This is a genomic window from Gemmatimonadota bacterium (assembly GCA_009835325.1).
Classification (GTDB): domain Bacteria; phylum JAAXHH01; class JAAXHH01; order JAAXHH01; family JAAXHH01; genus JAAXHH01.
Map to the genome: position 1 here is coordinate 1 of VXWP01000035.1, position 43,341 is coordinate 43,341.

At 65.0% G+C, this 43,341-nt stretch carries 43 protein-coding genes; 11 read left to right on the plus strand and 32 right to left on the minus strand.

All coding sequences use genetic code 11. The features are described from left to right. The first annotated feature begins 135 nt into the window (after nt 1–135). From F4Z81_03880 to F4Z81_03915, 8 genes are all read left to right on the plus strand, one after another. Complete coding sequence (locus tag F4Z81_03880) at nt 136–765, plus strand: class II aldolase/adducin family protein (protein MXW04192.1); 630 nt, start codon at nt 136–138, stop codon at nt 763–765. Continuing rightward, nucleotides 762–1,064 (plus strand): HU family DNA-binding protein, encoded by a 303-nt coding sequence (locus F4Z81_03885; GenBank protein ID MXW04193.1) that lies wholly within the window; start codon nt 762–764, stop codon nt 1,062–1,064. The genes F4Z81_03880 and F4Z81_03885 overlap by 4 nt, the downstream gene beginning before the upstream one ends. Before the next feature lie 46 nt (nt 1,065–1,110). Continuing rightward, complete coding sequence (locus F4Z81_03890; protein ID MXW04194.1) at nt 1,111–2,133, plus strand: hydrogenase expression protein; 1,023 nt, start codon at nt 1,111–1,113, stop codon at nt 2,131–2,133. A gap of 147 nt (nt 2,134–2,280) precedes the next feature. Further along, nucleotides 2,281–2,751, plus strand: coding sequence for a DUF494 domain-containing protein (locus tag F4Z81_03895; GenBank protein MXW04195.1), 471 nt, complete (start codon nt 2,281–2,283; stop codon nt 2,749–2,751). A gap of 55 nt (nt 2,752–2,806) precedes the next feature. Then, nucleotides 2,807–5,119, plus strand: coding sequence for a type I DNA topoisomerase (gene topA / locus F4Z81_03900; protein ID MXW04196.1), 2,313 nt, complete (start codon nt 2,807–2,809; stop codon nt 5,117–5,119). Nucleotides 5,120–5,125: 6 nt separating this feature from the next. Further along, nucleotides 5,126–6,022 (plus strand): tyrosine recombinase, encoded by an 897-nt coding sequence (locus F4Z81_03905; protein MXW04197.1) that lies wholly within the window; start codon nt 5,126–5,128, stop codon nt 6,020–6,022. A gap of 3 nt (nt 6,023–6,025) precedes the next feature. Next, nucleotides 6,026–7,876: a hypothetical protein gene (locus tag F4Z81_03910; GenBank protein MXW04198.1), complete on the plus strand. Its 1,851-nt coding sequence runs from the start codon at nt 6,026–6,028 to the stop codon at nt 7,874–7,876. Between the two features lie 28 nt (nt 7,877–7,904). Continuing rightward, the gene (locus F4Z81_03915) at nt 7,905–8,777 is read left to right on the plus strand and encodes a phytanoyl-CoA dioxygenase family protein (GenBank protein ID MXW04199.1); all 873 of its coding nucleotides are present in this window, start codon (nt 7,905–7,907) and stop codon (nt 8,775–8,777) included. A gap of 56 nt (nt 8,778–8,833) precedes the next feature. On the opposite strand, the gene F4Z81_03920 is transcribed toward F4Z81_03915, so the two are convergent. The 4 genes from F4Z81_03920 to F4Z81_03935 form a co-directional block, all read right to left on the minus strand. After that, entirely contained in the window at nt 8,834–10,543 is a 1,710-nt protein-coding gene (locus F4Z81_03920) for a peptide ABC transporter substrate-binding protein (GenBank protein ID MXW04200.1), read from the minus strand. Between the two features lie 106 nt (nt 10,544–10,649). Further along, on the minus strand, nt 10,650–11,651 hold the full coding sequence (locus tag F4Z81_03925; GenBank protein MXW04201.1) for a sugar phosphate isomerase/epimerase: 1,002 nt from the start codon (nt 11,649–11,651) through the stop codon (nt 10,650–10,652). A 102-nt stretch (nt 11,652–11,753) separates the two neighbouring features. Then, entirely contained in the window at nt 11,754–12,926 is a 1,173-nt protein-coding gene (locus F4Z81_03930) for a Gfo/Idh/MocA family oxidoreductase (protein MXW04202.1), read from the minus strand. Nucleotides 12,927–13,029: 103 nt separating this feature from the next. Then, entirely contained in the window at nt 13,030–14,628 is a 1,599-nt protein-coding gene (locus F4Z81_03935) for a glycine--tRNA ligase (GenBank protein MXW04203.1), read from the minus strand. A 233-nt stretch (nt 14,629–14,861) separates the two neighbouring features. Between F4Z81_03935 and F4Z81_03940 the strand changes: the two genes are divergently transcribed. Further along, the gene (locus tag F4Z81_03940; GenBank protein MXW04204.1) at nt 14,862–15,989 is read left to right on the plus strand and encodes an aminomethyl transferase family protein; all 1,128 of its coding nucleotides are present in this window, start codon (nt 14,862–14,864) and stop codon (nt 15,987–15,989) included. Nucleotides 15,990–16,103: 114 nt separating this feature from the next. Further along, nucleotides 16,104–17,111 (plus strand): dihydroorotase, encoded by a 1,008-nt coding sequence (gene pyrC / locus F4Z81_03945; protein ID MXW04205.1) that lies wholly within the window; start codon nt 16,104–16,106, stop codon nt 17,109–17,111. Between the two features lie 92 nt (nt 17,112–17,203). Here pyrC and F4Z81_03950 read toward each other — a convergent pair whose 3' ends face one another. The 20 genes from F4Z81_03950 to F4Z81_04045 form a co-directional block, all read right to left on the minus strand. Continuing rightward, nucleotides 17,204–18,439 carry a hypothetical protein gene (locus F4Z81_03950; GenBank protein ID MXW04206.1) on the minus strand — a complete coding sequence of 412 codons (1,236 nt, stop codon included), beginning with the start codon at nt 18,437–18,439 and terminating at the stop codon, nt 17,204–17,206. A 111-nt stretch (nt 18,440–18,550) separates the two neighbouring features. Further along, the gene (locus F4Z81_03955; protein MXW04207.1) at nt 18,551–18,949 is read right to left on the minus strand and encodes a YraN family protein; all 399 of its coding nucleotides are present in this window, start codon (nt 18,947–18,949) and stop codon (nt 18,551–18,553) included. Nucleotides 18,950–19,030: 81 nt separating this feature from the next. After that, nucleotides 19,031–19,675 (minus strand): ribonuclease HII, encoded by a 645-nt coding sequence (locus F4Z81_03960; GenBank protein ID MXW04208.1) that lies wholly within the window; start codon nt 19,673–19,675, stop codon nt 19,031–19,033. 2 nt (nt 19,676–19,677) lie between these two features. Beyond that, nucleotides 19,678–20,022, minus strand: a complete 345-nt coding sequence (locus F4Z81_03965) for a 50S ribosomal protein L19 (GenBank protein ID MXW04209.1) — start codon at nt 20,020–20,022, stop codon at nt 19,678–19,680. Nucleotides 20,023–20,059: 37 nt separating this feature from the next. Then, entirely contained in the window at nt 20,060–20,851 is a 792-nt protein-coding gene (gene trmD / locus F4Z81_03970) for a tRNA (guanosine(37)-N1)-methyltransferase TrmD (protein ID MXW04210.1), read from the minus strand. 11 nt (nt 20,852–20,862) lie between these two features. Next, the gene (gene rimM, locus F4Z81_03975) at nt 20,863–21,375 is read right to left on the minus strand and encodes a 16S rRNA processing protein RimM (GenBank protein MXW04211.1); all 513 of its coding nucleotides are present in this window, start codon (nt 21,373–21,375) and stop codon (nt 20,863–20,865) included. A gap of 85 nt (nt 21,376–21,460) precedes the next feature. Continuing rightward, nucleotides 21,461–21,745, minus strand: coding sequence for a 30S ribosomal protein S16 (gene rpsP, locus F4Z81_03980; GenBank protein MXW04212.1), 285 nt, complete (start codon nt 21,743–21,745; stop codon nt 21,461–21,463). 15 nt (nt 21,746–21,760) lie between these two features. Beyond that, nucleotides 21,761–23,098: a signal recognition particle protein gene (locus tag F4Z81_03985; protein MXW04213.1), complete on the minus strand. Its 1,338-nt coding sequence runs from the start codon at nt 23,096–23,098 to the stop codon at nt 21,761–21,763. Between the two features lie 50 nt (nt 23,099–23,148). After that, complete coding sequence (gene rsmB, locus F4Z81_03990; protein MXW04214.1) at nt 23,149–24,552, minus strand: 16S rRNA (cytosine(967)-C(5))-methyltransferase RsmB; 1,404 nt, start codon at nt 24,550–24,552, stop codon at nt 23,149–23,151. 61 nt (nt 24,553–24,613) lie between these two features. Beyond that, nucleotides 24,614–25,555 (minus strand): methionyl-tRNA formyltransferase, encoded by a 942-nt coding sequence (locus F4Z81_03995; protein MXW04215.1) that lies wholly within the window; start codon nt 25,553–25,555, stop codon nt 24,614–24,616. Between the two features lies 1 nt (nt 25,556). After that, on the minus strand, nt 25,557–26,111 hold the full coding sequence (gene def, locus F4Z81_04000) for a peptide deformylase (protein MXW04216.1): 555 nt from the start codon (nt 26,109–26,111) through the stop codon (nt 25,557–25,559). An 8-nt stretch (nt 26,112–26,119) separates the two neighbouring features. After that, the gene (gene yajC, locus F4Z81_04005; protein ID MXW04217.1) at nt 26,120–26,434 is read right to left on the minus strand and encodes a preprotein translocase subunit YajC; all 315 of its coding nucleotides are present in this window, start codon (nt 26,432–26,434) and stop codon (nt 26,120–26,122) included. Between the two features lie 17 nt (nt 26,435–26,451). Next, a complete protein-coding gene (tgt, locus tag F4Z81_04010; protein ID MXW04218.1) occupies nt 26,452–27,609 on the minus strand; it encodes a tRNA guanosine(34) transglycosylase Tgt in 1,158 nt (385 codons plus the stop codon). A 39-nt stretch (nt 27,610–27,648) separates the two neighbouring features. Further along, nucleotides 27,649–28,395 (minus strand): ABC transporter ATP-binding protein, encoded by a 747-nt coding sequence (locus F4Z81_04015; GenBank protein MXW04219.1) that lies wholly within the window; start codon nt 28,393–28,395, stop codon nt 27,649–27,651. A gap of 33 nt (nt 28,396–28,428) precedes the next feature. Then, nucleotides 28,429–29,790, minus strand: coding sequence for a replicative DNA helicase (dnaB, locus tag F4Z81_04020; GenBank protein MXW04220.1), 1,362 nt, complete (start codon nt 29,788–29,790; stop codon nt 28,429–28,431). After that, nucleotides 29,787–30,698 carry a uracil-DNA glycosylase gene (locus F4Z81_04025; protein MXW04221.1) on the minus strand — a complete coding sequence of 304 codons (912 nt, stop codon included), beginning with the start codon at nt 30,696–30,698 and terminating at the stop codon, nt 29,787–29,789. Before F4Z81_04025 ends, dnaB begins: the two co-directional genes overlap by 4 nt. Continuing rightward, nucleotides 30,695–31,912, minus strand: a complete 1,218-nt coding sequence (gene coaBC, locus F4Z81_04030; protein ID MXW04222.1) for a bifunctional phosphopantothenoylcysteine decarboxylase/phosphopantothenate--cysteine ligase CoaBC — start codon at nt 31,910–31,912, stop codon at nt 30,695–30,697. Before coaBC ends, F4Z81_04025 begins: the two co-directional genes overlap by 4 nt. Before the next feature lie 14 nt (nt 31,913–31,926). Continuing rightward, on the minus strand, nt 31,927–32,169 hold the full coding sequence (locus tag F4Z81_04035) for a hypothetical protein (GenBank protein ID MXW04223.1): 243 nt from the start codon (nt 32,167–32,169) through the stop codon (nt 31,927–31,929). Further along, the gene (locus tag F4Z81_04040) at nt 32,166–32,861 is read right to left on the minus strand and encodes a guanylate kinase (GenBank protein ID MXW04224.1); all 696 of its coding nucleotides are present in this window, start codon (nt 32,859–32,861) and stop codon (nt 32,166–32,168) included. Before F4Z81_04040 ends, F4Z81_04035 begins: the two co-directional genes overlap by 4 nt. After that, nucleotides 32,782–33,660 carry a YicC family protein gene (locus F4Z81_04045; GenBank protein ID MXW04225.1) on the minus strand — a complete coding sequence of 293 codons (879 nt, stop codon included), beginning with the start codon at nt 33,658–33,660 and terminating at the stop codon, nt 32,782–32,784. The genes F4Z81_04040 and F4Z81_04045 overlap by 80 nt, the downstream gene beginning before the upstream one ends. A gap of 291 nt (nt 33,661–33,951) precedes the next feature. Here F4Z81_04045 and F4Z81_04050 point away from each other — a divergent pair, with 291 nt between their 5' ends. After that, complete coding sequence (locus F4Z81_04050) at nt 33,952–35,745, plus strand: fibronectin-binding domain-containing protein (GenBank protein MXW04226.1); 1,794 nt, start codon at nt 33,952–33,954, stop codon at nt 35,743–35,745. 85 nt (nt 35,746–35,830) lie between these two features. Here F4Z81_04050 and pheA read toward each other — a convergent pair whose 3' ends face one another. The 8 genes from pheA to F4Z81_04090 form a co-directional block, all read right to left on the minus strand. Further along, nucleotides 35,831–36,622: a prephenate dehydratase gene (gene pheA / locus F4Z81_04055; protein ID MXW04227.1), complete on the minus strand. Its 792-nt coding sequence runs from the start codon at nt 36,620–36,622 to the stop codon at nt 35,831–35,833. A 47-nt stretch (nt 36,623–36,669) separates the two neighbouring features. Beyond that, nucleotides 36,670–37,533 carry a prephenate dehydrogenase gene (locus F4Z81_04060; protein MXW04228.1) on the minus strand — a complete coding sequence of 288 codons (864 nt, stop codon included), beginning with the start codon at nt 37,531–37,533 and terminating at the stop codon, nt 36,670–36,672. Between the two features lie 8 nt (nt 37,534–37,541). Beyond that, nucleotides 37,542–38,558, minus strand: coding sequence for a 3-deoxy-7-phosphoheptulonate synthase (aroF, locus tag F4Z81_04065; protein MXW04229.1), 1,017 nt, complete (start codon nt 38,556–38,558; stop codon nt 37,542–37,544). Between the two features lies 1 nt (nt 38,559). After that, a complete protein-coding gene (gene aroH / locus F4Z81_04070) occupies nt 38,560–38,928 on the minus strand; it encodes a chorismate mutase (GenBank protein MXW04230.1) in 369 nt (122 codons plus the stop codon). 184 nt (nt 38,929–39,112) lie between these two features. Next, the gene (locus tag F4Z81_04075) at nt 39,113–39,934 is read right to left on the minus strand and encodes a tryptophan synthase subunit alpha (protein ID MXW04231.1); all 822 of its coding nucleotides are present in this window, start codon (nt 39,932–39,934) and stop codon (nt 39,113–39,115) included. Continuing rightward, nucleotides 39,931–41,139, minus strand: coding sequence for a tryptophan synthase subunit beta (trpB, locus tag F4Z81_04080; GenBank protein ID MXW04232.1), 1,209 nt, complete (start codon nt 41,137–41,139; stop codon nt 39,931–39,933). The genes F4Z81_04075 and trpB overlap by 4 nt, the downstream gene beginning before the upstream one ends. A gap of 5 nt (nt 41,140–41,144) precedes the next feature. Continuing rightward, nucleotides 41,145–41,594, minus strand: coding sequence for a type II 3-dehydroquinate dehydratase (gene aroQ, locus F4Z81_04085; protein MXW04233.1), 450 nt, complete (start codon nt 41,592–41,594; stop codon nt 41,145–41,147). Nucleotides 41,595–41,658: 64 nt separating this feature from the next. Then, nucleotides 41,659–43,296 (minus strand): 3-dehydroquinate synthase, encoded by a 1,638-nt coding sequence (locus F4Z81_04090; protein ID MXW04234.1) that lies wholly within the window; start codon nt 43,294–43,296, stop codon nt 41,659–41,661. Nucleotides 43,297–43,341: the final 45 nt, after the last annotated feature.

Here is a 43,341-nt window from a genome sequence, read left to right on the forward strand (position 1 = left end):
TAATAATACTTGTACGGAAACGGCGGGCCGGATATATTCGAACCGTACCACCGCAATCCGCAATCTTTCAACCGGAACAGCGTAATCTTGCAAATAGAGCAAGTCGTATCCGACGTAATCCACGTCGGCAAGCGGATGTATGACCGGGGATACGTAGCCGCGAACGACGGGAACTTAAGCGTTCGACTGTCCGAAGACCGATTGCTGATCACGATGACCGGGGTGAGCAAGGGTTTCCTGGACCCGGACAAATTCGTGATCGTCGATTATGACGGCGCGGTGATCTCGGGGATGCACGAACCGTCGTCAGAAATGAAAATGCACCTCATGGTGTACCGGGAGCGTCCGGACGTGCACGCCGTGGCCCACGCCCATCCTCCGTCGGCGACGGGTTTCTCGGTGGCCGGCGTGCATCTGCCCGATGCCCTGCTGCCCGAGGTGATCGTCTCCCTGGGATTCGTCCCCATCGCGCCCTACGGGACGCCGGGAACCATGGAACTGGTCGAATCGCTCAGGGGATTCGTGCGGGACCACGACGCGATCCTGCTGGAAAACCACGGCGCGCTGACCCTGGGTCCGGACATCGTTTCGGCCTATCACAAAATGGAAACCATGGAGCACTGCGCGCAGATCGCCCTCGTGGCGCGCATGCTCGGCCGGGTCAACACCATAGACCAGGAGAACGTGGACAAGCTGCACCGCCTGCACGGCCGGCCCTGTTCATCCGGCGGAAAGAAAGAACACCGGACCGAGGAACCTACATGACGACAACGCGCAGAGAACTGGTCAACGAAATCAGCGAGACACTGGGACTGAAAAAGACGCAGATCTATCCCGTGATCGACGCGCTCTTCGAAATCATGCGGGAGAACCTGGTCGAGGGCAACCGGATCGAGATCAGGGGATTCGGCGCGCTGGAAATCAGGAATACCCGCCCCAAGCCGGCGGCCCGCAATCCGCGGACCGGCTACACCATCGAGGTTCCGGCCCGCCGGAAAGCCAAGTTCAAGCCCGGCAAGATCCTGAAAGAAGCATTGCGCGCCCAGCGGAAGCGTCGGGAATAACCGCCGACGCTCAGGGCATCGACGCACCCACGCCAATCAGCGAGACATGCCTCCCTATTACCCGGTCGGCAAGCTGCCCGCGGAAGACCTGGACCGCATCCTGCGCCGCTATGCTTCCGGCGCCGACCCGAGACTGCTCGTGGGCCCGGGCATCGGTCGGGACGCGGCGGTCATCTCCTTCGGTTCCAGCGTACTCGTCTCGAAAACCGACCCCATCACCTTCGCCACCGAGGAAATCGGCTGGTACGCCGTCAACATCAACGCCAACGACGTCGCCGCCATGGGCGCGGCGCCCCGGTGGTTCCTCTCGACCATACTGCTTCCGGAAGATAAAACCGACGCCGGTATGGTGGACCGCATATTCTCCGGCCTGGCCGACGCCTGCCGCGAACTCGGCATCACCCTCTGCGGCGGACACACCGAAATCACCCACGGCCTGGACCGGCCGCTGCTCATTGGGCAGATGCTGGGGGAAACGACGGCCGACGGCTATGTCTCCGGCGACGGCGCCTGTGTGGGCGACCGGATCCTGCTGACCAAGGGGATCGCCATCGAGGCGACGGCGCTGATCGCCATGGAAAAAAGCAACGAGGTCCGGACGCGATTCTCCGACGAATTCCTCGAGACCTGCCGGCGGTACCTCAGGCAACCCGGCCTCAGCGTGGTCAGGGAAGCCCGCCTCGCCATGGAGACCGGCGGGGTCCGCGCCATGCACGATCCCACGGAGGGCGGACTCGCGTCGGGACTGCGGGAGATCGCAGTCGCTTCCGGGGTCGGCATGCTCATCGAGGAGGACCGGATTCCGCTGCTGCCCGAACCGGAGGCCCTCTGCGCGTTTTTCGGCCTGGATCCCCTGGGCGTCATCGCGTCGGGCGCCCTGCTCATCGTGGTGGAGGCGGACCGTGCGCAGCCCCTTGCGGCCCGCCTTGGCGAAGCCGGCATACCGGTCGCCGAGATCGGGTCCGTAGAGCCTCCAGAGTACGGAATCCGGATCAGAAGCAAGGGTGAAATCGCCGATCTCCCGGCCTTCGACCGGGATGAAATCGGCAAGGTGTTCGAAGCGACGTAACGCCGTCCGGGACCGGTAAAAATACTTGCATGCGGACCCCCGGAAGCTTAGATTTGGACAGCGAAAACCGAAAAGTACGGTGTACGGCCAGGGGTCGTTCTTCGGCCCGGTTCCAATCACATCTTCGCATTCCTTCAGGAGCGCATCATGGAAAAAGTGATGGAAATCATCGTTTTCCTCATGAAGCACATGCAGGATGAAAAAGGCCGATTCAACGACATCGCCGACGTCTCACAGACCCTGGTCGGCCACGGCTATACCCAGCAGGAGGTCAACACGGCCTTCGCCTGGCTGTTCGACCGCCTCCAGGCGCAGGCGGAAGTCGTGGTCGATCCGACCAAGCCGCTCCAGCCCAAACCCAACCGGATTCTGCACGCCGTGGAACAACTGATGATCCAGCCGGACGCGTACGGTTACCTGCTGGAGCTTCGCGAACTGGGCCTGATTACCGATGCGCAGACCGAACTGATCATCGAACGGGCCATGCTGACGGGCGCCCGTTCCGTCACCCGGGATGATATCAAAACCATCGCCGCGCCGATCCTGCTCGAGTCGGAATCCGGCCAGGTCATGATCTGGCTGCCCGACGACCTCGAAGAGGGCATCATCGGGAACTGAAGCCCGACACTCCTTCATCTCCAGCGCAGCTACTTTCACGCGACTACTTTCAAACATGTCCAAATCACTCGTTATCGTGGAGTCCCCGGCCAAGGCCCGTACGATCAAGAAGTACCTGGGCAAGGATTTCGAGATCATGGCGTCCGTGGGCCATGTCCGGGACCTGCCGCCCAAGAGCCTGGGCGTCGACGTCCAGAACGGTTTCCAGCCCGAATACGTGACGATCCCGGGGAAGGAAAAGGTCGTTAAAGACCTCCGCAGCGCGGCGCGGTCGGCCGATCAGATCTTCCTCGCGACCGACCCGGACCGGGAGGGCGAGGCCATCGCCTGGCACGTGGCCAGCCAGCTGGGCAACAGCAAGAAGGAAGTGGGGAGGGTGCTCTTCCACGAAATTACCCCCGGGGCGGTGCGGACGGCGATCGACAAGCCCGTGTCGATCGACATGCAGAAAGTCAACGCCCAGCAGGCGCGCCGAGTCATGGACCGTCTCGTCGGGTACCAGGTCAGTCCCTTCCTCTGGAAGACGATCACCGGCGGATTGAGCGCGGGACGGGTACAGTCGGTGGCGCTGCGGCTGATATGCGAACGGGAAGTGGAAATCGAGAAGTTCAAGGTCGAGGAGTACTGGTCCATTACGGCACACCTCCGGTCGGAGGGGGACGCCGTGTTCCCGGTCAAGCTGGTCCGCGTGGACGGAGAGAAGTTCAACCTGCCCGACGAGAAATCGGCCCGGGCGCTGATCGAGGACCTGCACGGGAAGACCTTCGAAATCGAGGACATCACGCGGAAGCGCACGCAGCGCAATCCCTATCCGCCCTTCATCACCAGCACCCTGCAGCAGGACGCGGCCAGGCGCCTCCGGTTCACCACCCAGAAGACCATGATGATCGCCCAGCAGCTCTACGAAGGCATCGAGCTGGGCGACGAGGGGGCCATTGGGCTGATCACCTACATGAGGACGGACTCGACCCGGATCGTGGACGAGGCGATCGCGGCCGTCCGGGACCTGATCGGCCGGGTATACGGCGACGAATACGTCCCCCCCAAGCCGCGGAGGTTCAAGACCAAGCCGGGCGCCCAGGACGCCCATGAGGCGATCCGGCCCACGGCAGTGGACCGCAGCCCGGAGAAGATGAAGCCCTTCCTGACGAAGGACCAGTACAGGCTGTATGAACTGATCTGGCTGCGCTTCGTGGCGTCCCAGATGCGTCCGGCCCGGTTCGACGTGACCACCGTGGACATCCGGTCCGGGAAGTACCAGTTCCGCGCCACGGGCACCGTGCCGACCTTCGCGGGTTTCCTGAAGGCCTATGAAGAACCGGTCGACGAGGACGTTGAAGGCAAAGACGACGAGAAATCCCTGCCCGATCTGCGGAAGGACGAGAAACTCGCCCTGGAAAAGCTCGAACCCAGGCAGCATTTCACCCAGCCCCCGCCCAGGTACACCGAGGCGAGTCTCGTCAAGGAACTCGAGGTCCGGCAGATCGGCCGGCCAAGCACCTATGCCCAGATCATCAGCACGCTGCGCATGCGCAAGTACGCGGCCATGAAAGCGGGCCGGTTCACGCCAACGGACCTCGGCATGGCCGTAAACCGGATCCTGGTCATGGCTTTCCCGGACCTGTTCGACGTGGCGTTCACCGCGAAGATGGAAGACGCGCTGGACCGCATCGAAACCGGGGAACTGGACTGGACCGGCACCCTGGTGGACTTCTACCAGCCCTTCAACGAGCGGCTGCAGTCCGTAAACGCCCAGCGGTCGGAGCTGAAGAGCACGCTGACGGAGGAGACGGACGAGAAATGCGAGAAATGCGGCAAGCCCATGGTCATCCGATGGGGCCGCAACGGCCGGTTCATGGCGTGCGGGGGGTTTCCGGCGTGCCGGAACACCCGGCCGATGAACGGCGAAGAGAACGCCGACTTGAACACTGACGAAGTATGCGGGAAGTGCGGCGAGAAAATGGTCGTGAAGACCGGCCGGTACGGTCCGTTCCTGGCGTGCAGCGGATATCCCCGCTGCCGGGAGACGCGGCCGGTCAACCTCGGGGTCGACTGTCCTGAAGAAGGTTGTGACGGGTTCCTCACGGCGCGCCGGTCGCAGAAGGGCCGAAACTTCTACGGTTGCAGCAACTACCCCAGGTGCCGTTTCGTGGTGTGGGACAAGCCGGTCGACCGCCGCTGTCCACGGTGCGACTATCCCCTCATGGTCGAGAAACAGGAACGGTCCGGCCGTGAAGCGCTCCAGTGCCCGTCATGCAAGCATCGCGTCCGGGCGGCCGAGTCGCAACCCGAGGGCTCCGGCGAGGCGGACCAGGCGGGGCAGCTGGACCAGGCGGACCAGGCGGGACAGACCCTCCAGGAGGCTTGACCGATCATGGAGAAACTGGTCAGCGCATTTCTCGATCATCTCGAGATCGAGCGCAATTACTCCCGGCATACCCGTTCGGCCTATGCCGGCGACCTGGGCCAATTCCAGTCTTTCCTCTCCGAAGACGGCGGCGCCGATCCGCCGGATCCGGAATCCATCGACAAGTCCGTGGTGCGGGCGTTCCTTCACCACCTGCACCGGGAAGGCTTCAGCAGGCGGACCATCGCGCGCCGTTTCGCGGCCGTGCGGTCCTTCTTCCACTACCTCTGCCGGGAAGGGATCGTTTCCTCCAACCCCTGCGTCTACCTGACCACGCCGAAATGGGACCGCCACCTGCCCCGGTTCCTGGACAAGAGCCAGGTGGAAGCCCTGCTCGGCCAGCCCGACCGGAGCCGGCTACTCGGTCTGCGGGATGTGGTCATCCTGGAACTGCTTTACGGAGCGGGCATGCGGTTGTCGGAGCTCGTAGGACTCGACGTCGGCGCGATCGAAATGACGGAGGAACGGATCCGCGTGATCGGGAAGGGAGACCGGGAACGCATCGTGCCGCTGGGCGGGCCCGCGTTGTCCGCGCTGGCGGCCTATATGGATGTCCGTCCCATGCTGATCAAAACGGGGCGGGAAGATACGGCGGCACTCCTGCTGAATCAACACGGCCGCAGGCTGACGGGACGCGGGGTCCAGTACATCCTGGGGAGATACGGTCTCCGGATCAGCCAGCAGGGATTGACGCCCCACATGCTCCGCCATACGACCGCAACGCACCTGCTCGACGCCGGAGCGGACCTGATGGCGGTCAAGGAACTGCTCGGCCATGAACGGCTTTCGACCACGCAGGTCTATACCCACGTCGCCCTCGACCGCCTCAAGAAAACGTACGAAGAGGCGCATCCCCGCGCCTGATCTATGAACGGGACGCCGGACCACTCCGCGCTGAAGATTCCGGTCAGCCTGGCCAGCCCAGTCGGCCTGATCGGCCCGGCCTGCCTGGTCGCCATGGCCTGCCTGGTCGGCCTGGTCGCCGTGGCCTGCGCCCGCGAAGGCATGCCGCCCGGCGGCCCGCGCGACCGCATTCCGCCCTGGGTGGTGGAAACCGATCCCCCGGCGGGTTCGACCCACGTGCCGCTGGACGTTTCCCCGAAGCTTACCTTCAGCGAACGCATTCAGCCCCGTTCCATCGAAGGCAACCTGTTCATCGCGCCGATCGTCGAATTCGAAGCCGAAGCGAGCTGGCGGGGCAACGAGATCACGGTTCGGTTCGAGGAGCCCCTGCTGGCCGACAGAACCTATATCATCACGGTGGGCACCGGCTTCAGGGACATGCGCAGTAACCGCATGGATTCGACCTTTGTATACGCGCTGTCGACCGGCCCCAGCATCGAAGAGGGGGAGGTCAATGGACTGACGGTCCATGACGGCCAGCCTGCCAGGAACACCTATGTCTGGGCCTACAACCTTGCCGGGAAGCCCGACCCGGACCCGGCCGGCACGACCCCGGACTACCTGACCCAGGCAGGCCGGGACGGTACCTTTACCTTCACCCATCTCTCGGCCGGCCGTTACCGTCTTTTCGCCTTCCTGGACCAGGGCAGAGACCGTCTCTACGACGCGGGCGTGGACCCCATCGGGGTGCCCACCCGGGACGTCGTCCTTTCGGAAGAGGGCATGTCGGATGAGGATATGGCGGAAGAGGGCATGTCGGAAGTGGGTATATCGGAAGTGGGTATGTCGGATGAGGGCATGGTGGACGGTCCCATGTGGTTCCGGATGGCCGTGAACGATACCGCCGCCATGCACGTGATGTCCGCCCGGGTGTCCCACCGGCGTGCACTGAGTATCTTCCTGAGCGAGGCGCCGCACGCGGACATGGTCCGGGACACGGGCGCCTATGCCATCGCCGGCGTGGAGGAGGGCGAATGCCTCGAGGTCACGTCCGCCTATCTCGATCCGGCGGATCCGGCGACCATCGTGCTCATCACGGCGCCCCAGGTCCGCGACCGGGTCTATCGCCTGACCGTTACCGGACTTGAAAACACCTGGTCGGAACCGATCGACACGACGGAGAACACCGCTGAGTTCACCGGGTCGTCCATTGAGAACCCGCCGGCACCGAGGCTCCTGGAGGTTCATCCCGGCAACCGCTCGCGGGATGTCGCGCTGTCCGTCGAGCTTCGTTTCTCGTTCAGCGAACCCGTAACCCTGGAGGAAGGGGCCGTGGTCCTTCGCGACTCCACGGACCAGGAGATCGGCGGGGATCTCCGGTGGATCGACGCCACGGTCGCCGCGATGCGGCCCGACAGCCTGCTGCAGCCGAGTGCCGACTACGAGATCCTCGTACTGGCCGGCCTGGTCACGAACGGGTTCGACCAACCGCTGCAAGCCACGGGCGACCGCCCCGATACGCTCTCGTACACCTTCTCGACCATCGATCCCGAGAGCTACGGTTCGCTGTCGGGACGGTTCGAGGACGATAATCCAGCGGGGGCGGGAGCCGTTGGGATCTCCCTTTATAAATTGAGAGACTCGGAGCCCGCATCGGAAATCGAACTGGACGGTACCGGGGATTTTCGTTTTGACAACGTGCTGCCGGGCCGGTATATCCTTCAGGCCTACCGCGACGCGAACGGAAACGGCAAATTCGATTACGGCAACGCCTTGCCATTCGTTCCCGCCGAGCGGTCCATGGTCCATCCGGACACCCTGGAAGTACGATTGGGATGGGAGACGGAAGACATAACGCTCAGGCTGAATCGTTAGCGGCCCGGCGCGTAAGGGGAGTTAGAACATGTACAACGGAAAGAACGCCCTCGGTCTGCAGGAAGCGGTGGATGCGCTGAAGACGCGGGGCATCGTGACCGTCGAAGGCGTATTCTCCGCAGAAGAGATGAACTCGTTCCGCGGACTGCTGGACGGGACCATCGCGGAGGCGAGCCGCGTAGAGGAATACAAGGGTCGGCCGACCGACAAGCTCCTCGGAAGATCGAAGGATACGGTCTGGCTGCTGTGGGAACTCTACGCCGTGTGCGAAGGCGGACTCCGGTTCTCCCGGCATCCCGCCATCGTCAGCGTGCTCGAACGCGCCCTGGGCGAGCCGGTCAAACACGCGAGCATCGGCACCATGTTCGACAAGGTGGCCGGCGGCGACGCGGAGATCGGATGGCACCAGGACACTTTCTTCATCGTGGACCCGCCCCGGGACCATGACCTTGATCTTTCCGGCTACTGGAACCAGTTCGGCCACATACACATCAGGCCGGCCGACATCGATTGGAAGGAAGACTATTTCCAGCAGACCATCATCGTCCGCATCAACGTGGACCCGCAGACCATCGAGAACGGCGCCATGAAGGTCCTTCCGGGCTCCTATCTCGAAGGTCCTCTTGAGCTGAAGGGCGGACCTGAGGCCTATGTCGCCACGCACGAGCACGAGGCCATCGACTGCACCGCGGGCGAGGGAAGCGTCACCTTCTACTATCCCACCATGCTCCACAGCTCGGAGGTCAGTACGGCGCCGCACGGCGTGCACCGGCGGGCCGCCGCGCACCGGGTCCGCGCGGAAAGCCTGCAGATCCCGGGATGGGACTGGCCCTCGGACTGGCCCGAAGGCGCAGAACGGATCCGGCCGGAATCGGGATTCGACCTGGATCCCTTCGCCTGATTGTTGCCTGAGCTACCAACCCTGCCGGCGGCCGGAATCCAGTTCCGCGTCGATCCCTACCGCCTTCCGGAATCCGGCCCGAGTTCACCGATGTACAGGGTGGAGAAGGCCGGAGCGAAACCGCTCCATCGCCGGTCGCCGTACCTGTTTTCCTCGATGCCCAGGACCCACGGCTTGCTCAGGGTCGCGTTGACCATGTTATGCAGGAACACGCCCGCGGCCTGCTCGGCCAGGATCACCTCGGCGTCCTGGTACATGGCGACGCGCTTCTCCTCGTCGAATTCCCGAGCGGCCGCATCCACCAGGCGGTCGAACTCTTCGTGTATCCAGTCCTGCCGGCCCGATCCCGCGGGCTGGGAGCGCCAGGGCACGGCGATCATGTCGCTGGGGTCGGGGTAGTCCATGTTGAACCACAGGAAACCCCAGGGGATCTCGTGGTCGCGCATGAAGGCGTTGAAGGCGTTTGTGGACTGCTGCCGCAGGTTCACCTCGATGTCCAGGTGGTCCTCGAACATCTGCTGCATGGCGACGACCACGTTCCATTCATCGGGCGTCGGCGGCTGGCCCCGCACCCAGAGTTCGAGCGGGGGCAGTCCCTTTCCGCCGGGGTAGCCGGCCTCCGCCAGTCGCTGCCGGGCCAGCTCCGGATCGAAGGCCTGGTACGCGCGGATCCGCTCCGACTGGTACCCCGGGAAGCCCTTCGGCAGCATGCCGTAGGCCGGCGTAGCGGCGGCGCCGAGCACGACGTTGCAGATGGACTCGCGGTCGATGGCGTGGGCCAGGGCCTGGCGCAGCCGGATGTTGTCGAAGGGCGGCTCGCGGGTCCTGAAGATCGTGTAGTACGTCCCGAAGTTCGGATAGGTGATCAACTCGCGGCTCAGGACGGGGTCCATGCGCGCGTGATGGTAATCGGGACCAAGGACTGCGATCCGGTCGAACTCGCCGTTCTCATAGGCCGGCAGTCCCCGCCAGCCCGGCAGGATGAAGGTGAACTCGATGCGTTCGAGGTATCCCTTCCAGGGTCCGTTGTAATGGGGATTCAGCGCATAGGTCATGCCGACGCTCTTGTCCCACGACGCGAGGCGCCAGGTGGAATTGGACACGCAGTACTCCGGTTCGGACCACCTTATCCCGTATTTCTCCACCTGCCACCGGGGCGCCGGCACGGAAGTAAAGAAGGTGAGAATGTAGGGAAAGTGCGAGCACGGTTCTTCGGTCTCGATCACCAGCGTGCGGTCGTCCACGGCCCGGACGCCGACGGCCTGCGGGTCGCTCGTCTTTCCCGTGTTGAAGGCGCGGGCGCCCTTGATCGGGTAGTAGAAGTAGGCGAAGATGTTGGCGTGGGCGGGATCGAGCAGCCGGCGGAAGGACCATTCGAAATCGTGGGCGGTCACCGGCCGGCCGTCGCTCCACTTCGCCCCTTCGCGGATCGTGAAAGTCCAGGTCACGTGATCGTCCGCCACGGACCAGGACTCGGCGGCCGCGCCCCTGATCTCCATGTCTTCGTCGAAGACCAGCAGGGATTCGAATAGGAAGGCGTTGAACTGGGCGTCGAAGAGGGAGATGCCCACGTCCAGGGTGGACGGTTCCAGCATGCTCAGCCGGATGTACTGCTCGCTGAGCGGGGCCGCGTCGACCGGCAGTTCCCGCCCCACCGAATTGACACGCGAGGTCTGCGTCCCGTCGCCGGGCTCGTTACCCGGTGACCCGCAGGCCGCTGCGACAAGCGCGGCGGCGCAGATCAAGACGTATAACCTTCCTCCCATCGTGCCCTCCCGGTCGCCGCGGAACGCTACGACATGAAGCGCCTGTAGCTACGCCTTGGAACCCCCGCCGGCCACGAGACCTGTGCTGCAGCCGCGGGCCGATCGGTCATTCTTCGGCGAAGGCGGCATCGAAGGCCACGTCGGACGGCGGAAAGTCGACGCCCTTCGTAAAGGCGCAGGCTTCCTCGGCGCCGTGCTCGCGGTCCATGCCGCTGTCCTCCCACTCGATGGAGAGGGGACCCTGGTACCCGATCTCGTTCAGCGCGCGGATGATCTCCTCGAAATCGATGCTGCCGCGGCCGAGGGACCGGAAATCCCAGTACCGGTCGGAATGGCCGAAGTTGACATGTCCGCCGAAGACGCCGGCCCGGGTCGGGCGTTCCGACCACCAGACGTCCTTCATGTGCACGTGGTAGATGCGGTCCCTGAAGGTCCGGATGAACTCGACGTAGTCCACCCCCTGGTAGCCGAAGTGGCTGGGGTCGTAGTTGAATCCGAAGGCCTCGCGATTATCCAGGGCGTCCAGCGCCCGCTGTGCCGAGGAGATGTCGAAGGCGATCTCCGTGGGATGCACCTCCAGGCCGAACTTCACGCCCACCTCGTCGAACACGTCCAGGATCGGATTCCAGCGCGCCGCGAAGTCTTCGTATCCCGCATCGATGGATGATGGGTCCACCGGCGGGAAGGAGTAGAGCAGGTGCCAGATCGACGAGCCGGTGAAGCCGTTGGCTACATCGAGGCCCATGTTCGCTGCGGCCCGGGCGGTCTGCTTCATCTCCTCGGCCGCGCGCCGGCGCACGCCTTCCGGGTCCCCGTCCCCCCAGACATGGGGCGGCAGGATCGCCTCGTGGCGGGCATCGATCAGGTCGCAGACCGCCTGACCGGCGAGATGGTTGCTGATGGAAAACACCTGCAGTCCGTGCTTGTCCAGCAGCGCCCGGCGGTCCTCGCAGTACGCCTTGCTTTCAGCGCCCTGATTCACGTCGAAATGGTCACCCCAGCAGGCCAGTTCCAGACCGTCGAACCCCCAGCTCGCCGCCTTCCCGGCAAGCGTGTCCAGGGTGAGGTCCGCCCACTGGCCGGTAAAAAGCGTTACGGGACGAGACATGATTGACTGCTCCTTTCAGTTTCATAGTCGGCATGTACGGCGCGGAGGCCGCCGGTTGATGGCGGGCGCCCCACGCCGGTATCGCGTTCACAGGCCGCAGGCCTACAGGTCGGCGATCCGGACCCAGCTGCCGTTCTCAGCCGACAGCGAAACGGCTTCCAGCACGGCCTGGTCCCGGACCCCTTCGTCGAAGTCCGGATGGAGATTGTCGTCGGCGCCGGCGATGGCCTGCATGAGATCGTACACCTCGTGGATGAAGGTGTGTTCCCATCCGATGATGTGCCCGGGCGGCCACCACCGGTCCATGTAGGGGTGGGCGCCTTCGGTCACGATGATCTCGCGGAAGCCCTGCACGTGGTCCTCGTCTTCCCGGTTGTAGTACTGGAGCTCGTTCATCTTCTCCAGGTTGAAGGCGATGGAACCCTTGCTGCCGTTGATCTCGAATCGGTTTCCGTTTCTCCTCCCGCCGGCGAAGCGCGTGGCTTCGAAGGAGCCCACGGCGCCGTTCTCGAACCTGGCCAGCGCCAGGGTCGTGTCGTCCACGGTCACCGGTCCCGACCGCGTGGAACCGCCGGCACTCGCGCCCAGGGCCGAATCGATCTCCTCCACGATGGGACGCTCCTTGATGAAGGTCTCCTGCATGCCGGTCACCTCGGTGATCTCGCCGATGAGATACCGGGCCAGGTCGATGATGTGGGCGTTCAGGTCGCCGTGGGGACCCGAGCCGGCCTTCTCCTTCTGCAGCCGCCACACCAGGGGGAAATCGGGGTCCATGATCCAGTCCTGCAGGTAGACGGCGCGCCAGTGATACACCTGGCCGATGCGGCCTTCTTCGATGAGCCGCTTCGCCAGCGCGACGGCGGGCACCCTGCGGTAGTTGTAGGCCACCATGCTCTTCACGCCCGCCCGGTTCACGGCTTCGGCCATGGCGCGGGCTTCCGCCAGGCTGTTGGCCAGCGGTTTTTCGCAGAAGACGTGCTTGCCCGCTTCGGCGGCGGCGATGGCGATCTCCGCGTGGCTGTCGCCCGGTGTCGAAACGTCGACGAGATCGATGTCGTCACGGGCGATCAGCGTCTTCCAGTCGGTCTCGTAGCCTTCCCAGCCGAACTCGGCGGCCGCGCCTTTCACGTTCTCCTCGTTACGCCCGCAAATGGCCTTCATGACCGGCACGCCGGCCGCGTCCGGGAAGAAGAAGGACATGTCCTTGAAGGCGTGACTGTGCGCCCTGCCCATGAACGAATAACCTACCAGGCCCACGTTAACGTTCCGTGCCATGTAATGCTCCTTTCTCGTCTCACGCCGCCGGGGCGGTCACGTTCGCCGCCGGGGCGGCCCGTTCTTCGCCGGGGCGGCCCGTTCTTCGCCGGGGCGGCCCGGTTCAGGATGCCAGTTTTTCTTCTACGTAATCTTTCAGCTCACTGATGGCCACCCGGTCCTGCGCCATGGTATCCCGGTCGCGGACCGTAACCGCGTGGTCGTCCAGGGTCTGGAAATCGACCGTGACGCAGAGCGGCGTGCCGATTTCGTCCTGGCGCCGGTAGAGCTTGCCGATGGCGCCCGTGTCGTCGTACACCGTGCGTATCCTGCCTCCGGACTGCAGCGACCTGCGGATGTCCCGGGCCGTTTCGGCGAGCCGGTCGTCGGTCCGCTTCAGCGGGAAGACCGCCACCTTGACCGGGGCCAGGTGGGGCTTGAGCCGCAATACCGTCCGGTAGTGGTCGCCGATGACCTTCTGCGACAGGTTCCGCAGCGTCTTGCCCTCCTTGATCCGGTCCGCGCCCGTCATGGCCAGGAGCGCGTCGATGCGCGGCATGCTCTCGGGCAACTCGCCGGCGATCGCCTCCCCGAAGGCCTGCAGGGATTCCCGCGTTTCGTCCGGCATTTTGCTGTTCTTCGCGACCGACGCGTTGAAGGCGTCCAGCCCGTCCTTGACGGCCGAAAGCTTGTCTTCGGGCGGCGCTTTCACCATGGACTCGTCGTAGGCTTCGCTGAGCACGGCCAGCAGACAGCGGCCGACCCCCGCTGACGGCTCGACCACGAAGGGGATCACATGGCGGTTGGTCTGCGGATCGAAATAGGAAAGCCGGGTCGTGCTGGAAGAGTTTTCCGGGACCTGCGCCGTGAGGTCGTACTGTTCCTGGTACCGCGTGTGGGCACCCAGGTCGAAGTCCGTCCGGCTCGCGATGCCCTCCAGTTCCTCGAAACCGAGGGAGGGATACCGGTACATCAGGTCGTAGGTCTTCTTGGAGTAGTGGGCGAGATCCTCCTGCGGCACGTCAAGGATCCGGATGTTGTCCCGGCTGACGCCAATGTGTTCCCACCAGGCGAGGCGGTCCTCCAGCCAACGATCCTGCCATTCGTCCTCGGTACCGGGATGGACGAAAAACTCGATCTCCAGCATGTCGAATTCGCGGACGCGGAACAGGAAGTTGCGGGGATTGATCTCGTTGCGGAATCCCTTGCCCACCTGGGCGATGCCGAAGGGCAGCTTGCGCGCCGTGGTGGTCAATACGTTGTTGAAATTGACGAAGATGCCCTGGGCCGTTTCGGGACGCAGGAAGGCATAAGCCCCTTCTTCCGATACCGGCCCCACCTGGGTCTTGAACATCAGGTTGAAGGGCCGCGGCTCGGTCAGGTCCGTGGATCCGCAGGCGGGACACACACCCTTTACCTGGTCGGCGCGCCACCGGCCCTGGCACTTGCGGCAGTCCACCAGGGGATCGACGAAGGTCTCCTCATGGCCCGAGTACTTCCAGGTCAGCGGATTCATCAGGATGGCGCTGTCGAGCCCCTCCATATCATCCCGCTCATAGACGTTGCGCCGCCACCAGGAGTCCACGATGTTGTTCTTCAGCTCGACACCCACCGGGCCGTAATCGTACAGACCCTGCAGGCCGCCGTAGATTTCCGAGCCCGGGTAGATGATTCCGCGGCGCTTGCAGAGAGAGACGAGTTGTTCCAGCGAGACAGCGGCCACCGCGGTCCTTTCCGGTTTGAAAAACGGGGAGATGACAGGCAGCGCGGCGCTTCCGGCACGCCGCGAACAACGCGTTCACCTTAACGAAAACCCCGTGCGGTGTCAACCCAAAAGGCCCCCGCCGCACCTAAAATATAGATTGACAGGGACCGGGTCCCCGCGCATTGATACATAGCGTTTTAGCGTTGTTTCGCCCTGCTTCGAAAAACACGATCCGACACCCGGTGCTATCGATGTCTGAAACGGTCATAAGCCACGACGATCTCGGCGCGGTCGCCGGCGAATTCCAGGGCCGGCCGGCCGTGCTGCACTACGGGGACGCCGCCGCCGAATACCGCGCGGTCCGGACCGCAGCCGGCCTGAGCGACCTCTCCGGCCGCGGCAAGCTGCGCATGACCGGCACGGACCGGCAGCGCTTCCTGCACCGTGTGGTGACCAACGACGTGGAGCAGCTCGGTGCAGGAGAAAGCGTCTATGCCTGCATGCTGACACCCCAGGGGAAGATCATCTCGGACATGACGGTCCACGTCCGCGGGGAAGACCTGCTCATCGACGTAGAACCGGGGATGGCGGGCGTGCTCCGGGATACGCTCGACCGGTACGCCCTCATGGACGACGTCGAGATCACGGACGTCACCGAGCGGTACGGCCTGATCGGCGTGTCCGGCAGGCGGGCGGACGACTGCGTCCAGGGCCTCGCCGGTCCCCTGCCTTCGCTGCCGCCCGGCGGACACGCGGAGATCGAATTAAGCGGCGTGCCCGCGACCGTGGCGCGGACGCATCGTACGGGCGAACGGGATTACGATATCTACGTCCCCGCCGAAAGCGCGGACGATGTCTGGAAGGCTTTACTCGCCGACGCGGGAGATGGCGAGGGAGCCGGCGAGGGAGGTGGCGTCCCCTGCGTGCCCATCGGATACGAGACCCTGGAAGTCCTGCGCGTGGAAGCGGGCATTCCCCGCTGCACGGCGGAACTGGACGACCGGATCATTCCCAACGAGGCGGTGAAGGACCGGGCCGTCAGTTTCACCAAGGGCTGCTACATCGGGCAGGAACCCGTCGTGATGATGGAGCACCGGGGTCGTCCCAACCGCCTGCTGTCTGGACTGGTCATCGAAGGGGAAAAGCTGCCCGGACGGAATGCCGTGATCCGGATGGACGGGAAGGACGCCGGGTGGATCACCACGGCGGTCCACGGACGGGCGGTCGACGGGATCATCGCGCTGGGATTCGTCCGGCGGAGAACCATGGCGGCGGGCGGACCAGGCGGACCAGGCGGACCGTTGGAAGTCGAGGTGGACGGCGTCCCGGCCCGCGCCGAAATCGCGGACTTGCCCTTCTACGACCCCGGTCCTGGATGAACGACCCTCGTCCCTGATGCACGGCCCTCGTCCCTGATGCACGGCCCTCGTCCCTGATGCACGGCCCAGGTCCCTGATAACGGAAGGCTTTACACCGGAATCCCTGCGCATACCATGTCGAACACCACCTTCTCCCTGCAATCCCCCCTGGACATGCACATCCACTTCCGCGAAGGCGCCATGCTGAAGCGCGTGGCGCCGCTGAGCGCGGAGACCTTCGCCGGGGGCGTGATCATGCCCAACCTGGTGCCCCCCGTAGACAACCAGGAGCGGCTGGAAAAGTACCAACGGGAAGTCAGGGCGGTCGTGGAACCCCTCGCCTTCGAACCCTACATGACCCTGTTCATGCGGCCCTACGCCGAAAGCGAACTGGCTTCGATGAAGGACCGTATCATCGGCGTCAAGCTGTATCCGGAGGGCGTTACCACCCACAGCGAACAGGGCGTCGGCGACCTTGGCAACGTGGAGGATACCCTGGCTCTGATGCAGGACCTGGACATCCGGCTGATGGTGCACGGTGAATCGACGGATTTCGTCATGGACCGGGAGCGCGCGTTCCTCCCCGTCTACGAAGACCTGGCCACGCGCTATCCCCGGCTGCACATCGTCATGGAACACATCACGACCTGGGAAGCCGCCGCGCTGCTGGACCGCCACGAGAACCTGTCCGCAACCGTTACCCTGCAGCACCTGCTGATCACCCTGGACGACGTGGCGGGCGGCCTGCTCAACCCCCACCTCTTCTGCAAGCCCATCGCCAAGCGTCCGGAAGATCGGGACGCGCTTCTCGCGCTGGCCCTCGATGCCCACCCCCGGCTCGTCTTCGGCAGCGATTCCGCGCCCCACCCGGTCGACAAAAAAGAGTGCGCCGGCTGCGCCGCGGGGGTCTTCACCGCGCCTATCGCCCTGCAGATGCTCGTCGGGCTCTTCGAAGAACATGGCGCACTGGACCGGCTGCAGGCCTTCGTCTCGGACAACGCGAAGCGGATCTACAGTGTCGAGCCGCCAGCAAAAACCGTGGTGTTCGAGAAGACCGGGGCGGTCATCCCCGAGCGGTACGGCGACGTCATCCCCATGTATCCCGGGCGGGAATTGGACTGGGAAGTGGCGGAGGTACGGTAGAAGGGCGGTGATGCGTGAGCCCGGCCGGAGGTCGGAACGCCGCGGGTCGGAACGCCGCGGGACGAAACGCCCGCGGGACGAAACGCCGCAACCTATTCCACCCGGATGGCGTTCGAGATGATCCAGAGCCGCTGACGCTCGCCGCGCAACAGGGTGCGGCGCAGCTGGTAGACCTCGGTGTGATAGACCCCCGGGCCGGGGACCTCCACGAACAGCTCATGTCCTTCGGTCTCGATCAGGGGGACCTCGTCCCGGTACAACCGTATGCGCACCGGGCCCGATGACGGCGCGGTCACGTGCAGCCGTCCGCCGTTCTGGTACTCGACACTGGACCCCATGGACAAAGTCTCCGGCCCCATGGTAAGTTCGAATGAAAAACCGGGGGCCGGCTCGTACCCTTCCAGCACCACGTAGCAACTGCCGCGGTGGATCGCATTCAGCAGGATCTCCTCGTCGACCTCGGCGTCGCCGGTCAGTTCCGTACCGGTGATCACGTAGGTCCGGATCAATCCGAACATGCGTTCGTAGGTGGGGAAGGACAGGTGGCGTTCACCCCAGAGCTTTATGCGCTCGTGGGCGTCCAGGCTGCCGATCACGGTAACGGGCTGGCGCTGCGCGCGATGCATCCAGAGGCGGATGGCCTCGTCGGGACGGTCGACGAGGCTGTTGAAGACCTCGTCGGGCATGAACGGAAGGAAAACGAGAGCCCGCACCAGTTCCAGCACGCCGTCGTCGCGCCATTCGCTGTTCCCGTTGAGCACTTCCAGGCCGTCCATCTCTTCCAGGGTCCAGTCCGTCCAGGGGCGGCGGCCCGTGGGGTGCGCCGCGATGGACACACCACCCGATTCAGAGATCTCTTCGACGAGTGCCGGGAGCCCCAGGGGGCCGTCCTGACTCACATCCCTGCCCACACCGAGGGAAAGCAGATGGCCCGCGCTGGTGTTGACCTCTTCGCCCACCAGCAGCAGCAGGCCGTCATGATACCCCTGGTGGCCGTCGATCAGGGGCTGCATGGTGTCGTGATCGGTCAGGACGAGGAAATCCGGTCCCGCGTTCTGTCCCGCCCGGACGATATCCTCGACCGATCCCCCGCCGTCGGAGTAGGTGGAATGCATGTGGATGGCGCCGGAATAGCGCGCGCCGCCGCCCGGTCCGGTCGTGGTACCCGGTTCGGTCGTGGCACCCGGTCCGGTCGTGGTCGCGGTGCCGGCCGCCGGATCCGGCGCAGGGCGGGGAGACTCGGACCGCATGAGCAGGTATCCATCGGCGATCCATAGCAGGAAACCGGCCGCGACGAGGATTTTCAGCGATTTGCGTAGTCTCGGCATGACTGTCCGCTCGGTATTTTAATGCCCGGCCTGTTCTGGCGCGCTCGCCCGCAAGGAGAGGATCACCGCCTCAGATTCGCCGCAAGGCGGCCGCACCCATCAGACGGCGCTCTAGAATGCGTGCTCCAGGTGCGTTACCCCGGGTGGATTCCGAGAGAGATCGATTCCGATGACGTCGAAACGGCACGGCGTCTCGTGCCAGCGTCGTTCCTGCAGGAATCGGCGGGCGGCCCGGGCGATATGGCGCTGTTTCCTCGCGTCCACCCAGGAATGCGGGTCGCCGAATCGGCGTCCGGTTCCGGCCTTGACCTCCACGAAGACGAGTTCGTCGCCGTCCCGGGTGATGAGGTCGATTTCGCACCGGGAGACGGGGTCCCGGTAATTCCTGGCCAGCACCGCATGGTCCTTCCGGCGCAGGAACGCTTCCGCGATGGACTCGCCGCGTGAACCCAGGATTTGCTTCGATGCGGTCATGTTGTCTTCGGGATGGGTGCCAGTGATGGGTGCCATGGATGAATGCCCGTGATCAACGCAGGATCAACGCGGGATCAACACAGGAGGACCTGCCGTAATTACACAGCGGGCCGGTGGTCAGGCTGAGGAGAAACCGAATCTCTTCCGCAGGAAGGAGCGGCGATGCACGGCCGAAGGCCCATGGTCCTTGAGCGCGGCCAGGTGCGCCGCCGTGCCGTAGCCCTTGTGACGGGCGAAGCCGTATTCGGGATAGTCCGGGTCGCACGCGATCATGATCCGGTCCCGCGTCACCTTCGCGATGACGGACGCGGCCGCGATGGAGAGGCTGCGTCCGTCGCCTCCCACCACGGTGGTCTGGGGGCCCCGCCAGTCGATGGCGTCGATCCCGTCGACGAGCAGATGGCCCGGTGGCGGCGAGAGGGCCTCCACGGCTTCTTTCATGGCGAGAAGATTCGCCCGGCGGATGTTCACGGTGTCGATCGCGGCCGGGTCGGACCGGCCGACGCCGATGGCCGTGGCAATGGCCGTGATCCTTTCGTAGAGGACATCCCTCCTGGCGGGCGTGAGGCGTTTCGAATCGTCCAGGCCCGGAATCACGGCATCATCCGGCAGCATCACGGCGGCCGCGATCACGGGGCCGGCCAGGGCGCCCCGTCCGGCTTCATCGACACCGGCCGCGGACTGCGTGTCATGACCGAGGAGGGACCGTTCAAAGCGGGCCATGGCCCGGAGTCTCTCCCGCTCCGCGTCGCCCTTCGCCATGCTCAGTTGCGCCGCTCGGCGATCCGGGCGGCTTTGCCCTTGAGCTTCCTCAGGTAGTAGATTCGTGATTGCCGTACCTTGCCCTTGCGCAACACCTGGATTTTACCAACCGACGGCGAATGCAGCGGGAAGATGCGCTCGACGCCGATCCCCTGCGAGATCTTGCGTACCGTGACGGTCTCGCCAATGCCGTGGCCGGACCGCTGGATGACAACGCCCTGGAAGAGCTGTACGCGTTCCTTGTCGCCTTCGCGGACCTTGACCTCAATCCGAATGGTGTCTCCGGCTCGGAATTCCGGCAGGTCGGTCCGCAACTGGTCCTGGGTAATCGTGTCTAGTGCGTTCATGTTTGAAGCTTCGTCCTTTCGAACGACCGCGGGTGCGCTACCCGTTTTCGTTCCGTTGAAGGGTTCTCAGATAAGTCAGATCCTCTCCGGTCAATTCCACGGTTTCCAGCAACTCGGGACGGTGCTGGTACGTCTTCTTCAGGGCGTCCTGCCTTTCCCATCGTTCGATGCGCCCATGGTGCCCGGAAAGCAGCACCTCGGGCACGCGCCACTCCTGGTAGTTCTCCGGCCGCGTGTACACGGCGTTGCCCAGCAGTCCTTCGTAGTGCGAATCCGTGACCGCGGAAGCCATTTCGCCCAGGACCCCTGGAAGTAGACGGATTACGGCGTCCGCGATCATCATGGCCGGTATCTCGCCGCCGGTGACGACGAAATCGCCCACGGAGTACTCTTCGGCGCCCAGGCCCTTGGCCACCCGTTCGTCGACACCCTTGTAATGCCCGCAGATAAGGACCAGCTGGTCCAGTTCCGCGAAGGACCTGGCCGAATCCTGCACGAAGGACCTGCCTCCGGCCGACAGCAGCACGGTACGGGAGCGGTCAGCCCGGGACGACGCGTCAACCTGGTCAGTCCGGGACGCCCGGGACGACGCGTCAACCTGGCGCCGGACATGCCTTACGCCCCTGAATATGGGCTCCGCCTTGAGCACCATGCCCGGGCTTCCGCCGTAGGCGTAGTCATCGACGGTCTTGTGGCGGTCCGTCGTAAACGCCCGCAGGTCGTGGACGAAGACATCCACCAGGTCCCGTCGGCACGCCCGGCCCACGATACTCTCCCCGAAGGGTCCCGAGAATACGCCCGGGAAAGCCGTAAGAATGTCGATACGCATGGTCTTTTCCGCTATGAGATCAACCCAGGGATCTTTCGTATGACGATCCTGTCCGCACCGGGATCGAGTTCCACCACGATGTCCCGGACCGCCGGGATCATCGCTTCTCCGGTTGGCGTATCCACCACAAACACGTCGTTCGCGGGCATGGACATCACCTCTCGAAGGATTCCGATTTCTTCTCCCTCGTCGGAAACGACTGCGCAGCCTTCGAGTTCGAAGACATAGTACGCGTCACGGGGCAACGGGGCGACGGCTTCTTCGGGCACCTGGATGTATGCGCCGCGGAGCCGTTCCGCGTGCTCCGTCGTATCGATCCCGCGGAATTTCATCCGCCAGCCGTTCCCGTCGCGGATGCAGCGTTCGATCTCCAGCGACTCCCGCCGGCCGTCCTGCAGTTCCACGCCGATCCGGTCCAGGTCCGCGAACCGGTCCGGAGCGTCCGACAGTCCTTCCACGCGGACGTAGCCCTTGAGGCCGTGGGGTTTGCGGATGAATCCGATATTGATCCGGTCTTCGCTCACTTACACCCCGCCCCGGCGCACCCGTGACCGATCCGCATCGGGTTACTCGACCGCTTCGGCGCTCCACCGGCCGATCCGCTTCGGGTTACTCGGCCGCTTCGGCCGGCTCCTCGTTGTCGCCGCGCCATTTCTGAATCGCGCCGCTCTTCACCAGAAGCGACCGCACCGTTTCGCTCGGCCTGGCGCCGCGGTTGAGCCAGTCGACGGCCTTGTCCACGTCCATCTCCAGCTGTTCCGGCGAAATGGGGTTGTAGTAACCCAGGCTCTCGATGTACTTACCGCCCAGGCGGGTCCGGTTGTCCGTAACGACGATCCGGTAAAAGGGTCTCTTCTTGGCTCCCGTGCGGCGAAGCCGTATGGCCACTGCCATGTTCTGCTCCTTAAGCTACCTGAAAGGCAACATACTCTGGCCGAGCCGCTCGAGGGCGCCCGGCCGGTTTAACTGCTTCATCATCTTCTGCATCATGTTGTACTGTTTCAGTAACTGGTTCACCTCCTGTACGCTCGTGCCGCTTCCCCGCGCGATCCGCCGGCGCCTGCTGCCGTTGATGACCACGGGGCGCGCCCTTTCGTGTCTGGTCATGGAACTCAGAATGGCGTCCATGCGAACGAGCGCTTTCTCATCCATGTCCAAATCCTTCATCGCCTTCTTGTTTATGCCTGGCATCATCTCGACCAGTTCCTGCATGGAACCCATTTTACCCAGCTGCTGAAGCTGCGACCGGAAATCCTCGAGGTCGAAGGTCTGCTTGCGCAGTTTCGTTTCGAGCTTGCGCGCTTCCTCCACGTCGATGGCGGCCTGCGCGCGCTCGACCAGGGAGACCACGTCACCCATCCCCAGGATCCGGGACGCCATCCGTTCGGGATGGAACACCTCCAGGGCGTCCAGTTTCTCGCCGACGCCCACGAACTTGATGGGTTTCCGGGTGATCTGCCGTATGGACAGCGCCGCGCCGCCGCGGGCGTCCCCGTCCATCTTCGTCAGGATACAGCCGTCGATGTCGAGGTCCCGGTCGAAGGCCTCGGCCACGTTGACCGCGTCCTGTCCCGTCATCCCGTCCACCACGAGCAGGATTTCGTGGGGATGGACCGCCTCGCGGATCCCGCGGAGTTCTTCCATCATCTCTTCGTCGACGTGCAGCCGTCCCGCCGTGTCCAGGATGACGACGTCACGGTCCTCCCGGCCTGCGCGGTCCACGGCGACCCTGCAGATGGCCAGGGGAGACCTGCCCTCACCGAGGGCCACGACCGGCACGTCCAGCTGTTCGCCGAGTACCTGCAGCTGCTTCACCGCCGCGGGCCGGTAGACGTCCGCCGCGGCCAGTATGGGCCGGTGGCCCGCACCGATGAAGTGGTGGGCCAGCTTCCCCGTGGCCGTCGTCTTGCCGGACCCCTGCAGGCCGGCCAGCATGACGATGGTCGGGGGCGATTCCGCGATGGCGACGTCGACGGCCTCCTCGCCCATCAGGGAGATCAGTTCCTGGTGGACGATCCCCACCATCTGCTGCCCCGGGGACAGGTTCCTGAGCACGCCCTGCCCCAGGGCCTTAACCTTGACCGAGTCGATGAAGGTCCGGGCAACCTTGAAATTCACATCGGCTTCCAGCAGGGCGCGGCGCACCTGCCTGAGGCTGTCGTCGATGTTCTTTTCCGTAAGCTTGCCCTGGCCGCGGAGATTCCGGACGATGCCTTCCATGCGGCCGGTCAGTTCTTCAAACAAGATGCGCTCCAGTGCGGTCAGCCGTCATTTGCCGGGCTGGCCGCCCAATACGGTCAGCCGGTATTCCTCAGCCGTGCCGCGAAACTCCCGTCCACGCCGTGTACCGGCGGAAGCGTGGCGATCCGGCCCGCGCCGTCCATGACCCCGGCCAGTTCCGCCGGCCAGCCGCCGGGGCTGTCCGGCCTGAAACCGGGATGCCTGCTGCAAAACGCGGCCACGACGTCCTCGTTCTCTTCAGGCTCGATGGTGCATGTGCTGTACACCAGGACGCCGCCCGGCTTCACCATGCCGGCGCCTTTCTCCAACAACGCCAGTTGTTCGCCGCGGAGCCGGCCGATGTCCTCCGCCGTTCTCCGCCACCGCAGATCCGGCCGGCGCGCGATGGTGCCGAGCCCGGAACAGGGCGCATCCACCAGGACCCGGTCGGCCTTGAAATCCAGGCCGGGCGACCGGCCGTCCATGACGACAAGACGCACCTGCCCCAACCCCATTCGCTGCCGGTGTTCCTCCACGCGGCGGAGTCGATGCGGTGACGAATCGCAGGCGATCACCTTTCCGCCCGCGCCAACAATTTGCGCAATATATGTTGTTTTTCCGCCCGGAGCGCAACATAAATCGACAACGGTCTCACCCGCCTGCGGGCCCAAAAGCCTCACCGCGAGACCCGCGCTTTCGTCCTGTACCTGGAACAGGCCCGCCTCGTGGGCGGACAGCCCGTGCAGGTCGCCCGCGTGCCGGATAATCAGGAAATCATCAAGCCACCGACCCGGTTCGACCTGGATGCCTTTCGGCGCCAGTGATTCGGCGAGGTCTTGCGGCGTGGACCTCGCCGTGTTGACCCGGACGGACAGGGACGGCGGCCGGTTCCCGGCCTCCATGATGGCGGCGGCAGATTCCATGCCATACCGGTCGATCCACCGCTTCGCCAGCCAATCGGGATAGGAATGGGTGACGCCGAGATCCGTGACGGGGTCTCCCCCGCGCGGCGGCCGCGACAGCCGTTCCCGCTGACGGATGGCCGTCCTCAGGACCGCGTTGGTCAGGCGGACGGTGCCCTCGTGCCCGTATCGCTTGGCGAGTTGCACGGATTCATGGGTGGCGGCGGCGGAGGGGACCTGGTCCATCATCATCAACTGGTAAAGGCCCATGTGGAGGATCAGGCGTATCCACGGCGTGAGCGACTCCGGTTTGCCGCGCAACAGCCGGGCGAGCGTCCAGTCCAGGCGGCGTCGCCAGCGGATGGTGCCGTACACCAGTTCGGTCGCGAAGGCCCGGTCCCGGGCCGAGTAGGTGTTTCGCCGGAATAGGGCATTGAGGGCGTCCCGCGGCAGCACGTCTCGCGTTTCCGCGCGGTATAGCGCCTTCAACGCGATCTCGCGCACCGGAAGGGCGTTACCGCGCATCGAAGGCGCGTTCTCTCCGGCCTCGGCCGGTGTGTCGTGGTGAAGTCGAACCATGGTCGGGGTTCCGTGCTCAGGACCGGGCCAAGCGGCCGTGCTCGAACGCAGACGGCAGGCGCTAGGGTCCGCCGAGAAGGTCGCCCGCCGCCGGACGGTATCCTCTCACGAATTCCGCGGCTTCGATCCGGCTCCGGCCCTCGGGCTGCACCCGGTCCAGTCTCAATCCGCCTTCTCCGGTCTGCACGCTGACGCCCCGGCGTTCGTCGGCGGAGACGATCTCTCCGGGCAGCCTGCCGCCTTCCCCTTCCAGAGGGACAGGCTGACTCGAAATGATCCGGAGGCGCTGGCCGCGCCAGGTGGTGAAGGCCATGGGAACCGGGTTCAGGCCCCGTATCCTGTTGTGTATTACGCGGGCCGGCAGCTGCCAGTCCAGGCGGCCGTCCTCCCGGGAGATCCTCGGTGCGGGCGTCGCTTCGCCCTGCTGCGCCCGCGGCGTTATGCGGCCGTCCGCCACCCGATCCACCGTGCGCAGGAGCAAGTCCGCGCCGGTGCGGGACAGGCGGTCGTGCAGTTCGCCGGCCGTTTCTTCCGGCCCGATCGGCACGGTCTCCTGGCAGAGAATGTCGCCCGTGTCCACCCGCCTTTCGACCAGGAACGTGGTGACGCCCGTAACCTCGTCCCCGTTCATCACCGCCCACTGGATGGGCGCCGCGCCGCGGTACCGGGGCAGGAGGGAAGGATGCAGGTTGATCGTGCCGGCCGGGGGTATCGCCAGCAGTTCGTCAGGCAGGATGCGGAAGGCCACGACCACGAACAGACCGGCTTCCAGGGACCGAAGGGCGTCCAGGAAACCCGGGTCGCGAAGCTTCTCCGGCTGCCAGACGGGAATGCCGTGCCGCAGGGCGGCTTCCTTCACCGGGGAATGCGCGGTCTTCAGTCCCCGTCCCTTCGGCCGGTCGGGGCCGGTGACAATACCGGCCACCTCGTGTTCCGGCCGGCCGATCAGCGCCTCGAGACTCGGCACCGCGAAGGCGGGCGTACCCATGTAGACCACGCGCATATCAGACCGCCTGACCGCTCTCCTTGAGCTTCCTCAGTTTACCGCGGATGAACTGCTGGCGGAGCTTGCTGAGGTGATCGATGAACAGGACGCCTTCCAGGTGGTCGTACTCGTGGACCAGGACCCGCGCAAGCAGTCCGCTGCCCTCGATCTCGAAGGGGCGCCCGTCCAGGTCCGTTGCCTCGACGCGCACGACCTCGGGCCGGGTCACCTTCTCGAACAGATCGGGAAAACTCAGGCATCCCTCGTCGCCCGTCTGCGCGCCTTCCCGCTTGACGACGCGCGGGTTCACCAGCACCAGGTGTTCCGGTTCGCCCTCCAGGGCCGGCCCCCGGCGGTCCAGGAAGAGTTCCGGTCCGATCGCCCCGAGGTTCACCACGTACATGCGGACGGTCTCGCCGACCTGGGGAGCCGCGAGCCCGATGCCCTCCGCGTCGAACATGGTGTCGACCAGGTCCTCGGCGAGGAGACGCAGCGCCGCGGTCGCATCCCCCACCGGGCGCGCCTTCTCGCGGAGCACCGGGTCGCCGTATATGCGTATGGGTCTGACCGCCATGGCTTTTCCTATTCTTCCTTGCTTCCCTTCTTGCTGCTGATCAAACGGGAAATGGCGCTGCGTTGCAGGTCGATCCGGACGTCGTCGGCGATGCGCACCGTGACCGTGTCCGCCTTCAGTCCGGTAACGACGCCGATGATCCCGCCCTGCGTCACCACCTTGTCCCCGTTCTGCAGGGCGTCCAGCATGGCCTGGTGTTCCCGCTGACGCTTCTGCTGGGGACGGATCAGCAACAGGTAGATGATCGCGAACATCAACAGGATGGGGATCATGGAGATCAGGAAACCCGGTCCGGAAGCGTCTCCGCCGCCGCCGGGGCCCATGGCAAAGGCATCTTGAATCACTGGGGTTGCTCCTTTCTTGCGGTCTCACTGCGATACGCGGTCAGAAACGACCTGCTCCACGGGCCGAAACGGCCTTCCAGGATGGCTTCTCCCATCTCGGAGACCAGGCCGACGTAAAAGTGGATGTTGTGCAGGGTCCCCATTCTCGGACCCAGTATTTCTCCCGCGCGGTAAAGGTGCCGGACGTACGAACGGCTGAAGGTCCGGCAGGCATAACAGGAACAGGATGCATCGATCGGTCCGGCGTCGGCCCTGAAGCGGGCGTTGTAGATATTGATGCGTCCGGAGCGCGTGTAAAGCGCGCCGTTCCGGCCCTCGCGGGTGGGAATGACGCAGTCGAACATGTCGATCCCTCGTCCCACGGCGTCGACGAGGTCTTCCGGCGTCCCGGCGCCCATCAGGTAACGGGGCCGGTCTTCCGGCAGGTGTTCGACGGTGGCGTCGATCAGGGCCGCCATGGCCGGCTTCGGCTCCCCGATCGACATCCCTCCGATGGCGTAGGCGTCGAATCCCCGGTCGACCAGCGACCGCGCGCAGTCGACCCGGAGGTCTTCGTAGACGCTTCCCTGCACGATGCCGAACAGCGCCTGGGGATGCGCCCTCTCTCCCTCCAGTTCGTCGAAACGCTTCCGTGACCGCTCGGCCCATCGCAGCGTCAGCGCGGCGGAATCCTTCGCGTAACCGTAGTCGCAGGGATAGGGCGGACACTCGTCGAGGGGCGCGATGATATCGGCGCCGAGGGCGGTCTCGATTTCCATGACGGACTCCGGCGTGAACAGGTGCCGCGAGCCGTCGATGTGCGATTGGAAGGTCACCCCCTCTTCCTGGATGGACTTGAGGTCCGAGAGGCTGAACACCTGGTAGCCCCCGCTGTCGGTCAACAGGGGCCGCCGCCAGTTCATAAAGCCGTGCAGCCCGCCCATCTCCCGGATCAATGCATGTCCTGGCCGGAGAAACAGGTGGTAGGTGTTGCCGAGTATGATCTGCGCGCCGGCGGCTTCGAGTTCCTCCGGCGTCAGCGTCTTCACCGTCGCCTGGGTCCCCACGGGCATGAACACCGGCGTGCGGATTTCGCCGTGGGGGGTATTCATGCGGCCGGCCCGCGCGTTCGAAGCCAGGTCCCGGGCGAGCAGGTTAAAGTCCAGCGAAGCCATAACGCGGGACCCGCGGTCCTCCTGTCGAATGATCCATGACTATTCCAACGATTTGATGGGGCCCTCGCCGCGGCCCAGGATGAACTGCTGCACCAGCGCGTCGTCGCAGTTCCGGATCTCGTCCGGGGTCCCCACCATGTGAATCACCCCGTCGTGGAGCATGGCGATGCGGTCCGCGATCTTGTACGCGCTGATCATGTCGTGGGTCACCGCGATCGCCGTCACCGACAGCCGCTGGTTCATATCCAGGATCAGGTCGTTGATGATGTCCGCCATGATGGGATCCAGGCCCGTGGTGGGCTCGTCGTAGAGAATGTACTCCGGATTCATGGCGATCGCCCTGGCGAGTCCCACTCTCTTGCGCATGCCGCCCGAAAGCTCCGCCGGCTTCTGTTCCTCCACGTCGGACAGGCCGACCATCTGGAGGCAGGTCCGGACCCGTTCGCCGATCTCCGCCTCGGTCCGGTCGGTGTGTACCTTCAGGGCGATCCCCACGTTCTCGCCCACGGTCATGGAATCGAATAGGGCGCCGCCCTGGAACAGGAAACCGAAGCGCTTGCGGATTTCGTCCAGTTCAGGGCCGTACAGCCTGGTCACGTCCCTGCCGTCCACCAGCAGCGTTCCGCCATCCGGATGCAGCAATCCCGTGATGTGCTTGAGCAGCACGCTCTTGCCGCATCCGCTCCGGCCGATGATGACCATAGTCTCCCCGGACTCGATGGTCAGGTTGACGTCCTTCAGCACCGGTTTCCCGAAGGCTTTTCTCAGGTGTACGATTTCGATCATGAGCGGGTAGAGAACGTAACGCGGGAAGAACGGTCAGCCCGGGTCTTCGTGATAGAGATCCGGGTTCTCGAAACGGGCGAAACGGTCCACGAAGACCAGGTCCACCGTTCCGACGGGACCGTTGCGCTGCTTGCCGATGATGATTTCCGCCTGGTTCTGGTCCTGTTCCTCGTCTTCAGCGTATCGGGCGGGCCGGTAGATGAACAGCACCACGTCGGCGTCCTGCTCGATCGCGCCCGATTCCCTTAAGTCCGACAGCTGCGGCCGGCCGTCCCCGCCGCGGATCTCCACCGCCCTCGAAAGCTGCGACAGCGCGACGATCGGAACGTCCAGCTCCTTGGCCAGGGCCTTCAGGTTCCGGGAGATGGCGGAGATCTCCTGTTGCCTGTTCTCCGCGTCGCTCGGGCCCCGCATAAGCTGCATGTAGTCGACGGCCAGCAGGCCGATGTCGTCATGCTCGGACATCAGCCTGCGCGCCCGGGAACGCATTTCGGTGACCGACAACGCCGGGGTCTCGTCGATGTATACCGGCGCGGTGGCTAGGGCCCCCACCGCGATGCTCAGGTTCGACCACGCGTCTCCCGGCAGCCGGCCGGTGCGCATCAGGTGGGAATCCACCCGGGCTTCGCTGCACAGCATCCGCTGGGCCAGCTGGTGGCTGGTCATCTCGAGGCTGAACAGGCCGACGCCGACCCCGGCCTCCACCGCGACATGGCGGATGATGTTCAGGCAGAGGGCCGTCTTCCCCATGGCCGGACGGGCCGCGATGATAACCAGGTCTCCGCGCTGGAAACCGGCGGTCATCTCGTCCAGCCGGGTAAAGCCCGTGGGGACGCCGGTCACGGTGGTGTCCTGCTCGTGGAGCTTTTCGATGTTCTCGAAGGTGTCGTGCAGAATGGGATTGAGCTGGGTGAAACCTCGGCGGGCGTCGCGCTGGGACAGGGAGAACACCATCCGCTCGGCGTCGTCCAGCAGTTCCGCGGTGTCTTCCGACGATTCATAGGCCCGGGAGACGATCTGGGTCGCCACGTTGATCAGCTTGCGTCCCTGGGATTTCTCGTGCACGATCCGGGCGTGGTATTCCACGTTGGCCGCCGTCGAAACGCCCTCCGTCAGGCCGACCAGGTAGAAGGATCCCCCCACGGCGGGCAGCTCGTGCCGCTTCTCAAGTTCTTCGCTCAGGGTGATTACGTCGGTGGGTTCGTTCCGGTCGTACAGGGCAATAATGGCACTGAAGATCTTGCGGTGCGCATCACGGTAGAACGCGGTATCGTCGAGGATCTCGAGGGCGATCGATATGGCGTCCTGTTCCAGCAGCATGGCGCCCAGGACCGCCGCCTCCGCCTCCACGGCCTGCGGCGGAAGTCGTTCCGCTCCGTCGCTCTGGCTGTTCATGAGACCTCATCTCCCGGGGTCGCCTGCGCATCGGATTGCACGATGCGGTCGTATTCCTTCCGCAACAGTTGCACGTCTTCCCAGGTCGGCCTTTTGTAGGCCGAATTGCGCAACAGGCCGGAAGGGTGGTACGTCACCAGCAATTTGATGCCGTGATAGTCGTGGAACCTGCCCCGCAGCGCTCGAATCGAACTGTTCTGCTTGAGCAGGGCCTGGGCCGCGACGCGGCCGAGGGTGCAGATCAGCCGGGGCCGGACGAGCCGGATCTGCTCCTTCAGGATGGCGTCGCACGCGTCGATCTCTTCGGGCATCGGGTCGCGGTTGTTCGGCGGCCGGCATTTCAGGATGTTGGTGATATACACCTCGTCCCGGGTGAAATCGATGGCGTTCAGGATACGGGTCAGCAGCTTACCCGCCTGGCCCACGAAGGGTTGGCCCTGTTCGTCTTCCTTGGCGCCGGGCGCTTCGCCCACGAACATCACGTCGGCGTGCTCGTTCCCGGAACCGAATACGAAGTGCTTACGCTTGAATCCCAGCGCGCAGGCCGTGCAGCGATGGTATTTCGCATACAGGGCCTCGAGGGACGTTGCCCGGGCCGGCTGGGCCGACTGGTCCGACTGGGCCGACTGGGCCGAATGGGCCGAATGGTCCGACTGGGCCGACTGGGCCGAATGGTCCGAATGGGCCGCCCGCCCGGTCCCGGCAGGTTGGCCTGCCCCGGCAGGTTGACCGGGCCGATCGGATTGGCCGGGACCTTCGGGCCGTTCGCGCCGCCTCCGCTCCGGCAGCGGAAGCGCCCCGTCCAGGCCTTCCGGCAGGTAGAGCGATTCGAGTCCCTGCTCTTCTTCCTGCCTCACGGCCTCGACGGTCTGGCGTATCAGGTCGGACAGCGACGCTTGCGTTTTCATGCGGGAACGACTTCCCGGTTTCTCAGCAGGGCGGCGACTTCGTCCATGACGCGGTCCGCCACGTCGGACTTGGATTGCAGGGGCAGGGATTCCTCGCGGCCGTCGCGGTGTATCAGGGTGACGATGTTGGTATCCGTCTCGAACCCGGCGCCCTCGGCGGTGAGGTCGTTGTAGACCACCAGGTCCAGGTCCTTGTCCGCCCGCTTCCGGCGCGCGTAGTCGAGACCGTCATGGGTCTCCGCGGCAAAGCCGATCAGCACGGGCGGCCGGTCGGCGGCCACTTCCGCGAGGATATCGGTGGTCCGCGTCATTTCCAGCGTAAGACGTTCCTCCGTCTTTTTCGTCTTCCGGGGGGCCTGGACGCCCGGCCGGTAATCCGCCACGGCCGCAGCCATGATCACGGCATGCTGGCCTTCACGGTTGGCCAGGACGGCTTCGCGCATTTCACCGGCGGTCCGGACGTGTTCCACGGCGACCCCGTAAGGATCCTGGAGGTGCGTGGGTCCCGCTACGAGGGTGACCGATGCGCCTCGCCGGGCCGCGGCCCTTGCGAGGGCGTAACCCATCTTTCCGCTGGAGCGGTTCGTTACGCACCGGACGGGATCGATGTCCTCCGCCGTGGGGCCGGCGCTCACCAGTACGTTGCATCCGGCCAGGTCATGATCGGGATCGGCAAGGATGGCGACCGCTTCCACGATCTGTTCCGGCGCCGCCAGCCTCCCGTCCCCCTCTTCGCCGTTGGCCAGCAGGCCGAATTCCGGTTCGATGACGTGCACGCCCCGACTCCTGAGGCGGTCGAGATTCGACTGGACGGCTTCGTTTCTCCACATGCGGAAATTCATGGCCGGCGCCAGGCAGCAGGGCGCCTCGCAGGCCAGCATCACGGTGGAGAGCAGGTCGTCCCCCAGCCCGTTCGCCATCTTGCCGATGATATTGGCCGTGGCGGGCGCGATGGCCACCGTATCGGCCCAGACCGCGAGATCGACGTGTTCTTCACCGGCCATCCCGGTTTCGGGAAACTGCTCGACGGCCACGGGATGGGCGGTCAGCGCGCTAAAGGTTACGGCACCGACGAACGCGCCGGCTTCACGGGTCATCACCACCCGGACGTCTGCCTGTTCCCGGACGAGTCCGCGGACTACTTCGGCCGCCTTGTAGGCCGATATACTGCCGGTCACGCCGAGGACGATCCGGCGTCCTTTCAACCTGGACATCGAAAGCTCCTGCCTTACTCCACGGCCTCGTCTTCCTCGGCCGGCTGGTAGTCGTAGTTCAACTCGTCACCGAGCAACCGGTCCAGCGCCTGGGTCGTCACTTTCTCGGCGCGGTCGTCCTGCGTGCCCAGCATCTTGTTGTGGAGGTTGATTCTCCGTGCCTCCATGGCCGTAACCATGACGGCCTCGTAGATGTTATCGGCGACGTCCCTCATGCGCTCCTGGGAAATGTACTGTGTGTTTTTCGTGGCGTTCATGGCTGCTCCCATCGGCTGATGCGACGCCGTTCGGTGGCTATGATCCCCCTAATGGCGTCAACGGTGGACTGCTGCTTGCCATCTTCATTGTCGACCCCGTAGTCATACGCGGGCAGGTACTTCATCTCGGTGCGCGCCTTATCCAACCGCTTGCGGATCTGATCGTCCGTTTCCAGGCCGCGCTGTTTCAACCGCCGCGACAGGCTGTCCAGGGAAGGCGGAATCAGGAAGACGAGAACGGCCTCCGGGAATATGGCCTTGACGGCTCCTCCACCCTGGACATCGATGACCAGCAGGGCCACGCCCCCGGACCGGATGACGCGCTCGACGGCGTCCCGTGGGGTGCCGTACAGCACGCCGTCATAAACTTCCGCCCATTCGAGAAAGGCGCCCTGCCGTATCTTCTCCTTGAATTCGTCCGCGCTGACAAACCGGTAATCGATCCCGTCCCGCTCGTTCGGCCGCTTCTTTCGGGTCGTCATGGATACGGACCGGACGATGGTCGGGTCTCCGGTCGTAAGCAACTCGCCGATCGTGGTCTTTCCCGTGCCCGACGGTGCGGAGAGGACCAGGCAGAACCCCTTTGCCTCCGCGCTACCGGGCGCGACGGAATCACTCAATGTTCTGCACCTGTTCGCGGACCTTCTCCAACTCTTCCTTGGCCTGGATGACGGAATGGCTGATTTCCGTATCGTTGCTCTTGGATCCGATGGTGTTGATCTCCCGGTTCATTTCCTGGATGAGGAAGTTGAGGCGCCTGCCCGGACTCCCGTCGTCCCCCAGCGCTTCCAGGAAGGCACCGCAATGGGCGTTCAGGCGGACGCATTCCTCGGTCACGTCGCTCCGCTCCGCAAACAGAGTGATCTCCATGGCCATGCGCTGCGGGTCGACCGGTCCGTCGTCGAGCAGGCCCTCGATCCGATGGCGCAGGCGTTCCCGGAACTCGGCCACGCGGCCCGGCGACCGGTCCTCGATCGAACGCAGCAAGGCCAGTATGGCTTCGATCCTGCCGCGCAGGTCCGCTTCGAGCGCCTTTCCCTCGTTTCGCTTCATGTCCGTGAAGGCGACAAGCGCGCGCTCCAGGGCGGCCTCGATACCCTTCCAGCGCTCGGCCGGGTCGACTTCGTCGGCTTCCGGCGACACCAGGCCCGGGTAGGCCGCGACCATTTCGAGGGAGACCTCGCCCGATACGCCGAGCTCGTCCTTGAGCTGCCTCAGCGCGTCGCAGTACTTCCTTCCGGCCTCCGCGTCGATCCGTATCCCGTGGGCGCTTGAATCGCCGTCGTCGCACCGGACGGACACGGAAACGTTGCCCCGCGTCACGTGGTCCTGCACGTACGCGCGCACGCGGCCCTCCAGCGAACCCAGAGACTTCGGCAGCCTTACCGCGATGTCGCAGAACCGGCCGTTAACCGAACGCAGTTCGACGACGGTGCGGACGCCGGCGAGGTCGGATTCCCCGGCGCCGTATCCAGTCATGCTGCATATCATTCAAAGCCCCTGAATCCGCAGTTACCGCCTGTTTCCAAGAAACATGAAAATACACGCTAAACGGCGATTTGTCAATAACATATTGGCGGCCGTCCGGCGGCGTTCCTTCCCCATCCGGGCACGCTCCAGACACGCTCCGGACACGCCCCGGACACGTCGAAAAGAAGATTCATGACCCTTGATGCAACCGGTCCCGTTATATTATGAAAAAGGCGGGACGCGGCGGCTCCGACGCCGCGGAACGTCATCGTATCGAGATCGCACCGGAACCGGAATCAGGATGGAGCAGGCATGGACGCCCTGGTGTTACAGGCCGTGAAAGACGAAAGCAGGGAGCTGGAAGGGTCGCGTATTGTGGCCGTCGAGCAGCACGCACCCATGGAAATCGGTCTCGTCCTGAAGACGAGCACGGGCAGGCGCGTGCTGTCGCTTTCCGTGCAGCCGAGTTTCTCCCGGGTACATCTGTCGGATGCCGCGAAGAAGGGCGCGGCCTCGTCCGCGCTGCTCGCCGCGCTGCGGGACCATCTCGTTCCTGGCGTGCTGGAGAAGGTCGACGTGGCACCCTTCGAACGGGTGGTGCAACTCCATTGCAGGGGCCGGTCCTCGCCGGGACCGGGCCGGTACCGCCTGATCGCAGAACTCATCGGGAACCGGGGGATCATGGTCTTCCTTTCCGATCCGGACCGCGTTATCCTGGAGACCCTCAGGCGCATCCGGGGCACGGAAAGGGAACTGGTCCCCGGCGAGACCTACACGTTCCCGCCGCCGATGAAGAAAACACCGCTCGACGAAGCCACGCGCGAACTGCTGGCCGGGACGGACCGCCTGGAGACGTTGGCGACGCCCGAGGAACTGGCGCGGCATTTGACCGCCACCTTCGCGGGACTGTCCAGGGATATGGCCCAGGAGGTCCTGGCCCGGGCGGGCCTGTCGGACGCGACGGGTGGTCTTGCGGACACGGACGGTGAGGACCGCGTCGTCCGGATCTGGCATAGCCTGGAGGAGCTTGTCCGCCGCGTGAGGGCACGGGACTGGACACCCTGCATCGGGAGATCGCAGGACGGCCGGGCCCGCGTCCTTTCCGCGGTCCCGGTCCATTCTCTGCCCGCGGCGCAGGTAGAACGCCACGAATCCGCCAGCGTCGCCGTGGAACGTTTCTACGAAGAACGGATGGCCGAAGAAGCGTTCAAGCAGCGGTTGCAGAAGGTACAGCGCGCCCTGCGCGATGAGATCCGGCGCCTGGAACGCCTGACGGAGAACCTGGGAAAGGATCTGGTTCACGTGGAGCAGGAAGAAGAATACCGCCGGTACGGCGAGCTGATCACCTCTCACCTGGCCCGGCTGAAAGCGGGGTCGACGGAAGCCCAGGTCGAAGACTACTTCAGCGGTGACCGGGAGGTAGTCTCCATTCCCATGAAGCCCAACCTGTCGCCGGCGGAGAACGCCCGGTGGTACTTCCGGCAGGCCCGAAAGGCCCGGGACGGCCGGAAGGCGGTGGCCCAACGCATCGCCCGGGCACGAAAACGCCTGGAGGAAGTCACGGGCATCCGCGAGAAGCTCGGTTGCGGTGACGACGAAGAAAGGCTGGAGAAAGCCCACCGGGCCTGCATCAGGCTGGATCTGGTCAAGGCACCCCGCGAAACCGGCACTTCGAAAACCGGCGCTTCGAAACGGCCGCGCAAGAAGGCCGGGCAGGACATCCATCCGAGGAGGTACCTCACCTCCAGTGGACACCTGCTGCTCGTCGGCCGCAACAGCCGGGAGAACGAAGCGCTGACGAAATCGGCGGCGCCGGACGACATCTGGCTGCACGCGCGGAACCTCGGCGGTTCCCACGTGATCCTGCGGCGGGAGGACAAGACCCAGATGCCGAGCAGGAAGACCCTCCACGAAGCGGCCTGCCTGGCGGCCTGGTACAGCAAGGGCCGGGGATCCACCACGGTGCCGGTGGACTACACGGAGCGCCGTTACGTACGGAAAATGAAAAACGGCAGCCCCGGACAGGTCGTGTTCACCCGCGAAAAAACGCTCTTCGTCGAACCCGGACTGGCACTCCGCCAGGCCGACACGCCGGGGACGGCCTGACGGGGTTGACGCGATCCGACTAGGGCGCCCGACCGAGCTGGACACATTCCGCCAGGCGCGTCCGGCCGAGGTGAATGCGTTCGGTTCAGACCCGGTCCACGATGCGGCCTTCGGCGTAGGAACCCAGCAGCTTGAAGTTGGCCGCGATCTCCCGGAGGTGGTTGAGCGCCCGGCTGCAGAGCAGGCTCTCGGCGTGCCCCTCGAAATCCAGGTAGAACAGGTACTCCCAGGGAGATCCGACCAGGGGCCGCGATTCGATCTTGTTGATGGAGATGTCCCGCAGCGCGAAGACGCTCATGGCCTTGAACAGCATGCCGGGTTCGTGGGGAACCGAGAACACGATGGAGGTCTTCATGCGTTCGCCCTCCGATGGTTCGGGCGCTCTGCCCAGGACCAAAAACCGCGTATAGTTCTGGGGGTTGTCTTCGATCCCGCGCTCCAGGATCTCCAGCCCGTACCGCTCCGCGGCCCGCGTGCTCGCAATCACGCCGATATCCCGCCCTTCGCTCTCACCGAGCATCTTGGCCGCGCCGCCGGTATCGTACACGGTTTCGGGTTTCATCGACGGATGCTCCCGGAAGAAACGGACGCACTGTTCGAGCGCCTTGGGATGGGACTGGACCCGGCGGAGTTCCTCCGGCCGGACGCCCGGTTTCGCCATCAGGTTGTGGACGATGCGGAGCACGATTTCACCCACGATCTGCAGGTCGTGCTCCTGCATCAAATCGTAATTGACGTGGATGCTGCCCGCCAGGGTATTCTCGATCGGCAGCATGCCGTAGTCGCAACTGCCCTCGTCCACGGCGCGGAACACGTCGTCGAACCATCCGTGGGGAACCGGTTCGGCCGCATCTCCGAAATAGGCGAGCACGGCCATCTCGCTGAAGGCTCCCAGCTCGCCCTGGAAGCCGGTCCTGAACTTCTTCAATCGGTCCTCCTTTCACCCAGCAACGCGGCCCTGCTTTCCTTCGCCTTCGTCAGCGTCTCCACCAGTTCCGATTCGCGCCCCTCCTCGATCTGCGCCGCCAGGTCGTCGAGCAACCGCCTGGCGTCCTCGATGCCGCGCAGCAGGGGCCGCCCGTTGGTCAGGCAGATGTCGGCCATCACCTGCACGGTGGACGCGGCCAGGCGGGTCGTGTCCCGGAATCCCGACGCGGCGAACTCGCCCAGGCGTTCTTCCTCGCGTGCCGTCTTCTCCGCGGCGAGCGCCAGCACCACGGACAGCAGGTAGGGCAGGTGGCTGGTGACCGAGACGATCCGGTCGTGGCGCTCGGCGGGAATGACGGCGGGACGCGCCCCGATCCGGCGGACCAGGTCCTTGAGCAGGTCGAGGGCGTCTTCATCCACCTTGGTGGGCGGAACCAGGGCGAACGTCGCGTCCTGAAACAGCCCGTCATCGGCGTGATCGATGCCGGTGTGCTCCGTACCCGCCATGGGGTGTCCGCCGACGTACCGCCTGATGCCAGCCTGGCTGGCGACGGCGCAAACGATGGCCTCCTTGGTGCTGCCCAGGTCCAGGAGGATGGTCTCTCTACCGAGCAGCGGCGCGAGGCCGGGCAACATGTCCAGGATGGACCGCACGGGTGTGGCGAGGACGACCAGGTCGGCCCCTTCCACCCCTTCGGCCGTTTCCAGGTATCCCACGTCGATGGCGCCGCGCTCCTGGGCCCGGTCCAGCACGGCCCGGTCCAGGTCGACGCCCGCGACGCGTTCCGCCGCCCCCGCCTTCCGGACCGCCATGCCGAAGGAACCACCCAGCAGCCCCACGCCGATAATGGTGATGCGCATAGGCAAGCTCAGCCGATGGTACGGTTGACGGCCGTCGCGACCGCCTGCAGTTCCGGGATCAGGGAGGTCAGCGCTTCCGGAGTCAGGGACTGGTCCCCGTCGGACAACGCGCGTTCCGGCGTCGGATGCATCTCGATCATAAGACCGTCGGCGCCCACCGCCACGGCCGCCCGGGCGGCCGGTCCCACGAAATCGGCGTTGCCGGTCCCGTGGCTCGGGTCGATGAACACGGGCAGATGGGTGTATTTCTGCAGCACGGGCACGGCGGAGATGTCGAGCGTGTTCCGGGTCCAGGTCTCGAAGGTCCGGATACCCCTTTCACACAGGACGACGTTGTGGTTACCCGCCGCCAGGATGTACTCTGCCGCCAGGAGCATCTCCTCGAGCGTGGCGGACATGCCCCGCTTGAGCATGACGGGCTTGCTGCTCCGTCCCGCTACGTTCAGCAGCGGATAGTTCTGCATGTTCCGGGCGCCGATCTGCAGCATGTCCACGTATTCGGAGACCATGGGTTCCATCTCGGGCTCCATCACTTCCGAGATGGTCGGCAGGCCCGTTTCCTCGCTGACCCGGGCCATGATCTTCAGGCCCTCCTCGCCGAGTCCCTGGAAACTGTAGGGGGAAGTTCTCGGCTTGAAGGCGCCACCGCGGATGATGTGGGCGCCGGCCGCCCGGGCGTGTTGTGCCGCCTCCAGGAACTGGTCGTAGGATTCGACGGAACAGGGACCGGCGATAATGGCGATGCCGTCCCCGCCGATCGTCACGTCGCCCACCTTGAAACGGGTCTTGTGCGGCTGCACCTCCCGGCTTACCAGCTTGTAGGGCCGCTGGATGCGCTGAACGCGGTCCACCCCGTCCAGGATCTCGAACTGTTCGGGCGAAAGGCTCAGGGTATTGCCGATCACGCAGATGATGGACATCTCGTCGCCCTGGATGTCCCGTGGTTTACAGCCGAAGGCCCGGATCGTCTCCCGGACGTGCTCCTTCTCGTCTTCCGTTGCAGAAAGTTTCATCACAACCACCATTTCAGCCTCCCTCGGCAATGTCCGGCCGGAGCACGACGGCGCCGTCCAGGTAGACATGCCGTATTTCATCCTGAGATTTTTCCGTATTTACATGAACCAGCACCCGTACGCACCCGGGAAGACTCCCGGGGACCTCCATCTCCTGCGTGCAGAACAGGGGGATCGCGGTCCACCCCATCTGGCGCACGCCGTAGGCGGGTGTCTGCGCGTCGAGATCTTTCGTCGACGAAAAAAACACGCTGATGATGTGTTCCAGTTCGATGCGGTTTCGTTCGACTATTGTTGTAAGCAACCGACGCGATGCCTCACAAATGGCTTCGGAATCGTTCGATTCAACGGTTATCGCGCCGCGAATGCCTCGGACCATGATCCCTCCAGGGACAGTGAACGCTGGATATTACCCGATCAAAGCATGAAAGGGGAGGTGAATACGTGGGCGCCGCAAAGACCTGACCGGTCTCGTGGACGCCCACACGCATCTCCCTTTCGACGTGAAACCTGTATCATTGCAATGCTCCATGCGTACGGGCGCCTACCCGGCCCCACTCGCGATACTACCCCTGCACGGCCACCGGCGTATCCCGGTCCATGCCTGCCCTCAGAGAAGCTACGTATTCGCCCACGGACCGGAGCATGTCCTGCTCGCCGGCGTGCGCTTCCATCACATTGATGATGGCGCTGCCCACGATGACCCCGTCGGCCAGACGTGCGGCCTCGCCGGCCTGATCCGGCGACGAGATGCCGAATCCCAGCCCGAGGGGCCGGTCCGTGTGGGACCGCACCTGTGCCATGAACGCGTCCACCCCTTCCGCCAGTTCCCCCCGCGCGCCCGTGACGCCCGTCAGGGAGACGCAGTAGACGAATCCCGTGGTATGGCGGTTCACCAGTTCGATCCGTGCCGAAGTGCTCGTGGGCGCCACCAGGAAGACGACGGTGAGGCCGTGCCGGAGGCAGGCGTCGGACAGATCGGTCCCTTCCTCCGGCGGGAGATCGGGCACGATCAGCCCGTCCACCCCCGCACGGGCGGCATCCCGGCAGAAGTCCCCGATCCCGTACGCGAGCACCGGGTTGTAGTAGGTCATCAGAACCACCGGTATGCCGGTATGTTCCCGGATGGAAGCGACCGTCTCGACGATGGACCGCAGGGTCGTGCCCCCGGTCAGCGCCCGAAGCGCGGCGCGCTGGATCGTGGGGCCATCGGCGATGGGATCGGAGAAGGGCACGCCCAGCTCCACCAGGTCGGCCCCACGTCGGTCCAGTTCAACGACCAGCGCGGCCGTGGTTTCCAGGTCCGGGTCCCCCGCCATGACATAGGGGATCAGCGCCTTGCGGCCCGCGGACTTCAGCGATTCGAAGGTCTCTTCGATCCGGTTCATTCAGCGTCTCCTGTGCGCTCACCGTTCCGGGCCAATAACCCGTCCACCTGCTCGACGTCCTTGTCCCCGCGGCCCGACAGCCCGGCGACGATGACCTCCTCCCGGTCCATTTCCGGGGCGATCCGGGCGATATGGGCAATGGCATGGGCGCTTTCGAGCGCCGGAATGATGCCTTCGACCCTGGAGAGCAGCTCGAAGGCCTCCAGCGCCTCGTCGTCGGTCACGCTCACGTACTCCGCTCGGCCGGAGTCCTTCAGGTAGCTGTGCTCGGGTCCCACGCCGGGATAGTCGAGTCCCGCGGAGATGGAATGGGCCACCTGGATCTGGCCGTTCGCGTCCTGGCCGGTATAACTCATGGCGCCGTGCAGCACACCCGGCGTGCCCAGGCCCAGCGTGGCCGCGTGCATCCCCGTATCCAGCCCGTGTCCCGCGCCTTCCACGCCGACCAGGCGGACGCCGTCGCCCAGGAAGGGATGGAAGAGCCCGATGGCGTTGCTGCCGCCCCCCACGCAGGCGACGAGCACGTCGGGGAGCCGTCCTTCTTTCTCCAGGACCTGCTCCCGCGCTTCCCGGCCGATGACCGACTGGAAATCACGCACCATCATGGGAAAGGGATGGGGGCCCGCCACCGACCCGATGATGTAATGGGTATGGCGGACGTTGGTCGCCCAGTCGCGCAGGGCCTCGTTCAGCGCGTCCTTCAGCGTGCGGCTGCCCGCGTCGACGGCGATGACCCGGCTGCCCATCAGACGCATGCGGAAGACGTTCAGCGCCTGGCGGGCCATATCCTCGGAACCCATGTAGACGTCGCATTCCAGGCCGAAGCGGGCGGCCACGGTGGCCGTGGCCACGCCGTGCTGGCCCGCCCCGGTCTCCGCGATGACCCGTGGTTTCTTCATGCGCCGGGTAAGCAGGATCTGGCCGATGGTGTTGTTGATCTTGTGGGCGCCCGTGTGGTTCAGGTCCTCCCGCTTGAGATAGATCCGCGCTCCGCCCAGGGCCCGCGTCAGCCGCTCCGCGTAGTAGAGGGGGGACGGACGGCCCACGTAGTCCCGGAGGTAGTAACGGAACTCCTCCTCGAAGTCCGGGTCCCTTTTCGCCGCCTCGTACACTTCGAGCAGCTCGTCCAGGGCCGTCATCAACGTCTCCGGAACGTAACGGCCGCCGAATATGCCGAAGTGTCCGCGCTGGTCGGGCTGCGTGATTGCCGTCATCCTTCGCTCCCGTTCCCGAGGTGGTCAATCAGGGCCTCCAGGCCCAGCCGGTAGCTGTCGCTTCCGTGTCCGCAGATCTGCCTGAGCGCCACGGACTCGATATAGGAATGATGCCGGAACTTCTCCCGGGCGTGTATGTCCGACAGGTGGACTTCCACGACGGGCAGGCCCACGGCGACGATGGCGTCGCGCAGGGCGATGCTCGTGTGGGTGTAGGCGCCGGGATTGATCAGGATGCCGTCGGCCCAGCCGAGGGCCTGCTGGATCTCGTCCACCAGCACACCCTCGTGGTTGGACTGGCGGATGCGCATCTCGATCCCCCGTCCCGCCGCGGCTGTCTCGAGGGACCGGTTGATGTCCTCCAGCGTGTCCGTACCGTAGACTTCTGGTTCCCGGACGCCCAGCATGTTCAGGTTAGGGCCGTGCAACACGAGTATTTTCATCATGGTTTCGCCGATCCGACGCCGGTGCGCCGATGCGCCACCGATGCGCCGCCGATGCGCCGCCCTTCTAGTTCCCCGTCGCGAGGACGGACCGGATGTATTCGGCGGGCACGTCGTCGCGGACGGCCACTTCGCCGATGCGGTTCGGCAGAATGAAACGCGGGCGGCCTCCCACCGACTTCTTGTCGAACTCCATGGTCTCGATCGTCGCCGGGACGTCCAGCCCGTCGCAGCGGTGGGGCAGCCCCGTGCGCCGCACCAGTTCGATCAGCCGCCGGACGCTTTCGCCGTCCAGCATGTCCATGCGCTCCGCGACCCGGGCGGCGTAGACCATGCCGATGGCCACGGCCTCGCCGTGCAGCATGCCCGTCTGCGTCTCGATGGCGTGGCCCATGGTATGGCCGAAGTTGAGTATGGCCCGCCGTCCCTGTTCGCGCTCGTCGCCGGCGACCACTTCCGCCTTGATCTCGCAGGACCGCGCCACGAGGTGCGCCAGCACGCCGCGGTCGCGCTTCAGTATATCGTCCAGGCGCCCCTCAATATAGGCGAACAGGCCGGGGTCTGCAATGACGCCATACTTGATCACTTCCGCCATGCCCGCGCGCAGTTCCCGGTCCGGCAGGCTCTCGAGCGTATCCAGGCTGGCCAGCACGAGCAGGGGCTGGTAGAACGCGCCGATCAGGTTCTTTCCGCGGCGGTGGTCCACGGCCACCTTGCCCCCCACGCTGGCGTCCACCTGGGCCAGGAGCGAGGTGGGGACCTGGATGAACGGGACGCCGCGCAGGAAGGTGGCCGCGGCGAAACCGGCCAGGTCTCCGATGACCCCGCCGCCCAGCGCGATGACGGGGGATCGGCGGTCCATCCGGTGGGCCAGCATGGCGTCATAGAGCTTTTCGGCCCAGGGAAGCGACTTCTGCGCCTCGCCGTCCGGTACTTCGACCAGGTCAGGTTCGAACCCGGCCGACCGCAGCGAGTCCGTCGTCCGGCCTCCGTAGCGTTCCGCGATGCCCGGATGGGTCACGACCAGCGCGCGACCGGTCAGATCGAAGGATTTCAACCGGGATCCCAGCCGGTCGAGCACATCGGGCCCGATCACGATGTCATAGCTGTCGGGACCGAGGTCCACCCGGATCACGCGTTCTGTACTTTCTACCAGGGTCTTGACCATCTCCACCGCTTCCTCGATCGTATGCCGCGACGTGTCGATTTCGTGGTCCGCCCGTCCGTAGACCGGCGCGCGTTCGCGCTGGAGCGACCGGATCCGTTCCAGCGGGTCTACCCCGGCCAGGAGCGGCCTGGTCCCTGAATCGCCGCGCGTACGCGCCAGGACCGTCTCTGCCGGCGCCTTCAGGTGAATGACCGGACCCAGCGACCGCAGCACGGCGAAGTTGTCCGGATCGAGCACCGCGCCGCCACCGGTGGCGACCACCCTGCGCACCCCGTCGGCGAGACCCCGGATGACCGCTTTCTCGATCGTCCGGAAACCGGTCTCCCCCCGCTGCTCGAAGATTTCGGGGATACGCGCCGCGGCCTTCTTCTCGATCAGCGCGTCGGTGTCCACGAAGGGTACGCCCAGGGCGCGCGCGAGTCGCCAGCCCACCGCCGTCTTGCCCGTGCCCATGAAGCCGATCAGGACGATGCCGCCGGATTGCTGTTTTCCACGTTCAGCCACTTCCCGTCCGCCTGTTGTCCTTGCCGTTTCCATCGCTAGTAACGCGCCAGCTGGTCCATGTAGCCCAGGTAGTTGCGC

Excerpts from the sequence above, each read along its gene's own strand:
- aroQ (MXW04233.1), bottom strand. The coding sequence starts at position 41,594 with ATGATGAAAATACTCGTGTTGCACGGCCCTAACCTGAACATGCTGGGC.
- F4Z81_04060 (MXW04228.1), bottom strand. The coding sequence starts at position 37,533 with ATGCGCATCACCATTATCGGCGTGGGGCTGCTGGGTGGTTCCTTCGGC.
- F4Z81_03890 (MXW04194.1), top strand. The coding sequence starts at position 1,111 with ATGCCTCCCTATTACCCGGTCGGCAAGCTGCCCGCGGAAGACCTGGAC.
- F4Z81_04090 (MXW04234.1), bottom strand. The coding sequence starts at position 43,296 with ATGGAAACGGCAAGGACAACAGGCGGACGGGAAGTGGCTGAACGTGGA.
- F4Z81_03950 (MXW04206.1), bottom strand. The coding sequence starts at position 18,439 with ATGCCGAGACTACGCAAATCGCTGAAAATCCTCGTCGCGGCCGGTTTC.
- F4Z81_04050 (MXW04226.1), top strand. The coding sequence starts at position 33,952 with ATGGACGCCCTGGTGTTACAGGCCGTGAAAGACGAAAGCAGGGAGCTG.
- F4Z81_03895 (MXW04195.1), top strand. The coding sequence starts at position 2,281 with ATGGAAAAAGTGATGGAAATCATCGTTTTCCTCATGAAGCACATGCAG.
- F4Z81_03915 (MXW04199.1), top strand. The coding sequence starts at position 7,905 with ATGTACAACGGAAAGAACGCCCTCGGTCTGCAGGAAGCGGTGGATGCG.
- F4Z81_03880 (MXW04192.1), top strand. The coding sequence starts at position 136 with ATGTATGACCGGGGATACGTAGCCGCGAACGACGGGAACTTAAGCGTT.
- F4Z81_03905 (MXW04197.1), top strand. The coding sequence starts at position 5,126 with ATGGAGAAACTGGTCAGCGCATTTCTCGATCATCTCGAGATCGAGCGC.
- F4Z81_03995 (MXW04215.1), bottom strand. The coding sequence starts at position 25,555 with ATGCGCGTGGTCTACATGGGTACGCCCGCCTTCGCGGTGCCGAGTCTC.
- F4Z81_04015 (MXW04219.1), bottom strand. The coding sequence starts at position 28,395 with ATGATCGAAATCGTACACCTGAGAAAAGCCTTCGGGAAACCGGTGCTG.
- trmD (MXW04210.1), bottom strand. The coding sequence starts at position 20,851 with ATGCGTATCGACATTCTTACGGCTTTCCCGGGCGTATTCTCGGGACCC.
- topA (MXW04196.1), top strand. The coding sequence starts at position 2,807 with ATGTCCAAATCACTCGTTATCGTGGAGTCCCCGGCCAAGGCCCGTACG.
- F4Z81_04075 (MXW04231.1), bottom strand. The coding sequence starts at position 39,934 with ATGAACCGGATCGAAGAGACCTTCGAATCGCTGAAGTCCGCGGGCCGC.
- F4Z81_03940 (MXW04204.1), top strand. The coding sequence starts at position 14,862 with ATGTCTGAAACGGTCATAAGCCACGACGATCTCGGCGCGGTCGCCGGC.
- tgt (MXW04218.1), bottom strand. The coding sequence starts at position 27,609 with ATGGCTTCGCTGGACTTTAACCTGCTCGCCCGGGACCTGGCTTCGAAC.
- def (MXW04216.1), bottom strand. The coding sequence starts at position 26,111 with ATGGCGGTCAGACCCATACGCATATACGGCGACCCGGTGCTCCGCGAG.
- dnaB (MXW04220.1), bottom strand. The coding sequence starts at position 29,790 with ATGAACAGCCAGAGCGACGGAGCGGAACGACTTCCGCCGCAGGCCGTG.
- F4Z81_03955 (MXW04207.1), bottom strand. The coding sequence starts at position 18,949 with ATGGCACCCATCACTGGCACCCATCCCGAAGACAACATGACCGCATCG.
- F4Z81_04025 (MXW04221.1), bottom strand. The coding sequence starts at position 30,698 with ATGAAAACGCAAGCGTCGCTGTCCGACCTGATACGCCAGACCGTCGAG.
- F4Z81_03925 (MXW04201.1), bottom strand. The coding sequence starts at position 11,651 with ATGTCTCGTCCCGTAACGCTTTTTACCGGCCAGTGGGCGGACCTCACC.
- aroF (MXW04229.1), bottom strand. The coding sequence starts at position 38,558 with ATGGTGGTTGTGATGAAACTTTCTGCAACGGAAGACGAGAAGGAGCAC.
- yajC (MXW04217.1), bottom strand. The coding sequence starts at position 26,434 with ATGGGCCCCGGCGGCGGCGGAGACGCTTCCGGACCGGGTTTCCTGATC.
- F4Z81_03885 (MXW04193.1), top strand. The coding sequence starts at position 762 with ATGACGACAACGCGCAGAGAACTGGTCAACGAAATCAGCGAGACACTG.
- rpsP (MXW04212.1), bottom strand. The coding sequence starts at position 21,745 with ATGGCAGTGGCCATACGGCTTCGCCGCACGGGAGCCAAGAAGAGACCC.
- F4Z81_03960 (MXW04208.1), bottom strand. The coding sequence starts at position 19,675 with ATGGCGAAGGGCGACGCGGAGCGGGAGAGACTCCGGGCCATGGCCCGC.
- F4Z81_04035 (MXW04223.1), bottom strand. The coding sequence starts at position 32,169 with ATGAACGCCACGAAAAACACACAGTACATTTCCCAGGAGCGCATGAGG.
- pyrC (MXW04205.1), top strand. The coding sequence starts at position 16,104 with ATGTCGAACACCACCTTCTCCCTGCAATCCCCCCTGGACATGCACATC.
- F4Z81_03920 (MXW04200.1), bottom strand. The coding sequence starts at position 10,543 with ATGGGAGGAAGGTTATACGTCTTGATCTGCGCCGCCGCGCTTGTCGCA.
- F4Z81_03930 (MXW04202.1), bottom strand. The coding sequence starts at position 12,926 with ATGGCACGGAACGTTAACGTGGGCCTGGTAGGTTATTCGTTCATGGGC.
- F4Z81_04045 (MXW04225.1), bottom strand. The coding sequence starts at position 33,660 with ATGATATGCAGCATGACTGGATACGGCGCCGGGGAATCCGACCTCGCC.
- coaBC (MXW04222.1), bottom strand. The coding sequence starts at position 31,912 with ATGTCCAGGTTGAAAGGACGCCGGATCGTCCTCGGCGTGACCGGCAGT.
- F4Z81_03910 (MXW04198.1), top strand. The coding sequence starts at position 6,026 with ATGAACGGGACGCCGGACCACTCCGCGCTGAAGATTCCGGTCAGCCTG.
- rsmB (MXW04214.1), bottom strand. The coding sequence starts at position 24,552 with ATGGTTCGACTTCACCACGACACACCGGCCGAGGCCGGAGAGAACGCG.
- F4Z81_03965 (MXW04209.1), bottom strand. The coding sequence starts at position 20,022 with ATGAACGCACTAGACACGATTACCCAGGACCAGTTGCGGACCGACCTG.
- pheA (MXW04227.1), bottom strand. The coding sequence starts at position 36,622 with ATGGCCGTGCTCGCCTATTTCGGAGATGCGGCCGAACCGGTTCCCCAC.